Raw genomic sequence first — 57671 nt, forward strand, 5'->3', positions numbered from 1 at the left:
AAACTGGCGCAAGGCGTCTTTTGCATCGTCGCAACGGCCCATTGCATCTTGCGCCTCAAGCAGGTCCTGCATGTGTTCGCGCATCAACCGGTGTAAAAGGCTCTGTTTGTCGGGCGTATAGTTATAAAGCGCGCCTGCCTGGACCCCGACCTCTTTCGCGATCTGCCGCATCGAGACGGCGGCATACCCATAGCGGGCGAACAGGTGCAGCGCAGCCTTGCGGATACGCGGGCCGGTTATGTCGGAATGTGAGCCTTGAGTGCGTGCCATGGGCCTACAGTATATGAACAGATGTTCATATAGAACCCCGCTTGAACGATGTCGTCAAAACGTGCATCACGATGGGGCAACAAAGACCGAAAAGCCTGCGACATGAAACTGCTGCCTGTTTTGCCCCTTATTCTATTTTGCACTGCCTGTGCGGACATTCCCGAGCTGGAAGGCAGCGAACCGGCTGCAGTCAGATCCGCCCCCTACCCGCGCCTTATTCCGTTGCAGGAAACGTTAGGGCCACCGGTGGACCCAATCCATCAGGCAGCAGCCGTCGAAGACGAACTGACACAACGCAGCAATGCCTTGGCTCAAAAGGCGCAGGCGCTACAAAACGCGCAAACCAACTGACGCGCCATAAATCACCCCCACTATCCCCCGGTGACGGATTGCACCCTTGGCCTGAACCCGCTAAGGCAGCGCTGATTGGACAAGCATCCGACACCAGAAAATCTCGAGCGGAAAAGGACCACGACATGACACAGGCACTGCGGCTGGGAATTGCGGGCTTGGGAACGGTCGGCGTGGGTGTCGTCAAGATCGTCCGCCGCCATGCAGAGTTGTTGCAGGCCCGAACAGGCCGTTCGATTGAAATCGTGGCTGTTTCCGCGCGCGACCCGAACAAAGACCGTGGCGTGAACCTGTCGGACTATGCCTGGGAAACTGATCCGGTTGCATTGGCAAAACGCGACGACATAGACGTTTACGTCGAATTGATGGGTGGCGAGAATGGTCCAGCCAAAGCCTCGGTCGAAGCAGCATTGGCCAGTGGCAAGGATGTGGTCACGGCCAACAAGGCGTTGCTGGCCATCCACGGGCAGGAACTGGCCGAAAAGGCCGAGGCCGCCGGTCGTGTGATCCGGTTTGAGGCCGCTGTCGCTGGTGGTATCCCGGTTATCAAATCCCTGACCGAAGGTCTGGCGGGTAACGAGATCACCCGCGTGATGGGTGTGATGAACGGGACGTGCAACTACATCCTGACTCGGATGCAGTCGCAGCGTCAGGGCTATAATGCCCTTTTCGATGAATGCGCCGAATTGGGATATCTGGAGGCAGACCCCAATCTGGACGTCGGGGGTATCGACGCTGCGCACAAGCTGGCTCTGCTATCCTCGATTGCGTTTGGGACCAAGCCGAATTTCGACGCGATCGAGATTGAGGGTATCCAGCAGATCAGCCTGGACGACATCGACCAGGCCGAAGACATGGGCTTTCGCATCAAGCTGCTGGGCGTGGCGCAGCGCACCGCGCGCGGGCTGGAGCAACGTATGCAGCCCTGCCTGGTACCCAGTGACTCACCACTGGGCCAGCTGGAAGGCGGCACCAATATGGTCGTGATCGAAGGCGACGCGGTTGAGCAGGTTGTTCTGCGCGGCCCCGGCGCGGGCGAAGGCCCGACAGCCAGCGCTGTGATGGGCGATGTCTGCGATCTGGCGCGCGGATTGCAAATCCCGACCTTTGGCCGCCCGGCCACCACGCTTGAAACCGCAGTTCCCGCCGTCACCGGCCGACCTGCGCCGTATTATCTGCGACTGGGCCTGCTGGATAAACCTGGTGCATTGGCCAAGGTTGCGGCCATTCTGGGCAATGCCGGGGTGTCAATCGACCGGATGCGCCAATATGCACATGCCGAAAGCACAGCGCCTGTACTGATCGTCACCCATAAGACCACCCGAACGGCGCTAGACGTCGCGTTGGAGGGTTTCCGCGAAACCGATGTGGTGGCAGGCGACCCGGTTGCATTGCGGATTGAAGCGGTTTGACCTTGCGGCCTGCATGAAACGCAAGCTATGCCGGAAGACACGGCTATACTGACCAGAGGATACAGAAACATGAGTGCTGCCAAGACCGATTTCAATGACCGCCTGCTGTCTCTGGGGCTGGCGAGGGTAGCGGAACAGGCTGCACTGGCTTCGGCTTCGCTTGTGGGCCGGGGCGATGAGAAGGCCGCGGATCAGGCCGCAGTGAACGCGATGCGGGAACAGCTGAACCTGCTGGATATAGCAGGTGTCGTGGTCATCGGTGAAGGCGAGCGTGACGAGGCACCGATGCTGTATATCGGCGAAGAGGTTGGCACCGGAAATGGCCCCGGCGTGGATATCGCACTGGATCCGCTGGAAGGCACCACGCTGACCGCCAAGGATATGCCGAACGCACTGACCGTCATCGCAATGGGCCCGCGCGGCTCGATGCTGCACGCGCCGGATGTCTATATGGACAAACTGGCGGTTGGCCCGGGTCTGCCGGAAGGCGTTGTCAATCTGGACATGACGCCGCGCGAGCGTGTCGAAGCGCTGGCCAAGGCCAAGGGGTGCAAACCGGCCGACATCACCGTCTGCATTCTGGAACGCCCGCGCCACGAAGCGATGATTGCCGAAGTGCGCGAAACCGGTGCCGCGATCCGTCTGATCACTGATGGTGACGTGGCGGGTGTCATGCACTGCGCCGAAAGCGAAGTGACCGGCATCGACATGTATATGGGCCAGGGCGGCGCGCCCGAAGGTGTGTTGGCCGCCGCTGCGCTGAAATGTATGGGCGGGCAGATTTTTGGCCGCCTGTTGTTCCGGAACGATGACGAACGTAGCCGGGCCGCCAAGGCTGGCATCACCGATCTGGACCGAGTTTATGCACGTGATGAGATGGTGACGGCGGATGTGATCTTTGCCGCCACCGGCGTGACTGGCGGCTCTTTGCTGCCCCGGATCAAGCGCGAGCCCGGCTGGGTGGAAACCACGACGCTGTTGATGCGGTCCAAGACCGGGTCGGTACGCCGCATGTCCTACCGCACGCCGACTTGGCCGCATGACAATTCATAACGGCTTGCGCCGTTGCCTTCGGCCAGAGTATTTCTGAAAAGGTGAAGAGGCCGGGTCCGCAAGGGTCCGGCCTTGGCGCATAAGAGGCGAGCAATGAGTTTTCTTGGAGTCGAGCAATCACTGACGGGACGGCTTTGGGTTGGACCTAGCCCCGAGATTGAGCGGGCGGCCGAGATGATGGCGCAACAAACCGACCTGCCCCGTGCCGTTTGCCAAGTTCTGGCCCGGCGCGGCGTGCCAGTATCGGAGGCGCCCGGCTTTCTTGACCCAAAGCTGAAGGAGTTGCTGCCTGATCCGCGGGCCTTAAAGGATATGGAAGTTGCCGCCACGCGCTTTCTGGAAGCCGTCCGCAATCGTCAGAAAATCGCGGTGTTTGCAGATTACGATGTCGATGGCGGCAGCTCTGCTGCGTTGCTGCTGGTCTGGCTGCGGCAGATGGGCGTGCAGGCGACGCTTTATGTGCCGGACCGGATCGACGAAGGGTATGGCCCCAACGTTCCCGCAATGCAGGAGCTTTCGGCCAGGCATGACCTGATCATCTGCGTTGATTGCGGCACGCTCAGCCATGATCCGATTGCGGCGGCTACGGGTGCGGATGTGATCGTTCTGGACCACCATCTGGGGGGCGAGACGCTGCCCGATTGCGTCGCTGTGGTAAATCCAAACCGACAGGATGAAAGCGGCGATCTTGGTTATCTTTGCGCGGCAGGCGTGGTGTTTCTGATGCTGGTCGAAGCCGGTCGCCAGCTGCGTGACGCAGGCGCAAGGGGACCGGACCTGGTGGCCCTTTTGGATCTGGTGGCCCTGGCGACCGTTGCCGATGTGGCGCCGCTGATAGAAGCTAACCGCGCCCTGGTGCGACAGGGGCTGAAAGTGATGGCACAGCGGCAGCGCCCCGGCCTTGTCGCGCTGTCCGATATCTCGCGCATGGATACAGCACCCAACAGTTATCACCTGGGGTTTCTGCTTGGGCCCCGTGTGAATGCCGGGGGAAGGATTGGTCAGGCCGATCTGGGCGCGCGCTTGCTGAGTACCGATTCTCTGCATGAGGCGCAGGCGTTGTCCGAACGTCTGGATGCATTGAACACTGAGCGCCGCGACATTGAAAACGCGGTGCGTTCCGCCGCGCTGGCGCAGGCCGAGGCGCGTGGCTTGGACGCCCCTTTGGTCTGGGCGGCAGGCGAGGGCTGGCACCCCGGTGTCGTTGGTATCGTGGCCTCTCGGCTGAAGGAGACAACCAATCGACCGGCAATCGTGATCGGTTTTGATGGGGATGAGGGTAAGGGTTCGGGCCGCTCGGTTTCTGGCGTCGATCTTGGGGCTTCGATCCAGCGTCTGGCGGCCGAAGGGTTGCTGGTCAAAGGAGGCGGCCACAAGATGGCCGCAGGTTTGACCGTCATGCGCGATCAGTTGGAACCCGCAATGGAGCGCCTGAGCGAGTTGCTGGCCAGACAGGGGGCCGGCCAGGGCGGTCCTGCGGATTTTAAACTGGATGGCGCGTTGATGCCCGGCGCGGCAACCGTGGATCTGATCGAGCAGATCGAACAGGCCGGACCGTTTGGCGCCGGTGCTCCGGCCCCGCGCTATGCGTTGCCTGACCTGCAGGTTCGCTTTGCCAAACGGGTCGGTGAATCGCATCTGAAACTGTCGCTGACCGATGGAATGGGCGGCGGGCTGGATGCGATTGCCTTTGGTGCTTTTGACGGGCCGATGGGCGAAAAACTGTCAAATCACGGCGGTGCGCGCTTTCATTTTGCGGGTCGGCTAGAGGTCAACACCTGGGGCGGACGCCAATCTGTGCAGCTCAGGCTGGAGGACGCGGCAGAAGCCCGTTAACACGCAGCTTTGGTGCGCTAAAAAACTTTCCAATCCCTGCGTTTTTACGCTTGCGGGGGTCACGGCGAAACCGTAAAAGGCCCTCCACAAGCCAGCGTGGCCCGTTCGTCTATCGGTTAGGACGCCAGGTTTTCAACCTGGAAAGAGGGGTTCGATTCCCCTACGGGCTGCCATTTGCGCTTGTGACCTGATACCAAGTGGCCCGTTCGTCTATCGGTTAGGACGCCAGGTTTTCAACCTGGAAAGAGGGGTTCGATTCCCCTACGGGCTGCCACTCTTCCTTAGATTCTTCCATCCCAATGCAGCAAGACCATCCGGGCTGCGCCTTAAAACAGCAACCTAGCTGTCATCAGCGATCTGAATTTCGATGCCCCAACGGTCAAGGAATCTGGCCACCCCACCTATTGGCACAGCATCCGTGACCAGCGAATGCACCAGCCGAGGATCCGGCCCCACATAAGGTGCCCTTTCACCAAACTTGGAATGCGCTGCAGCCATAACAACCTGGTCCGCACACCTGACCACCACCGATGCAAGATCCGCTTCGGCCGCGCTTTGATACAGAAACCCTTTGCTGTCTGAAATCGCATCCGTGCTCAGGATCACGATGTCAAAGGCATAGCGTTGCAGCTGCTTATGGGTGACGTGACCAAAGGTACCCCTTTCATCGATCTGCAACTCACCCCCCAAAAGGTGCACCCGGTTTCCGTTGACCCCGGCCAAGGTCTGCACGACGCCGATGGAGTTGCTGACAACCGTGAGGTTACTGACCTGGCGCAGTTCTTCGGCGACAAAGGCAGTCGTCGATCCCACATCCAGGAAAACGGTCATCTGATCGCGAACCAGTTTCGCGGTATGCCCGGCGATCAAACGCTTTTCATCCGCGTCTTGCGAAATCCGGTGAAAGAAGTTGGGGGCGCCCTGCACTCCGGCAAGATAGGCACCGCCATGAACGCGCTCGACCGTACCCGCCTTTGACAAGGCTTTGATCGTTCGGCGCACCGTCTCTTCGGAGACGCCGAGCATATTCGCCAAATCTGAATTCCGGGCCGTTCCACCCAAACGTCTTAGGGCATCAAGCAATTCCAGCTCACGATGGGTGTTGAGGGTATTCTTCTTCACGAACCGGCTCCGGAAATTTTCTTTATATGGACACGGAATACCGTGAACGGCAAGGCAGTGCCACATCCGCATTGCCACATCCGGCCTTTTGTCGGACCGGATTGGTGCTATGTGAGCACTGAGTTTTAGCAATAATGATCTGGGAAGCTGGTTTGCCTGACTTCCCACTCAGTGCCGGATCAGTGTCGGTGCCTCACGAAACACGAGTGCAATTCTGCGCGCCAGCCGTCATTGCAAGCCCGCATTGAGTCACGGTGGATTTCCCTATTTACCCCGCTTGAACTCAATAGATTTTCACAAGAAAAATTAGTTGTTTACAATCAATCTCTGCACTGGAAGGACGCTCGAATCACCTGTCTTCTGAATGCCTGAACGTCAATTACTAAAAATTTAGTTTGACACATACGCAAAAAATCGCTGATGCTGTTCTGCATCCGGTTCCCGCCGGAGAACCATAATTTTTGGGAGGAGACAGATGCGGAGACATCTACTTTCCGCAGTGGCGGCGGCTGCCGTCATTGCGGGGCACGGGTCCGCTTGGGCCGACGAAGCCGCAGCACAACGTTGGATCGACGACGAATTCCAGCCATCGACCTTGTCGAAAGACGAACAGATGGCCGAGATGCAATGGTTTATCCAAGCTGCACAGCCCTACGCTGGCATGGAAATCAACGTCCTGTCCGAAGGTATTCCGACGCATTCCTACGAGTCGGAGGTTCTGACCAAGGCTTTTGAAGAAATCACCGGCATCAAGGTCAATCACCAGATCCTTGGCGAAGGCGAAGTGGTCCAGGCTGTTCAGACCCAGATGCAGACAGGTCGGAACCTGTATGACGGCTATGTCAACGACAGTGACCTGATTGGTACCCACTCGCGCCTGCAACTGGCCTATCCGCTGACCGACATGATGGGCGGCGACTGGGCGGCGACAACCTCGCCGACAATCGATCTGGATGACTTCATGGGCATTCAGTTCACCACCGGGCCGGACGGCAAGCTGTATCAGCTTCCCGACCAGCAGTTTGCGAACCTTTACTGGTTCCGCAAGGACTGGTTCGATGACGAGGCCAACAAGGCCGCGTTCAAAGAGAAATACGGCTATGATCTGGGCGTTCCGGTCAACTGGTCGGCCTATGAAGACATCGCCGAGTTCTTCACCAATGACGTGAAAGAAGTCGACGGCGTGGCGATCTACGGCCACATGGATTACGGCAAGCGCGCGCCTGACCTTGGCTGGCGCATGACCGACGCCTGGCTTTCGATGGCCGGTGCCGGTGACAAGGGCGAGCCGAACGGTATTCCGGTTGACGAATGGGGCATCCGCATGGAAGCGGGCACCTGTAACCCGGTCGGCGCCTCGGTGTCGCGCGGTGGTGCTGCAAATGGTCCCGCTGCGGTCTATGCGATCCGCAAATGGGACGAATGGCTGCGGGCCTACGCGCCTCCAGGTGCGGCGTCTTACGACTTCTATCAGTCGCTGCCGGCACTGAGCCAGGGCAACGTGGCCCAGCAGATTTTCTGGTACACCGCCTTTACCGCCGACATGGTGAAGCCGAAGTCCGAAGGCAACAACACCGTGGATAACGAAGGCACGCCGCTGTGGCGGATGGCGCCCAGCCCGCACGGCCCCTACTGGGAAGAAGGCCAGAAGGTTGGCTACCAGGACGTGGGTTCCTGGACGTTCCTGAAATCAACCCCCTCGGATCGTGCGCAGGCAGCCTGGCTTTATGCCCAGTTCGTTACGTCCAAGACTGTTGATGTGAAGAAGTCCCATGTGGGTCTGACCTTCATCCGCGACAGCTCGGTCAACCACGAGTCGTTCACGGAACGTGCATCCAAGCTGGGTGGTCTGGTCGAATTCTATCGCTCGCCTGACCGCGTGGCATGGTCGCCGACCGGCATCAACGTACCGGACTATCCAAAGCTGGCCCAGATCTGGTGGCAGCAGATCGGTGACGTGAACTCGGGCGCCTTCACCCCGCAAGAGGCGATGGACCGTCTGGCCGAAGAGATGGACATCACCATGGCCCGTATGCAGGCCGCGGATGAAAGTGCCGGTGTCTACGGTGGCTGTGGCCCGCGTTTGAATGAACCGCAGGACGACGCATTCTGGCTGGAAAAAGCGGGTTCGCCCAAGGCCAAGCTGGAAAACGAAAAGCCGCAGGGCCAGACCGTCAACTATGACGAACTGGTTAAGCGCTGGCAGTCCCAGTAAAAGCAACATCGTAGGCCGGGCTTAAGCCCGGCCTACCCCTGAATGCCCCGCGAGTTTCCCAGATGATCGAACTTCAAGACGCGACCAAACGGGTCGGCAACGTCATCCATATCAAGCCAACAAACCTGACGCTGCAAACCGGCCATTTCAACGTGCTATTGGGCGCGACAGGTTCCGGAAAAACGTCACTGATCAAGATGATGGCCGGGTTGGACCCGATCGCCTCGGGCAAGGTTCTGATGGACGGGCAGGACGTGACACGGTTGAACACGCAAAAGCGGCAGATCAGCCTGGTGCACCAGTTCTTCGTGAACTACCCGCATATGACCGTATTCGACAATATCGCCTCGCCTCTGCGCGTGGCTGGCATGGCCAAGTCCGAGATCGATGGCCGCGTGGAAGAGGCCGCCGATCTGCTGCAACTGCGCCCTATGCTGCACCGCCGCCCGCATGAGCTGTCGGGCGGGCAACAACAGCGAACCGCGCTGGCGCGTGCCATCGCAAAAGAAAGCCGCGCCGTCTTCCTTGATGAGCCGCTGGCGAATCTTGATTATAAACTGCGCGAAGAGTTGCGCGAACAACTGCCCGACCTGTTCGCTGGTCGCGGGGCCGTCGTTGTCTACGCCACCTCGGAGCCTGAAGAGGCATTGCTGCTGGGGGGCTACACCGCGCTGATGGACGACGGCCGCGTGACCCAGTTCGGCCCAACCACCGACATCTACCGTAATCCGGAAAACATTGCCGCGGCGCGTGTATTCTCGGACCCGCCTATCAATGTGGCTCGTATCACCGTTGCCAGCGCCCGGGCGCAATTGGCAGGCAATGTCGGCTGGGCTGTCTCGGACATGGCCGATGGGGAATATATGGTCGCTGTGCGCCCTCATCGCGTGACGCCATTCCGTACGTCTGACGCTGATGTCGAACTGACCGGACGTGTGATCGTGACCGAACTGTCAGGTTCGGATTCCAGCGCGCATTTCCAGCATGGGGACGAAGCCTGGGTTTCACTCGCCGCTGGTGTGCATCCCTATCAGGTCGGCGAAGATCACAGTTTCTACATGAACCCGGCCCATTGCCGGTACTTCAGCCAAGACGGCAAAAGGGTGGCCTGACATGGCACAGATCAAGCTTTCAAACCTCCGACACAGCTATTTGCCATCGCCAAAAGGCCCCGAGGACTATGCGCTCAAGGAAATCGACGTCACGTGGCGCGATGGCGGGGCCTATGCACTGTTGGGACCGTCAGGTTGTGGCAAGTCAACGCTGCTGAACATCATATCCGGTCTTCTTACCCCCTCGGAAGGCCGGATATTGTTCGATGATCAGGACGTCACCGCCCTGCCCCCGGACCAACGCAACATCGCGCAGGTTTTCCAATTTCCGGTGATCTACGACACGATGACCGTGGGCGAGAACCTGGCCTTCCCGCTGAAAAACCGGGGGGTTGATCCTGCGACAATCAAGCGCCGTGTTCTGGAAATCGCCGAGATGCTGGATGTTACGGATATGTTGAACACCCGCGCATCGGGCCTGAGCCCGGACAACAAGCAGAAGATCTCGATGGGTCGCGGCCTTGTTCGCGACGACGTGAATGCGGTGATGTTCGATGAACCGCTGACCGTGATCGACCCGCACCTGAAATGGAAACTGCGATCCAAGCTGAAAGAGCTGCACCAGCGCGTGCAGGCCACAATGATCTACGTGACACACGACCAGACCGAGGCGCTGACCTTCGCCGACGAGGTGGTGGTAATGCAAGACGGTGAAGTGGTTCAGATCGGAACGCCGGTCGAACTGTTTGAACGGCCGCAGCACACATTTGTCGGCCATTTCATCGGCTCGCCGGGTATGAATGTCCTTCCGTGTGAAGCCAAAGGCGACCGCGCCGTATTTGAAGGGCACGAGGTCATGCTGGAAGGTCCCACACATGGTGACGGCGGCCGCACCGATCTGGGTATCCGCCCGGAATATGTAGGTTTCGGCGACACTGGCATTCCGGCACATGTGACCAAGGTCGCCGATATCGGCCGCCACTATGTGGTCAGCGCCGTGGTCGGCAACACCGCCCTCAAGGTCGTGACTGAACATAGTGTACCGGAACCGGGATCACAGGTCTTTTTGCAATTCAAACCCGAACAATCCCGCGTCTACCGCGACGGCTGGATCGCAACTCAGGAGCGGGTGCAATGAGAACGGAAAACCAAAAGGCGTGGTTCTTTGTCCTGCCCGTACTTGCGCTGGTAGCGTTCAACGCGCTGGTGCCTATGATGACGGTGGTCAATTACTCGGTGCAGGAAACCTTCGGCAACAACCAGTTCTTCTGGGAAGGACTGGGCTGGTTCGAACAGATCCTGCGATCCGACCGGTTTCAGGCAGCACTTGGACGGCAGTTTCTGTTCACCTTCCTGATCCTAATCATCGAGGTACCGCTGGGCATCATCGTCGCCCTGTCGATGCCGCGCAAAGGCTTTTGGGTGCCTGTCTGTCTGGTGCTGATGGCCTTGCCGATGCTGATCCCTTGGAACGTTGTAGGGTCGATGTGGAACATCTTCACCCTGCCCAAGATTGGATTGCTGGGATATTTCCTGAATGACGTGCTAGGCATCAACTATGACATGACGCAACAGCCGCTTTCGGCCTGGATAACCGTCATCGTCATGGATGTGTGGCACTGGACGTCGCTGGTCGTGCTGCTGTGCTATGCGGGCCTCGTATCAATCCCCGACGCCTATTATCAGGCCGCCAAAATCGACGGCGCCAGCCCGTGGTCGGTGTTCCGCTATATCCAGCTGCCAAAGATGAAGACGGTTCTGACCATCGCGGTTCTGCTGCGGTTCATGGACAGCTTCAATATCTATACCGAGCCTTTTGTTCTGACCGGGGGCGGTCCCGGCAACTCGACCACCCTGCTGTCGATTGACCTTGTGAAGATCGCGCTGGGGCAGTTCGACCTTGGCCCGGCGGCAGCGATGAGCCTGATTTATTTCGCCATCACGCTGCTGGTGTCGTGGCTCTTCTACACCCTGATGACAAAGGACGACGCAGAATGAAAAAGCGGTCCATCATCCCGATCCTCTATATAGCGTTCCTGATGCTTCCGATCTATTGGCTGGTGGCGATGTCCTTCAAGACCACGAACGAGATCCTGTCGGGCTTTTCCTTGTTTCCCCAGACTTTTACGCTGGAAAACTATATCACCATCTTCACTGACCCGACGTGGTACTGGGGTTACATCAACTCGATTACCTATGTGACTCTGAACACAGTGCTTTCCGTCTGCGTTGCCCTGCCTGCGGCTTATGCGTTCTCACGCTATCGGTTCCTCGGCGACAAGCAGCTGTTCTTCTGGCTGTTGACCAACCGCATGGCCCCGGCGGCCGTGTTCGCCCTGCCATTCTTCCAGCTCTATTCGTCGATCCACCTTTTCGACACCTATCTGGCCGTGGCTTTGGCCCATACGCTGTTCAACGTGCCGCTGGCGGTGTGGATTCTGGAAGGGTTCATGCGTGGTATCCCAAAGGAGTTGGATGAAACCGCCTATGTGGATGGATATTCGTTCCCGCGCTTCTTCGTGACAATCTTCCTGCCCAACATCAAGGCAGGTGTCGGTGTCGCGGCGTTCTTCTGCTTCATGTTCTCATGGGTGGAAATGCTGCTGGCCAAGACCCTGACTGCGGTTGAGGCCAAACCCATCGCTGCCGTGATGACCCGCACAGCATCCAGTGCCGGGTACGAGTTGGGTCTGCTGGCCGCTGCGGGCACCCTGACCATCATCCCCGGTGCCATCGTCATCTGGTTTGTTCGCAACTACATCGCGCGTGGCTTCGCGATGGGACGAGTGTGAGGTTCGACATGCGAAAACTGCTTCTCACCCTCCCCTTCGTGCCCTCAGCAGCCTTTGCTCAGGCCAAGGCCGGATGGGGCAATGTCGGACAGGAGGCCGAAAAAGGGTTCTCGTGGACGGACCCCTTGTGGCCCGATTTCTGGATGGCATGGACACCTGCCACGCTGGCCGTGTTTGTCGGCATCTTCTCGGCCATAGCATGCATTGGCCTGCTGGAAGGTTTCAAGTTCCGCGACGGGATTGAACGACGCGGGGTTCTGGGGCTGACAACCACGCTAGGGGATCGCCTGTTCATTACCCTTCTGGGGTCCGCGTACATTTTCCTGGCGTGGCTTGGATTGGTCGGGCAACCGGTCTGGACACCGCTATTCCTGTCGATTGGCTGGGGCGTTTTTGTGTTCTGGAAAGTTTAGACTTTGAGAAATCGCGAAAGGATGCTTGTCTGTCAGGCATAATAACCATGACGACACCGAGACCGATGCGAAAGAAAAAGACGACAAATCTGCTGACCGAGGTCGAACTGGAGTTCATGAACGAGCTCTGGGCCCTCGGGCAAGGCTCGGTGCGTGATGTCCTGGACCGCCTGCCGTCAGAACGCAACCTGGCCTATACATCCGGGGCCACGATCCTGCGCATTCTGGACGAGAAGGGTTTTGTGGAAAGCCAAAAGTCGGGAAAAACCCTGATCTATACGCCGCTTCTGGAAAAGGACAGATATCAGGCCCGTTCGCTGCAAAATCTGTCGCGCACGCTTTTTGACGACACCCCCGCCACACTGGTGGCGCGGCTGGTCGACGACGCGGGGCTGAGCGAAGCCGACCTGGAGGAAATTCGAGCACTGGTAGAGAGGAGACTGCAAAATGACAGCGGTTAGACCGGTTCTCGACGCATTCATCGAACTCAACATCGTGCTGGCCTTTTCGGCGGTCATCTGGCTGATGACCCGCACGGCCCTAAGCCGCACCGCACTGCGCAATGGCTATGTTGTACAGTTGCGGGCCCTCAAGACCCTGTGCATCTGCGTCCTTGCCAGCCCGTTTCTGGCGGTTTGCGTGTCGTCGCTGACGACCTACGCTTGGCCGGGCAGTGCCGTGGCCCTTGGTGATATCGCTGTTGCGGCCTATCTGCGCGGTGACATCGCAATGCCTGCGACGCAGTTTGAAGCACTGCTGAACACTCGCGAAAGGTGGGTAGATCTTGCATTGTCGGGACAGCAACCTGTGATCACCCTCGTTGCCGCCATACTTGCCTGTGTCGCTGCCGTGTACGCCGCGCGTGCCTTGCGGGACGCAATGGCGATCCGTCAGACTGTCAATTCCAGTTTTCTTTGGCGGCGGTCTGCCAAGGTGGATATTCGCCTGTCCGATCGCATCACCGTGCCGTTCGCCGTGCGCGGACTTCGCCGCCGCCACGTCGTTCTGCCTAGCCATTTGCTGGACACCCCGCGAGAGTTGCGTTTTGCGCTCGCTCACGAGTTTCAGCATATCCGTACTGGTGATGTGGAATGGGAACTGGGGTTTGAGCTGCTGCGTCCGCTTTTGTTCTGGAACCCTGCCTACCTGATGCTCAAGTATCAATTCGGCCGGCTGCGCGAGTTGGCCTGTGACCAGTCGGTTGTTGCGCGCAAACGGATTGATGCGCGGGAATACACGGCGTGCCTGCTGGACTATTGCGCCCGGACAATCTCAACCAACAGCCCACGCGTTCTGAATGTTGCTTTTGTGACAGGCGGCAAGGCAAAGCGCGTACTGCGGCAACGTGTAATCGCACTGACCGATGTTCAGCCTTCGGTACCCGCCTTGCCGGCATTGTTCCTCGGCATGACGCTGATCTTTGGCGCCCTTTTGGCTCTGGGGTCGGCCTCAATCCAGCAGACACGGGATTGGAGCCATGACCGCCTGATGCTGTCAACGGTGGTCAACTTGGAACGACTGGAGGCGCGCAATCAGGGGAACTGACCTGATCGCTTACCAGCCGCGACGCCCGAACAGCGAGTGAAGTCGCCCCTGATCGGTAAAAGGCTCGGGCGATTGCACGCGTTCCAGCCGCGCAACAACGCGCGCGACAAGAACCCATCCTATGACAGCAAAGATGACGCCCCCAAAAGCCTGCCCCAACAGAACGCCCGACGCCCCGGCGATTTGTGAGCCAATTGTGGCAAACACCCATGTGCCAATGGTGTGACGACCCCAGTTTATCCACGTGGAATAGACCGGATGGCCTAGATTGTTGAAACTGGCATTTGTCACAAAAATCACACCGTTGAAGAAAGAAGCCAATGCCAGCGGGCCACAGAACAAGTAAATTAGTACGCGCGTTTCCCCCTGGGCTGCGAACAAATTTGCAATTGGGGACCGCAGCAAAAACAAAATAGCCGACATGCAAAGAACATAGATTGCGGTGAACTTGATCCCGGCCAGAAACGCAGTGCGCACGCGATCAAATTTTTCTGCCCCGAAATTCTGCCCGATGATTGGCCCTATCGCGCCGGACAGCGCAAAGATGACCGAAAACGCCACCGGCAACAGCCGCCCGATCACCGCCATACCCGCAACTGCATCCGTTCCGAACTGCGCGATTTCCCGAACAACGATGGCATTCCCGATCGGCGTGGCGACGTTCGTCAGAACAGCGGGGATTGCGATGGCCCGCACGGGCCGAAAATCCTGTGCCACCTGTTTCATCGATGGGCGTGCAAACCCCTGATGCACCCGCAGCGCGGGCCATAAGGCTGCGCCCAACATACATAGCCGCGCCAGAACTGAGGCTATCGCGGCCCCATCCAACCCCAGTCCAACGGCAAATATCAAAATCGGGTCAAGAACTGCATTCACAACGCCGCCGTAAATCGTTGCCATCATTGATCGGCGCGCATCGCCGTGGGCGCGCAGCACAGCCATCGCTGCCATCGCAATCGACATCACCCACATAGTCGGCAGAATGATCGACACATAGCGCGTCGCCAGCCGCAAAACCTCGCCCTTTGCGCCAAGCAGCGACAGCAGAAAGCTGACGTTCAGCAGCACCAAAACGGAGGTTACCAACCCGACGATCAGCCCCAGCACGGCGACACTGGACGCGTATTGCCTTGCCTGTTCGACCCGCCCGCCGCCCAACTCACGCGCGACCAGCGCCCCGGCAGAAATCGACAGACCGATATTGATGGCGTTCGTAAAAAACAGCAGCGTCCCGGCATAACCTACCGCTGCGGCCAGCGCGTCGTTGCCCAGCATCGAGATAAAGACCATATCGACAAAATCGACAGCAAAGATCGCCATCAATCCAATGCTCGTGGTCAGCGACATGCGCGTCACATGCAGCATCAGGTTGCCACTTAGAAAGATTGCCTTACCTGATGATTTTTCCACCAATACTCTGGTCGTCCCATCTGCGCGACCCAGACGGGCCCATGATGCCACTGCGTTCGACAAGGGAAAGCCCCGGGCAACGCCTAAGTAAACTCACGCGTTTCCGGGGCTTTGTACACCGATTATTTCAGTTCAGGCTGAGCCGACAGGAATCACACAAAGCGGTTCACGTAATTCTCAAGCACTTCCTGACGCCCCGAGCGTGGCTGAGGATTGAGGTCTTCGGCAATCACCCGCGCTGCAATCTCGTCGAGGCCAGAGGTTAGCATCGCCTGAGCTTTAGGCGTTTTCCAGCCTGCATACCGGTCGGCCAGCGCCTGTTCCAGACCACCATCTTCAAGCATCGCAGCTGCCGCTTTCAGGCCCCGGGCACAGATATCCATCCCGCCCACATGCGCAGCGATCAGGTCTTCGGCGTCGATGGATTGCCTGCGAAGTTTAGCGTCGAAGTTGGTGCCACCCGTGGTAAACCCGCCCGCTTTCAGGATGTGGTAATAAGCCAGCGCGACTTCGGGCGTGTTGTTGGGGAACTGATCCGTATCCCACCCGGACTGGTAATCGTTCCGGTTCATGTCGATGGACCCAAGCATACCCTCAGCCGCAGCAACAGCGATCTCATGTTCGAAACTGTGTCCTGCCAGGATTGCGTGCCCTTGTTCCAGGTTCAGCTTGACCTCATCCTCGAGGCCGTACTTGCGCAGGAAACCGATACAGGTTGCCGCATCGAAATCATATTGATGCTTGGACGGCTCCTGCGGTTTGGGTTCGACGAGGATCGTGCCTTTGAAGCCGATCTTGTGCTTGTACTCGACCACCATGTTCAGGAACCGGCCCATATGATCCAGTTCGGCCTTCATGTCGGTATTGAGCAGCGTCTCGTAGCCCTCGCGTCCACCCCAAAGCACATAGTTCTCGCCGCCCAGTTTGTGGGTCGCGTCCAAACAGGATTTCACCGTGGCGGCAGCGAAAGCAAAGACGTCGGGGTCGGGGTTGGTGCTGGCACCCCCCATCCAGCGACGGTGGCTGAACATGTTGGCCGTTCCCCACAACAGCTTGGTGCCGGATGCCTGCATCTTTTCACCGATATAATCGGTGATCTCATTCAGCGTGCGCAGATTGTCGGCGAAGTTCCCATGCTCAGGGCGGATATCCGCGTCATGCCAGCAGAAATAGGGCTGTCCCAGGATCTGAAACATCTCAAAGGCGATATCGGCCTTCATCTTGGCGCGGCCCATGTCGTCTTGCGGATGCCATGGGCGTTCAAAAGTCGAGCCACCAAACGGATCCCCGCCTTCCCAGGCAAACGAGTGCCACCACGCCACGGCAAAACGCAGGTGATCCTCCATGCGCTTACCCATCACGATCTCGTCCGGGTTGTAGTGACGGAATGCGAGCGGGTTCTTACTGTTCTCGCCCTCGAATTGGACCTGCTCGATCCCCTGAAAGAAACCGCTCGTCATCTCTTTTGCCTCATTCCGACTTTTCACCGGGCTTCTTGCCCAGAATGATCATCGACAGCAAATCGTCATCCGTGACATCGGCGATGTCGACTGTGCCAACCAGTTGCCCGTTTTTCATGACCGAAGCCCGGTCGCACAACTCCATTACTGCATGCACATCGTGGTCGATCAGGAAAATTCCGATCCCTTGCGCCTTGAGCTGCTGGATCAGGTCCGCCACCATCTGTGTTTCGTGCGGGCCAAGCGCGGCTGTGGGCTCGTCCATGATCAGGATGCGCGCATTGAAATATACCGCACGCGCGATGGCCACCGACTGCCGCTGACCACCGGATAGCGCCGAGACCGGGTCGTTGAACTTCTGAAAGTTCGGGTTCAACTGTGCCATGATCTTGCGGCATTCGGCCTCCATCGCGGCATCGTTGACCAGCCCGAAAGGCGTGACCATCTCCCGCCCCAGGAAAAGGTTCGAACTTGCATCCAGATTGTCCGCCAAGGCCAGCGTCTGATAGATCGTCTCGATATTGTTGGCACGCGCATCGCGGGGGTTGTTGATCTCAACCTTCTTGCCGTCGATCAGGATCTCTCCGTGGTCCTTCTGATAGGCACCCGAAAGCACCTTGATCAGCGTAGATTTACCGGCCCCGTTGTGGCCCAGAAGGCCAACAACCTCGCCCGGGTACAAGTCGACCGAGACACGGTCCACCGCCTTGATGCCGCCGAACGAAATCGAGATATCGCGCATTTCGACAAGCGGAGGCTGGCCGGACCCTCGGCCCGAAGTTTGGTTCTGTGTTTCTTGTGCTTGCATCATTTCGCTCCCAGACGTTTGCGATAGACGATGTCGATATAGACGGCCAAAACCAGAACGGTGCCCACGACGATGTTCTGAAACGGTGCGTCCACGCCAACCATAGCCATGCCCGATTGAAGCGCCTGCATGATCAGCGCGCCAAGGATCGCGCCGTAGATCGTACCGATACCACCGGACAGCGCCGTGCCGCCGATTACGGCCGCAGCAATCACGCGCAGCTCATCCAATGTGCCGATATCGTTCGAGTGGTTGGCCAGGCGGGCCGAAGCCACGACCGCCGACAGCGCACACAGGAACCCCATCAGGGCAAAGATCTTGACGGTCATCATGCGAGTGTTGATGCCCGACAGTTCCGCCGCATCCGGGTTGCCCCCCGTGGCAAAGATATAGCGGCCAAAGCGGGTTTTGCGGGCCACAACAGTCAAGGTTACCGCAACAAGGATCAGGATCAGAACCGAGATCGGGATACCATAACCCACAACAAGCCCCTCAGGCAGGGCCTCGCCGCGCGCTTCGAACATACGTTCCAGCCTGCGGGTGGGAATCGAGTAGCTGTTGACGATCAAGACATAGCCCATAATGGCGATGCCAATGATCCCCGCCAATGTAGTTTCAGCCCAAACCGGTTTCACAGGAAACCCATGGGCAGCCTTGGAGCGTCGACCGCTCCACAACGCCCAAACCGCAATAGCGGTGGCGGCAAGGCCGAACAGAAGGCTGACCGTTGTTCCCAATGTCCCGTTGGTTCCGCCAAATATCAGGAAGGTGCTGTCCAGCGGGCCGATAGTCTGGCCATCGGTCATGTACCAGGCGACGTTGCGCCAGACCAGAAAACCGCCAAGCGTCACGATAAAGGCCGGTATGGTCAGATAGCCGACCATCCAACCGTGGAATGCGCCGATCAAGGTTCCAACTGCAAGGCCGACAACAAGGGTGATTGCCCAGGTGGCCGGGTGATTCAAACCTAGCCCCAGCACGTTCGGCAGAAGCTCGGTCTGGGTCATCGCCATGACGGCGGATGTGGTCGCCAGCAGCGCGCCGACCGAAAGATCAATGTGGCGCATCACGATAATGAACACCATGCCACAGGCCATGATCGCGACCGAGACCGTCTGAATCGACAGGTTGAACAGGTTTCTGGGCGTCAGAAAACGGCCATCCGTTACGATGTTGAAGCCGATGCACAGGATGATGAAGGCGCCGATCATGCCCAATAGCCGCATGTCCAGTTCCAGTTGCTGGAACAGGCTGGCCTTTGCTTTTTGGGGTACCGGCTGAGACGAAGTTTCGGTCATATCCGATCTTTCATGTTCAGCTATGGTCTCTGGCCCGACCTTGCGGGCCAGAGACGTTATGGTTTGGAGACTTGACTTAGTTACAGGGTGCAGGACCGTTTTCGACGCCCTGGCACAGGTGTTCCAGCGGAATCCAGCCAGCATCGACCACAACGGACAGGTTGTCTTTTGTGATCGGCACAGGTGCCAGGAAGACTGACGTCATCTCGGTTCCACCTGGCGAAGTCCAGCTGACCGCGCCTTCAACGTCTGCCGCAGCCGTTCCACCGCTCAGCGCGACCGCAATTTCACCTGCGGCTCTGCCCAGCTCACGTGCGTCTTTCCAGACCGAAACGGTTTGCGTGCCTTTGGCCACCCGGTTCAGCGCCGCATGGTCGCCATCCTGACCCGACACCGGAATGCCGTCCATACCTTGTGCGGTCAGTGCAGCAACAACACCGCCTGCAGTTCCGTCATTTGACGCGACCACAGCATCGACTTTGTTTTCGTTGGCCGTCAGGATCTGTTCCATGTTGCGCTGCGCGTTCGCAGGCAGCCAGCCATCGGTATAGGCTTCGCCGACGATCACAATGTCACCACTGTCAACAGCGCCCTGGATGATCTCCTGTTGGCCACCGCGCAGGAAATCCGCGTTCGGGTCGGTTGGCGAGCCCTTGATCATCACATAGTTTCCCTTGGGCATCGCGTCGAACACCGCGCGCGCCTGCATACGACCGACTTCGACATTGTCAAAGGTCAGGTAGAAGGCCCGATCATCTTCGATCAAACGGTCATAAGCGATGACTGGGATACCTTCGTCGGCTGCTGCCTGAACAGCTGGACCGATGGCCTGGGAATCCTGCGCCAGAATGATCAGCGCATCAACACCCTGGGCGATCAGGCTTTCAATATCCGACAATTGCTTGGCCGACGACGATTGCGCATCTGCCGAAATATACTCGGCACCGCCTGCCTCAAGCGCGGCTTTGATCGCCGCTTCGTCGGTTTTCCAGCGCTCTTCCTGGAAGTTCGACCAGCTGACACCGACCGTGGTTTCTGCAAACGCAACCGTTCCCATCAGGACGGCCACAGCAGAAGCGCTGAGAATTCGTTTCATGATTTCCTCCCGGTTTATCGAGCCATCGCTTCATGATTCGTGGCTCTCACAATTCTGAGTATCATATTTATTTCAGTCAGTAAAATATTTATGCTACCGGAAAGAAGAAAAACCGCTTACGCTTAGGAAATCACCAGATTCGCGAGGGCAGGATGCTGAAAAGCAAGGTTTCTTCAAACGCTACGGATCAACGAAACACCACCCGTTTGCGCGTGCTGGAACAAATCCGGTCGACCGGGGCGATATCGCGGATCGACATTGCAAGCGCGCTTGAGACCAGCCCAGCGACAGTGACGGCGGCAACGTCAGATCTGCTTTCAGCTGGTCTGATTCAGGAAATCGAAAGCGAAACACCGTCAAAATCCGCGCGCCGCGGCAGACCACGTGTGCTGCTGAAGCTGCATGGCGGATGTCACCTGATTGCCGGTGTAAAAGTGGCCCGGCACCAGATTTCAGTCATCCTGGTCGATTTTGAAGGCACCGAGATCACCTCTTACACTCATCCGCTGGAGGAGGCCCGGATGGCCCCGGAGGCGTTTGCAAAAAAGATATGCGCGGCGCTGGACCAGGCTTGCGTCTCTGCAAGCAGGTCCCTGACAGAGGTTTCCGGCGTCTGCATAGGCATTGCCGGACTGGTCGACGCAGAGCGGAACTTTGTACATTGGTCATCTTCGCTGACAGTGCGCAACGTGGATCTGAGCCCGCTTCTGTCTCAAGTGCTCCCCTGCCCCGCGTTCATCGAGAATGACGCTAATCTGGTTGCAAAGGCCGAACAGCTTTTCGGGCTTGGCAAAGGGTTGAAGAACTTTCTGGTTGTCACGATAGAACACGGCATTGGTCTGGGCATTGTGTTGGATGGCAAGCTATATCGCGGCGAGCGCGGCTGCGGTGCGGAATTCGGGCATGTCAAAGTTCAGCTGGATGGCGCGTTATGTCAGTGCGGGCAGCGCGGATGCCTTGAAGCTTATGTTGGGGAATATGCCCTGATCCGCGAGGCAACCATTGCCAGCCAGGCTACTGACCCGCACAATCTTGCTGATATTCACGCAGCTGCCCAATCCGGTGATGCCCGGTCCATTTCCGTTTTGTCGCGCGCTGGTCAGATGTTTGGAATGGGGCTTTCCAACCTGATCAATCTGTTCGATCCGGAATGTATCATCCTGTCCGGCACCCGAGGCAGCTTTGAATACCTGCATTCCGACGCAGTGATGACCCGCATCAATAACGGTGTTGTCAGCGTTGACGCGCCGCTGCCTGAAATCAACGTAAACCATTGGGGGGATTCAATGTGGGCAAAAGGGGCGGCGGCCTATGGGATCGAACAAGTCTCGATTTTGAAAGTCAGGGAACTGGCGGAAAATGCGAGTTGAACTGACGATCCTGCTAGCGACAGCGTCTGCCGCCTTGGCTGACATCAGCCTGCCACAGTTTCACAGCATCGACGTCCCCAGCCATGTTTACGACGGCGGGTGGGAGCACTTCGTCGGCGGAGGCGTTGCCGTTTTTGACTGCAACGGCGATGATCGGCCCGAGCTGTTTGCCGCAGGAGGAACTAATCCGGCTCAATTGTTTGTCAACACATCAGGACCCAATGTCAGTTTTCGGTCAGAAACGCCAAGCGCACTGTCTCTGACCGGCGTGACCGGCGCTTACCCACTGGATATCGATGGAGACGGGTTTGTGGACCTGGCAGTATTGCGCGTTGGTGAAGACGTTTTGTTGCGTGGCAAACCAAATTGCGCATTCGAACCGTTCACCTCGTTGAATTTCCAGTCTCAGGATCACTGGACCACCGGATTCTCCGCCACTTGGGAAAGCGGTCAAACCCTGCCGACACTGGCTTTTGGAACATATGTCGACCGAACCAACCCCGATGGCCCGTTTGAAGCCTGCGGGCCGACGCTTTTGTATCGCCCCGAAGGGGCGGCCTATGGCCCACCTCTCCACCTGGCACCGGGACATTGTTCCTTGTCCATTCTGTTTTCCGACTGGGCGCGCAGCGGGCGCGCGGACCTGCGTGTCAGTAACGACCGCCATTACTATGTGCGCGGCGGGCAAGAGCAGCTTTGGGCTATGGAAGACACGCCACGCCTTTACGCGCCGGAAGATGGGTGGCTGCCCTATTCGATCTGGGGCATGGGGATTGCATCAAGGGATATATCAGGGGACGGCTTCCCGGATGTTTACCTGACCTCGATGGGGGACCAGAAGTTTCAGATCTTTGATCCCACTGCCGAGGGGCCGACATGGCGCGACGCGACTTATGACCGGGGAACAACGGCGCACAGGCCGCATGTTGGTGGCGATGGCCGCCCCTCAACCGGCTGGCATGCGCAGTTCGGTGACGTCAACAACGACGGGCGCGACGACATATTTGTCGCCAAGGGCAATGTCGAACAGATGCCCGATGCAGCGCAAACTGACCCCAACAACCTGTTGCTGCAATCCGCAGATGATCAGTTTTTCGAGGCTGCCTCAGCGGCGGGTGTCGCCTCTATGGGCAAGTCCCGCGGTGGAGCCCTGGCGGACCTGAACGGGGATGGATCGCTTGATCTGGTCGTGGTCAATCGCGGGTCAGCGCTTGAAGTATTTCAGAACGAACAACAACTTGGAAACTGGGTTCAGGTTGATCTTGGCCAGGATCGTTCCAACCGCGCAGCTGTCGGCAGCTTCATCGAGGTCAAAACCACCGACGGAATTCAAACACGGGAAGTGACCATTGGCGGCGGTCACGCAAGCGGCATCTCAGGGCTTCATCACTTTGGCCTGGGCAACGCGGACGAACTGGCGCTGCGGGTTATCTGGCCAGACGGCACAGTTGGTGATTGGCAGCCCTTCAGAAGCAATCAGGTGCTTCGCATCGACCGCTGATCATTGATCAACAGGCAAACCGCTGGGCACATGCGCAGGCACACCCAGCCGGACTGCCGGGTCTTCCAGTGTGCTGAGGAAACTTAGAATGGCGTTCACCTCGTCATCACTCAGGCTGATTGGGGCCAGTTCATTCGACGCTGCAATCGCCTCGATCAACGTGGGGTCGAGCAAGGCTTTTTGATCTTCCGCGCCCGGAAACTCTGGCAACGCTGCTTTTTCGATCGAGTAGCTGCGCAAAGCTGCGACCGGATCCAGATGATGACGGACAACATCTTCAAGCCGCGCGTAGGCTCCGTTGTGACCATAGGGTGCCGTCAGGGTTACATTACGCAAGGATGGCGTGCGAAATGTGAAGGTGTCATCCGCATTGCCCGTCACACGCAATCGCCCGTCATCGCGAACATGGTTCTCGAACCGGGCGGCTTTTCCCGGCCCGATTTGCGGCATGGCGATAGAATGAAACCCATGATCCGTCTGGAACCAGCCGGAATGGCAGGTGCTGCACCCGGCCTTGCCGTAAAAAAGGTCAAGCCCCATTTGCGCCTGCTCGGGCAGCACCTCTTTTCCTTGCAGCGCACGATCAAACAGGCTGTTGTCAGCGCGCCATTCAAAAGCGATGAAATCAGCAATGATATTGGCGATTGCGGTAAAAGTGATCTCTTCTCCGGGCGCGAGCTGGTCAAAGCGTGTCCTGTATTCCGGGATTGCGGCAACACGCGCCGCGATAAGATCCCATGCGCCATCCTTTTGGGTCAGCAAACCAAGACGTACGGCTTTGCTCACTTCGTTTTCCGAATAGTGGCCCGCCATTTCGTCAGCCGACAAGACCGGGAACATCGCTTGCGCGGCCAGTGCAGATTGGAAGCCCGGCCTCATATCTGTGCCCAAGGGCGTTCTGAACCCGTCAGGCTGTGACGGGTCTGCCTCAAGACGCCCGTCATGAAAGAAGGTGGTGAATTCCAGCGCCCCAAGGTTCCACAGCCCCGGTGCATTTCGGGGAATGCGCTGCTCGGGCATGTTTTCCTGATCAAGCCTGCGCGCTGCCCCCAGCCCCACACCGCCTTCACCGATACCCAGAGACAGCGCGTCTGACGTTCCCAGTTTCGGATGATGACAAGTGGCGCAGCTGATGTTTTTGTTCCCCGACAGGATCGGGTCGTAAAACAGCAACTGTCCCAGTTCGACCTTGGCAAGGTCCGGTTCTACAAATTGAGGAAGCGGCCCGAGGTCCTGCGCCTGCGCCGCCGACAGTGTCACGCAAAAGGCCAGAGCATACACCGATATCCCAACTCTCATACCTGATCCCCTGAGATTTCCAACGTCAGAACTTGTTTATAGGGTTTGTCCGGAGAATAGATGACGGACGGAAACAAGGGGTGGTTCACAGCGTCCGTGTAACCGGAAGGCTCAATGCAAAGCCCTGCGCATGGCGTGAAAGGATCAGACAGGTGCGCGGCGGAATAGACCTGCGCGCCGGGCTGATCAGAGTAAACATTCATGCGCAAACCTGACGGTGTTTCAACCGTTGCAACCGGTCGATTTGATTTGCCCGCCTCTTCAAACACGAAGTAGTGGTCAAGGCCACGCCCCTCATCACCGATAACGCGCACGGATGAGAAATCCAGCCCTTGGTTTTCGATCTCATTCACGACGCCTGTCGGAATGGAGCTGTCGTCCAGTTCCAGTACCCGCTTTGAATTCAGGGCCAACCGGCTGTCAAGAATACCGCTTTGGCGCCCAAGAGTATAGTAATTGTGCTGCGCAATGCTGATCGGCGTAGGCCGGTCCGGCCATGCGGTGATCGTGTAAGTCAGCCGTGGAAAAGCCAGCTTGACATGAATCTCGAACCTGATTTCTCCGGGAAAACCATCATCGCCGTCAGGTGACGTCAAGGAAAGAACCGCACGGTTCGGCTTAGTCTTCCTGATAATCCAGTGGCTGCGCGACAGCCCGAGCGCACCGCCATGCAGCGTGTTTTCCCCCTCATTCGCTGTCAGGCGATAAGCGGCATCCTGCATTTTAAACTTTGCGCCACCGATCCGATTGGCGACGCGACCCACGATTGCACCCAGATAATATGGGTCCGTCAGATATTCCTGCGGGTTTGGATAGCCCAGGATCAAGGGCGTTTCACCGATCCACCAACCTTGTGTGATCGCCCCATAGCTCAGCAGGGAAACCGACATCGCACCATCTTCCAGAACAACCTGTTCGATGGGTAGGGAAGTGACGCCTTTCATCATGGCGCAGACAAGGGGGATAGTGCCGCATAAAACTGGCGGTATCTTTGATATTCAGCCTCATAGGCGTCGAATAACCCCGCGCGCGGCTGAACAATTTCAGAGATTTCTGGCGATGTCATGAGTTCCGCCGGGTCTGCATCTTTTACTGCACAGGCAGCAAGGCGTGCCGCGCCTATGGCGGCTCCGAATTCACTGCCTTTAGGCAAGGCAAGCGGGATGTTCAGAACAGTTGCCAGCGTCTCGACCCAGAAACGGGATCGTGCGCCCCCACCGACGACCATCAGGCTTTCAGGCTTGGTTCCCGTGCTCCTGAGGGCCTCAAGGCAATCTCGCAGCGCGAACGAGACACCTTCCATCACGGACTGTGCAAGATCCTCTGGATCCGACGCAATATCCAGCCCCATAAACGCCCCCCGGATAGCGCTGTCATTATGAGGGGTACGTTCCCCCGACAGATATGGCAGGAACTTGGTCTTCGACGGCCCGGTGACGGTATCCGGCAACGCCGATGCGAGTGCACCAACGGATTGGCCGAGGTTCCGGGACAGCCAGTTCAGACTGTTGGTCGCCGACAGGATGACACCCATTTGAATCCAGTGGTCCGGCACCGCGTGGCAGAAGCAGTGAACCGCCGTTTCCGGTGCGGGCGCGTAACTGTCCTTGGCAACCAGCAGCACACCCGACGTTCCCAGCGATAGAAAACCGCTGCCTTCGGCGATACTTCCTATACCACAGGCAGCCGCGGCGTTGTCGCCTGCCCCGCCCGCAACGACTACGGGTCCGGTCAGGCCCCAGTGCTGCAATATCTCCGCCCTCAGCTCGCCCCCGACGGCGCTGCCTTCGACCAGTTCGGGCATCTGATCCCGGCGCATGTGGCTGAGCTCAAGCGCTGTTTCCGACCATTTCCGACGTCCGACGTCCAACCACGCTGTACCCGCGCTGTCGGACAATTCACTTATGTATTCTCCGGTCAGCCAGAAGCGTAAATAGTCTTTGGGGAGCAAGACTTTGGAGGTTTTTTCAAAAACGTCAGGTTCATGCCTGCGCATCCATTCCAGCTTGGGCGCAGTGAAGCCGGGAAAAACGATGTTTCCGGTGATCGATCGCATCGCGGAAAGCGCATCCAGTTCGGCAGCTTCACGGGCAGACCTTGTGTCGTTCCAAAGGACACAGGGCCTCAATACGCTACCATTTCGGTCCAGAAGCGTTGCGCCATGCATATGCCCGCTCAGACCTATGCCCCGCACTGCCGAAAACGCAGCGCTGTTTTGCCCCTGCAACTGGGCAACGACCTTTTGACACGCTTCAACCCAATCCGCAGGTTCCTGCTCTGACCAGCCCGGATGCGGTGTCGATGTGTTCACGCTCGCTTCGGCCTCGGCAACGACGTCACCGTCTTCACTGACCACAATTCCCCGAAGACCTGACGTCCCCAAATCAAGACCGAGATACACCTGCTCCTCCCATTTGTAAGCCGCAATACTGAGGCAACAGAAACCCAGTTTTGCAAAGGCATCAGGTTTCACTGGCACAGTTTGCGCTAACATCACAAGGTGAAACAAGACAAGGAATATAAAAATGATGTCGTCCTGGACAGCACTGAATGACCCAGACCCAGACAGCGACCAATACGAAGGTGCCCGATAAGAGGTGACCTGAACTAAGCCGCGGGAGAAATTTTTTGCGATTGTCTGGCAACATGTTTCCGTAAAAACTTCGGAATGTTCTCATCTTACTGATTTCGGGCAGGCAGAGCTTCTGACACCATGATCAGTCGCAAGAAGGAAATCGGCGAATGAAATCACATGCCAAAGTTGTTGTCGTTGGCGGCGGATGTGTGGGCGCGTCCATTCTGTACGGTCTGACACAGCACGGCTGTAGCGATGCGGTGATGCTGGAACGGACCACACTGACCGCAGGCTCGACCTGGCATGCCGCCGGTCTGCTGGTCACCTTCGTGCGGTCCCATAACGTGTCGAAGATGACGATGGAAACCATCCGCATCTATTCAGAAGTCGAACAGAAGATGGGTACGTCGGTAGGCTTGCGCAAAGTGGGTCAGCTGCGCGTTGCCAACACCCAGAAACGTTGGGATGAATTCCAGTCATATATCTCGATTGCCGAGGCTGCAGGTGTGCCCTGCAAACTGCTGACGCCCGCGGAAATTGCCGATGTTCATCCCCTTCTGAACCAGTCTGAGCATATTCGCGGCGGTATCCTGCATACCGAGGACGGCTATGTGAACCCGGCCGACATCACCATGGCAATGGCAAAGCTGGCGCGAGATGCGGGCGCCACAGTCTATCAGAACACCGAAGCACAGGCGTATGAAAAGTTGGAAAGCGGTCATTGGAAAGTGACCACCAATCAGGGAGAGATCACGTGCAAGCATTTGGTTTTTGCCACCGGCAATTATGCCCGTGAAAATGCCCGACGCGTTGGGCTGGACCTGCCCTGCATTCCCATCGTTCACCAGTACTGGACCACGGAAACAGTTCCACTGCTCAAGGAACGTCGTGCGCAGGGTTTGCCCGAGTTCCCGATCCTGCGGGATGAGGATTACGGCGCATATCTACGCGAAGATGTCGGCGGCATTCAGTTCGGGCCCTATGAGTTCACCAAGGACCTGAAGCTGTTTGCCGAAGACAGCGTTCCACCTGACTTTGGCGCAGACCTCTTGCCCGAGGATTTCGATGCCGTGGAAACCCAATGGGAACGGGCTATTGAGCGGGTTCCGGTCCTTGGCGAGGTGGGCATCAAGGCCAACACGCGCGGACCCTTCCAAATGACGCCGGACGAATTGCCACTTGCCGGGCCAGCGCCAGGGCACAATAACCTGTGGCTGGCCGAAGGGATGCCCGGCGGCATTCTGTGGGGCGGCACCGTGGGCGAACGGCTGGCCCGTTGGATCGTCGACGGTGATCCGGGCATGGACATGTCGGAACTGGACCCGCGCCGTTTCTCGGACTACGCCTCTAAACGCTGGACCATGGACAAGGTTCGCGAAACCTGGGGCACACATATGAACGCGCATATCCCCGGCGAAGATTTCCCGGACGCGCGCCCAATGAAAACCGTGGGGTCTTACGATCTGCTGACGGCGCATGGCGCAGTCTGGACCAGCTTCAACGGCTATGAATTCCCGCGCTGGTTCGCCAAATCGCCGCAAGAGGCGATCCCTGAACATTCTTTCCGCCGCACCAATCACATGGAACGCGTTCAGGAGGAAGTGCACACCACCCGCGAAGAGGCCGGGTTCATCGAGATGTCGCCAATGACCAAGTTTACTGTACGCGGTCCCGGCGCCGCGCGGTGGCTGGATGGTCTGATGGCAAACAAACTGCCTAAAGTGGGCCGGATGAGCCTGTCGCTGTTGTTGAACGCAAAAGGTGGCATGGATGCGGAATACACAGTTGTCCGCTATGCCGAGAATGATTTCTATCTGGTCTCTACCCCGAATTGGCGCGCCTATAACTGGGATCAGCTGCAACGTCTGCTACCACAAGATCAATCGGTTATCCTTGAAGACGTTTCAGAACAGTTGGGTGTGATCGCTCTGGCGGGTCCCAAGGCGCGCGAGATTTTGCAACCGCTGACCGACAACGATTTGACGAACGCAGCTTTTCCCTGGCTCTCTGCACAAAAAGGTGAAGTTGGTTATGCCAAAGACGTTCACCTGCTTCGGGTATCTTACACAGGCGAGCTGGGCTGGGAACTGCACCATCCGGTCGGGTATAACCGCCATCTTGTCGACCTGCTTTTGAAAGCCGGTGTAAAACCCTTCGGGCTTGAGGCGTTGGAGTCCATGCGCCTTGAAAAATCCTATCGCGCCATCAACCGTGAGATTTGCAAGGACATGACACCATATGAGGCCAGCCTTGATCGGTTTGTCGTCACCGAGGGACGCGAGTTCATCGGAAAAGCGGCGCTGGAGAAGCAGAGATACGAGGGCAATCACAAACGGCTGGTCACGTTGAAACTTCCCTTTGGCGAAACTTCGGTGATGTTCGATGAAGGTGTTTATGCAAACGGTGAACTGATTGGTCGCGTTACATCGGGTGGGTTTTCTTATTATTGCAACCACGACATAGCGATGGCACTTGTACCAAACGATATGACCGCGCCGGGTGCAAAGATGCAGGTGTTGGTCCATAACGAAATGCGCGATGCCGAGGTGATCGATACTTGCGCCGTTGATCCCACCAACGCACGTGCGCGTGCCTGACCCCTGAAGTAAAAAGACTGGATTTGAAAAGATGACCGAACACTCGATCAAAACGCTTTCTCTTGCCGAGGTTCGGGCGCTGGCGAAAGCCGTACTTGTTTATGCCGGAGTTAATGCACAGGGCAGCGATATTCTGGCCGACATTGTTACCCGGTCCGAGCGGGACGGCCCGCGCAGCCACGGATTGCGTATGCTGCCGGTCTATGTCCAAAGCTTCACCTCGGGCTATGCAAACGGCAATGCGAAGCCAAAGATCGAAAAGGTTGCCCCGGGCGTTCTGCGCTGTGATGCCGATAACGGCTACTATCAGGTCGCGGCAGCCGAAGTCCGCGACATGTTGATCGAAATGACGCGGGAAAACGGCATTGCCGCTTTCACCTGCGCAAATTGCCACCATCTGGGCGCGTTAAGGTTTGACACCGAACCGCTGGCCGAAGCTGGTCTGGTGGCTTTCGCCGTGATCAACTCATTGTCCATGGTGGTGCCGCAAGGCGGGGTGCGCCCGGTATTTGGCACCAACCCGATGTCTTTTGCCTGTCCGCGCGAGGGCGGTGCGCCGATAGTCTGGGATCAGGCGTCTTCAATGGTTGCTTTGATGGATATCCGCATGGCCGCAGCCGAGGGGCACGACCTGCCCCACCCTGCCGGTCTGGACCCTGACGGTGCACCCAGTACGGACCCGAACGCTATCCTGGAAACCCGCAGCCTTTTACCATTTGGCGAGCACAAGGGCGCCGCAATCGCTTTCATGGTTGAAGTGTTGGGTGCCGCCCTGGCTGGTGGAACCCTTTCCGTGGACAATCAAGAACGTGAGGCGTTCGGAGCCCTTAACATCAAAGGCGGTGCAACACTGATTGCGATTGACCCGAAACGGTTCGGCAACGCGGCCTTCAATCAATATATCACGCGCATTTGCACAGAAATTGTCGGCAACGGGGACGCCCGTGTTCCGGGTGATGGGCGTCTGGCCAAACGGGCGGCAGCCGAGGCTGACGGTGTTGAGGTCAGCACCGAGGTTCTGGCCGCGTTAAACGCGGCCTGAAATACCCGCGCTCAGCTTTCTGGCTAGAGGGCCTTCCTACGACACGGGCGGATTCAAGCGCCAATCCAGCTTTGAACAGGCGGTAATCTTGCCGAACCAAGCACGGATGCGACAGTCCATTCTCCCCTCGTAACGGCGGTCCGTTGGGGTCTGAGTCGTCGCACTTATCGACCGCCGCCCGCAACAAATAGCCTGGAGAGGAAGTCAAACAGGTCAGCGTGACACTCTAATGGCAGGATATGCGCCACATATTGGTCCGGCCTGACGACGACCATACAGCCCTTTGTCCGATCAATTCCGCGCATTTCGTAGATGTCTTCACGCCTCTTGTGATCAACGCAAAAAACCTTCTCGAAGTCGCGCAGGCCATACCTGCCCTTCTCGGGTTTCAAAAGAGACGGCATATCCTCATAATTCAGCGATATGAAATCCTGCGGGAAGATGGCCCGTAGGTCTATCAAACCGTCGATGTCTTCGTCAGGGCGCACAAACCGTCGCAGAGGAGAGTTCGGATCGCTTTGCAAAACCTCGCAAAGCTGATGGATCGATCCGCCTTGGGTACCTGCGTCTCTCTGTCCTGCGAAGGCATAGAGCCTCCAGCGCGCATCCGCTTCGGCCACATGCCCCAATTGCATGGGCATGGCATCTGCAAGCCGGACAACTGGTGCTGAATGAAATCGCTTGCCTATAACCAGCCCACGCGCCAGATGCTGGTGAACCGGTTCGGCGACCAAGTCCGAAGGCCCATAGTGAACCGAAAGCCCGCCGGTGAACTCCAGATTTTCGATAAACTGTTTTTGAATTCGGGGCCTATCGGTGCCGTCAAGCTCTGACTCGCCCGGAGGCGCACTCATGATCCGGGCCCATTTATGGTCGGTTTCGACCAGTCTTTTGGCCTCTTGCAAACGCTCGGCCGAGTAGCTGTGAAGAAGATCAGGCTTTGACCTTCCTGTCAGCACATGCACCAGTTTCCAGCCCAGGTTAAAAGTATCGCCCATCGACACGTTCATCCCCTGACCCGCCTTGGGGCTATGCGTGTGGCAGGCGTCGCCCGCCGTGAAAACGCGCGGGGTGCGTGTAGCAACTTCATGCTTAGGAACATCGTCGAACTTGTCGGTCAGCCTGTGGCCAATCTCGTAGACCGACCACCAAACGACTTCTTTTACGTCGATGGAATAAGGACGCATGATCCGGTTCGCGGCAGCGATGATATGGTCAGCCGTCAGATTGCGGTTGGCGATCCGCTCATCCGGGTTCAGTTTGTCAAGCTCGACATACATTCGGAACAGGTATCCGCCCTCGCGCGGAAGGATCAGAACGTTTCCTTCCGATGCCGATTGAACAAGGCATTTCCGCCGCAAATCGGGAAAATCGGAATTCGCCAGAATGTCCATAACGCCCCACGCCTGATGTGCGGCATCGCCTTGCAGCTTACCCCCGATGGCCTTGCGCACATTGCTGCGTGCACCGTCACAGCCTACGACATAGTTGGCACGCACTGTAAGCCGTTCAACCACGCCACCATCATCGCCCAAGCGTTCAAGCTCTGCCGTGACGGGGTGATCCGTGGAACCGGTATCAATTGTGAAATCGCTGACACGAAGCCCGTAATGGGGTTGCAGCCGCGTTGGAGCGTTTCTCATCACATCCAGAAACAGCTCATGAATCCGGGCCTGATTCATCAAGGTATGTGGCATCTCGGATTGATCTTCGGCAACGTCCTGCACCGTGCCCGCCCGGCGGATGTGGCCCGGGCTTGCGGGATCGGGCGTCCAGAATGCCGTTTGGTTGACCCAATACGCTTCGCGCTTCACTTTCTCAGCAAAACCAAACGCCTGAAACATCTCCATCGAGCGGACGTTGACGCCATCCGCCTGGCCTTTCTCCATCGGACCAGGCTTTTGATCCACGATCATTGTCGAAATTTCGGCGAACCCGGCCAGTTGCGCTGCAAGGCAAAGCCCCGCCGGTCCACAACCCGCGATCAGAACGTCAACCTTTTCGGGGATGGTTGCGGGGTGGTTGTGGTGATCGGAGCGGCTGAGCGCAGCCGGTTTGATATCCGGGTCACCCGGACGAAATCCATCAACGTAATATTGCATTGTCCCCTCCTCCGCAGATTCACATAAATTTAATAACTGTACTTACTATTTCCTGTCAACAAAGATATGTACACTCACTAATTGCCGCGGTAATTCTGGAATAAGTGACGGCGTAAAGTGATTTCGGAGGTTTTGCGTGAGTATTTACGGAATGGCGGGCCACCTCATCCGCAGGCTCAATCAGATTTCAACCCACGTGTTCTCGGTCCGGATGCAGGAGGCCGGGATTGACCTTACATCCGTTCAGTTCGCAGCACTTGAAACAATTCGCGCCGAACCCGGCATTGATCAGGCCACAGTCGCGGCGAAAATCGCCTATGACCGCGCAACAATCGGCGGGGTCATCGACCGGCTGGAGCAGAAAAACTACGTCAAACGCTCGGTCAGTCAACGTGACAGACGCGCGCGAGAGGTCACCTTATCGGGAAAAGGAAAAGACATCCTTGCGGCGGCTATGCCAGTCGTAATTGACCTGCAAAACGAGATCCTCGGAGGGCTAACTCCGAATGAACGCGAAACGTTCCTGAAGCTCGCAGGCAAGGCAGTTGATGCTGTCACCGACGATAACACACGGCCTTGAATTACAAAGCGGACGCTGGTTCAATTAAAACAAGGAAAGCAAATCCACCATTTTTTAGCTTTAGTTTCCGAAACTAGAAACTAAAATCTAAGAAATCTCAATTTACCTTTGAGCCAACCGAGGGCAATGTAATCCTGAGAGGATAAATTGCGTCCGCGCATGACCTGTCTGATGCGTAGCGTTTCGACGAAAAGGTTCACATGTGTGAACATTCTGTTTTCCGAAAAGGACCTGAAACCAAACACTAAAAAAGTGGATATAACTCGTTATAAAACATAACTAATATGAGCAATCATGAACAGGGGATGATACTCATAGGTCATCTAGGGAGGAGACCATGACCAACTTGCGCAGAACCATACTCAAATCTGCAGTGACAGCGATTGCTTTCGGTGCCATGTCAACCACTGCCATCGCGGCCGAAGTGACACTGCGGATGCACCAATTCCTGCCGGCACAAGCCAACGTACCCAAGAACGTTCTGGATGTCTGGGCCGACAAGGTCGAAGCGGATTCGGATGGCCGGATCGAAATTCAAAGGTTTCCGTCCATGCAGCTTGGGGGCAAACCCCCCGAACTGATCGACCAAGCCATTGATGGTGTGGCAGACATTGTCTGGACTGTGTCCGGATATACACCAGGCCGCTTTCCCCGAACCGAGGTGTTCGAACTGCCGTTCACCATGACTAATGCCGAAGCCGTCTCACGCGCCTATTGGGATCTGGCCGAAGAAACCATGATGGACGATGACTTCAAGCAGTTCAAAGTACTCGGGCTCTGGGTGCACGGCCCCGGTTTGATCCATTCAAAGGAACCGATCGAAAGCATCGAGGATCTGAACGGCGTAAAGCTGCGCGCACCGACACGCGTAACCAACGGCCTTTTCAGCTCGCTTGGAGCAACCCCGGTTGGCATGCCTGTTCCTGCGGTGCCTGAAGCGCTGTCCAAAGGCGTGATCGACGCCACCGTGATTCCCTGGGAAGTGACCGGCGCCCTGAAGGTCAACGAGCTGGTCGGAAACCACACGACCTTTGGCGACGACACGCTATACACCACCACTTTCATCTTCGCGATGAACAAGGACCGCTGGGATGCACTGCCGGATGATCTGAAGGCCGTCATCGACGCCAACTCGGGTGCTGAATTCTCGGCCTTCGCAGGCAAGCAGATGCAGGCCGATGACGACGGGCCTCACAAGCAGGCGATGGAACGCGGCAACAACATCATCACGCTGAGCCCGGAACAGGTCGCGGAATGGAAGGCAGCATCACAGCCGACCACTGACGCCTGGATCGCCGAGATGGATGAAAAAGGTCTGGATGGAACTGGCTTGCGCGCCCGCGCGCTCGAACTGATTTCGCAATACTCCGGCAACTGATCCGGTCGCTCTTCCGGCGCTATTTCCCGCCGGGAGAGCAATCCCTTTGGAGTTGATCATGCAGAAACTGGTAGAGCGCATCGCGCGCTTCATGGCCGTTCTCGGCGGTGTGGTTCTGACTGCGCTGGTCCTGCTGACCTGTGTCAGCGTGCTGGGGCGCGGCCTGAATACGCTGGGCCACTCGGACGTTATGACGTCACTGTCGGAAGCAGCGGCAAATGCGCTGATTGCATCGGGCGTCGGGCCGGTGAATGGCGATTTTGAACTGGTCGAAGCCGGCATTGCATTCGCCATATTCTCGTTCCTGCCGATCTGCCAGCTCTATGGCTCTCACGCCACAGTCGACGTATTCACCAACACGCTTCCGACAAAGGCGAACAAAGTGATCATCACATTCTGGGAATTCGTCCTGTCGCTTGTCATTCTTTTGATTACGTGGCGCTTGTTTGTCGGCATGCAAAACAAGCTGGACTATGGTGAAACGACCTTTCTGCTGCAATTTCCGGTTTGGTGGGCCTATGGGCTAAGCTTTGTTGCCGCCCTTGTCGCATCACTTGTTGCTGTCTATTGCGCCGTCGCGCAGGTCATCGAGCTTGTCACCGGGCGTCATATCCTGCCCTACCGCGGGGAGGCCGCACATTGACCATGCTCGAACTGGGCTACGTGTCCTTTCCCGTACTTCTGATCATGATCTTTCTGCGCGCACCGATTGGCCTTGCCATGTTGCTGTGCGGGATTGGCGGGCTGTATTTTGCCATGGGTGGCACCAGCATGTTCATGGCCAAGCTCAAAACCGAAACCTACTCAACCTTTTCCAGCTATTCGCTGACGATCATTCCGATGTTCCTGCTGATGGGGCAGTTCGCGACATTGTCGGGCATGTCTTCAGCCTTGTTCAAAGCTGCTGAAAGCTGGCTGGGCCACCGCAAAGGGGGCGTCGCCATGGCGGCAGTCGGCGCTTGTGCCGGATTTGGCGCAATCTGCGGGTCCTCCCTTGCCACTGCCGCAACGATGAGCCGTGTCGCGCTGCCCGAACTGCGCCGCTACGGCTATTCCGGCGGGTTTTCAACCGCAACGCTTGCTGCTGGCGGCACATTGGGCATTCTGATCCCGCCTTCGGTGATCCTTGTGATCTATGCGATCCTGACGGAACAGAATATCGCCAAGCTGTTTCTCGCGGCCTTTGTCCCCGGCATTCTGGCAGCGCTCGGCTATATCATCACGATTTCGATCTATGTGCGCATGTATCCTGACGCCGCGGGCACCCGCGAAGCGATCCCGTATCCTGAACGCGTTCGGGCACTGCTGGATGTCTGGCCTGTCCTGCTGGTTTTTGGCCTTGTTGTCGGTGGCATCTATCTTGGCTGGTTCACCCCAACCGAAGGCGCAGCCGTGGGGGCGGCGGGAACCGGGCTGATTGCTCTGATCTCGGGCAATCTGAACTGGCAGGTCTTCGTCGAAAGCATCATTGCAACGGCCTCAAGCACGGCGATGATCTTCTTCATCGTGTTGGGCGCAGGGCTGTATAACAGTTTCCTAGCGCTCACTCAGGTACCGCAGGAACTGTCTGGCTGGGTCGTTGGACTTGGGCTCAGCCCGTGGATGGTGTTGTGCCTGATCCTGGTGTTCTACCTGATCTTTGGATGTCTGATGGACAGCCTGTCAATGATCCTGCTGACTATCCCGATCTTCTTTCCGGTCATCAGCGCACTGGATTTCGGCATGAGCCCCGAGCATGTGGCCATCTGGTTCGGTATTCTGGTTCTGATCGTTGTCGAGGTCGGGCTGATCACCCCTCCGGTCGGGATGAACCTGTTCATTATCAACGCTATGGATCGTTCAACCCCGATGACCCAAACTTACAAGGCAGTGATGTGGTTTGTCACCTCTGACATCATTCGGGTCATGATCCTGGTGCTGTTTCCGGCCATTACCCTGTTCCTGATCCCCTAGCGAAATCACCATCAGCGGTCCGGGGCGGGCCCATCCGAAAATAGATATGAGACACAACAATGATTGAACATACTAAAATGGAGAGAGCACGATGCAGTTAAGTGGATGTGTCGCCCTGGTCACCGGCGGCGGAAGCGGGCTGGGTGCTGCAACGGCTAGGCATTTCGCCGCCAGCGGAGCAAAGGTTGCCGTTTTGGATTTCAATGCTGAAGGTGCGAAGGCAGTTGCTGACGAAATTGGTGGTCTTGCCCTGCAAGCCGATGTCAGTGACGAGGCCGCCGTCAGTGCCGCGTTTGAGACGGCAATAGCCCATTTCGGGTCAGCACCCAGAATCGCTGTCAGTTGTGCGGGCGTCGGCATGGCGGCCAGGATCGTCGGGCGCGAAGGCAAGCTGTCATTCGACGTGTTCGAGAAAACTCTGCGCGTGAACCTTTTTGGCACCTACAACGTCATGAGCCACGCGGCGAGACACATGGCCGGTCTCGACCCGTTGGCTGACGGTGAACGCGGTGTGATCATCAACACGGCGTCGGTTGCGTGGCAGGACGGTCAATTGGGTCAAGCCGCTTATGCCGCATCCAAAGGGGCAATCGCCTCGATGTGCCTGCCTGCCGCACGGGAGCTCGCGCAGTCGGGGATTCGGGTGATGGCCATCGCACCTGGCCTGTTCCACACGCCAATGATGGAAGGCTTGCCGGAAGAGGTCAGTGCCAAGATCACTGCGAACATTCCCTTCCCGGCCCGCCTTGGCGAAGCGCGTGAGTTCGCAATGCTCGCCGAACAGATCGTTGAAAACCCGTTTTTGAATGGCACCACTATTCGACTTGATGGCGCCGTTCGTCTGCCGCCCCGGTAAGGAGTTCCCCATGGACAGCCAAATCCTGAACATTGAGGTCAACGGATCCATCGCGACCCTGACCATGAACCGCCCTGACAAGCGAAACGCGATGTGCGAGGAACTGTTAGGCGCGCTGGATGATTTCTTTTCAGCTCCACCCAAGAACGTGCGCGTGGTGATCCTGACCGGAACTGAAGGGCATTATTGTTCCGGATTGGACCTGTCCGAGCATGTTCATCGTACGGCCGAGGAAAACCTGCACCATTCCCGCCACTGGCACAGTGTCATGGACAAGATCCAGTTGGGTGGGCTTGCGGTTGTCTCGGCCATGTTTGGCGCCGTGATCGGCGGCGGGCTGGAGCTTGCAGCGGCAACACATGTTCGCATCGCTGAACCTTCGACGATCTTTCAGCTTCCCGAAGGCCGGCGCGGAATATTTGTCGGTGGCGGTGCGACCGCGCGGGTCGGTCGCCTGCTGGGGGCCGATCGGATGACCGAGATGATGTTGACCGGCCGCAAATATGGTGCCGATGAAGGGGTATCGCTGGGGCTTGCACATTATAGCGTGGGTGAAGGCGAGGCTTTGGCGCTGGCCCAAAAGCTGGCAGGTAAGATTTCCCGAAACGCGCCACTGTCAAATTATCTGATGATTCAGGCGGTCGCGCGGATCAATGAAATGTCGCAGAACGACGGACTGTTTACTGAATCGCTGGCCGCGGCCCTGTCGCAAACAACACCAGATGCGCAGGAAGGACTGCGGGCCTATCTTGAAAAGCGCGCCCCGAACTTCAGGTGAACACATGAAAAGGAAAAATGAACACACGCCAGAAGACGGCGCGCCTAACACGATCAGCGATGCCACGCTGCGGGGGTTTGTCGGGTATCGCATGAAACGGGCCTTCAATGTGGTGCAGGAAGACCTGACAACAACTCTGCGTCCCTTTGGTCTGCGAATGCTGACTTATACGGCACTGGTTCTCATCGTCGATAACCCCGGTTTGCGGCAGTCCCAACTGGCTGACGCAATGGATATCGAGCGCCCGAACCTTGTCGTCATCATTGACGAGCTGGAGCGCAGGGAACTGATCGTCCGCGACCGGGTACCGACCGACCGGCGCGCCTATGCGCTAAGGACGACACTGGCGGGCAGGCAATTATATGAAAAGGCCGTCGCCGCGGTTACCGCCCACGAAGGCAAGCTGCTGGCCTGTTTGGATGACGCAACCATCACCACCGTTTTCGATGCCCTCAGGACGATCGAAAAAGCGAGGAAAAGGGGCTGATCATGCAACGCACATCGGAATACCTGGTGCATTCTGTTTCGCGCGAAGATCGGGCCGACGGTTCCATCCTGCTGAAATCAAACCACACTCTTGGTCCTGTCGTCGACAAAACCGGTGTCTGGCTGCACGCCTGGGCCTCGGACGCGCCTGACCGCACGTTCATTGCTGAACGCAGCGGCGCAGGATGGCGCAAGGAAAGCTATGCGACCACGCTTGAAAAGGTGCGGGCAATCGCAAGCTCGCTATTGGCGCGTGGGATGGGGCCTGACAAACCGATCCTGATCATGAGCGGCAACGGCTTGGATCATGGTCTGCTGAGCCTGGCTGCTCAGTACATTGGCGTACCGACTGCGCCCGTAGCCGAACAATACGCCTTGATCCACGGTGCACATGGCCGCCTGCGCCATGCCATCGAACTGGTGCGCCCGAAGATGGCCTATGTCGTCGATGCGGATCAATACCGAGAGGCGCTGGAACTGGATGCGCTTCAAGGGGTCGAAATCGTAGCCAGCCGAAAAGGCAGGAACAGTCAGGTCACAGCGTTCGACGAACTTCTCAAAGGGGATGTCAGTGTCGATCTGGAGGCAGCCTATGAACTGGTTGGCCCCGATTCCGTCGCCAAGATCCTAATGACCAGCGGTTCAACCTCGGCCCCGAAGGGGGTCATCACGACCCAACGCATGATGTGCGTGAACCAGACCATGCTGGCCGACGGGTTGCCATTTCTGCGCACGCGTCCGCCCCGTGTGGTCGATTGGCTGCCATGGAACCACGTCTTTGGCGGATCTCATAACTTCAACATGATGCTCGCCAACGGCGGAAGCTTCTACATCGACGACGGCAAACCGGTAGCCGGTCTGTTTGAGAGGACGCTGGAAAACCTGTCCATGGTCACCGGCACGCTCAGCTTCAATGTCCCCGTAGGTTACAGCATGCTGCTGGGCGCATTGCAGCGGGATGGCGATTTGCGTCGGCGGTTTTTCGAAGAACTTGATCTGATCTTTTATGCGGGCGCTTCACTGCCACAGGACATCTGGTCTGGATTTGAACAGATGGCGCTGGATGTCAAAGGTGAGATACCGCTGATGACCTCGTCCTGGGGGCTGACCGAGACAGCGCCCGCCACAATGATGCAGTCCGAGCCCATTGACCGTTCCGGGGTTGTTGGCGTTCCGATGAACGGCGTGACACTCAAGCTGATACCGGATGAAGACATGCGATGCGAAATGCGCATCAAAGGGCCAAACGTGATGCCCGGGTACTTCAACGAGCCGGGCAAGACAGCCAGCGTTTTCGATGAAGAAGGGTTTTTCATTACCGGCGACGCCATGCGGTTCATCGACCCGCAGGACGTAAACAAAGGTATGAAATTCGACGGCCGGATATCCGAGGATTTCAAATTGCTGACCGGAACATGGGTGCGGGCCGCGCAATTGAGGATGGACTTGTTGACCTGTCTTGCGCCTCTTGCCTCAGATCTGGTCATTACAGGTGCCGACAGAAATGAGATCGGCGTCATGGTCTTTCCCGATGTCGCCGAGCTGAAGCGGGAAGGATTTGACCTGAACGACGACAGAGGCGCCTACTGCTGCAAATTGCTGCAAGGCGAAATTCACCGCCGCCTGGCAGAGCGCGCCCGCGAGTTATCGGGCAGCTCCACACGGGTCGGGCGCGCCATTGTCCTTAGCGAGCCCGCCTCGATGCCCGAGGGCGAAATGACCGCCAAGGGGAACCTCAATTTCCGCAAGATACTGACACGCCGGCAAAATTTACTTGAGCGTCTTTATGACGACGCCGATCCGGCAATCATAAAGATCTGAGAAAGGAACGAACAGATGGTCGATATCTCCAAGGTTCGCGCAATCGACATTCACACCCACGCTGAAGAACCCTGCGGGTGCCACTCGGATGACGGCTATGACGACCTGCAGGCAACCATGGCCAACTACTTTGGCGCGCCGTGGAGCCATCCGCCTACGGTTCCCGAAACTGCACAGCACTATCGCGAGCAAAACATAGCCGCGGTGATCTTCCCGGTCGATGCCGAGCGGGAAACCGGCTATCGGCGCTACAAGAACGAAGAAGTTGCCGCATTGGCGGCGGAAAATGACGACGTGCTGATCCCGTTTGCGTCAATTGATCCGCACAAGGGCAAGATGGGCGCACGCGAGGCGCGCCGCCTGATCCGCGAATTTGGTATCAAAGGGTTCAAGTTTCATCCGACGATGCAGGGGTTCTACCCCAATGAGCGCATGGCTTATGACCTTTACGAAGCAATCGCCGAGGAAGGCTGCATCGCCCTGTTTCACACTGGTCAGACCGGTGTCGGTTCGGGCATGCGGGGTGGTAACGGAATGCGGCTTAAATACTCGAACCCGATGTTCATGGATGACGTCGCCGTCGATTTTCCGGATATGAAGATCATCCTCGCGCATCCGTCATTTCCCTGGCAGGAAGAGGCACTGTCCGTGGCGCAGCACAAGCCCAACGTCTATATCGACCTGTCCGGTTGGTCACCAAAGTACTTCCCCGAGATTCTGGTGAAATACTGCAACTCGATCCTCAAGAAAAAGGTCCTGTTTGGGTCCGACTGGCCCATGATCACTCCAGAACGCTGGCTGTCGGATTTCGAGAAGATCAATATCAAGGACGAACTGCGCCCGGACATCATCAAAGGCAATGCCGCGCGCCTGCTGGGACTGACCCCGTGATGCTGCCCCCTGCCCCATCACTGCCCTACCCAGTCACTTTGAACTTCGACTGTGCCGAACCGCCAGAACCGGACCGCGTCGTGGTCGTCGAAGTCACCAGCTATCGGGTGACATGATCATGAAGCCATTCGAAGCCCCACTTGCGGACATCTTATTCACGTTGAACCACGTAGTCCGGGCCACCGATCTTCCAGATTGGGACGCTGACCTTGCTGGTGAGATCGGCGAACATTTTGCCGCCTTCGCACAAGGTGAAATTGCCCCGCTGGACGAGCCGGGAGACAGGCAGGGATGCTCGCAGGAAAACGGTCGCGTATACATGCCTGCCGGCTTTGCCCAAGTTTATGCAACGTATTCGGAACAGGGCTGGCCCTCGCTCGCCGTGCCTGGAGAATATGGCGGTCAAGGGCTTGGTGCCCTGATACTGGCCATAACGTCCGAGGTGTTTTCGGGCGCAAACCACAGCCTTCAGATGGTTACTGGGTTGGTTCCGGGCGCGGTGCGTACCTTGTTGCGCTTTGGCACGAAAGATCAGCAGTCCCGGTACATTCCCTCTCTGGCCTCGGGTGAAACTCTGGCCACCATGTGCCTGACCGAACCCGGGGCCGGGTCTGACCTTTCTCGCGTGCGCTGCCGGGCGGAACCTTCTGAAGATGGCTGGAAGATCACTGGAGAAAAAATCTTTATCTCTGGCGGTGACCAGGACATGAGCGATCATATCCTGCATCTTGTGCTTGCGCGAACGTCCGATGAAGGCCTCAGAGGTTTATCGCTGTTTCTATGCCCCAGCACCTGCACTGACGGCAGCCGTAACCACGTTACCGTAACGCGCATCGAGGAAAAGATGGGCCTGCATGCCTCACCCACGTGCCAGCTGGCATTTGATGGTGCCAAAGCTGAACTGATCGGGGCCGAAGGTGAAGGTCTGCTGGCCATGTTCACCATGATGAACCACGCCCGGCTTGATGTCGCCCTACAGGGCGTCGCGCACGCCGCGCGGGCCTATGACATTGCCAGTACTTTTGCCAGTGAAAGGGTGCAGGGACGCAATGCCGACGGTCAACCGGCAACACTGGATCAACATGCCGACATCCGCCGTATGCTGGATCAAATCGACTGGCTGGCAATCAGCAGCCGCAGTCTTGCACATCTTGCATTTGTCACCATGGAACGGGGTACATCGCCTGACCTAGTCGATTTTCTGACCCCGGTTGCCAAGGTCTATTGCACCGAAGCCGGTATCAAGGCCGCCGAATTGGGTATGCAGGTACTGGGCGGCTATGGCTATTTGCGCGAATACCGGCTGGAGCAGACCTATCGCGATGCCCGAATTACCTCGATCTATGAAGGGGCCAACGGCATACATGCGCGTATGCTGGCAACACGTCTTGCCGCAGAGCCTGCGGGCGACGCCTTTGCCGAATTTGTTGCGCATGAAGCCGAGCATTGGACATGCGATGCGATCTCGGACGCACTGGACAATTGGCAATCCGCTCGAAGAAAGCTGAAACAGGGTGACAGCGCGGCGATGGCGCATGGGTTCATGCAAACGACGATTGATACCGCTCTGACTTGTCTGCGGGTGCGGCTGCGCAACGCCGCAAGCCTTCATCCATCCCCGGAACGGATCAAACGCATTTGCGGTTGAGGCTGGATCCAAGCGCGCAGATTATCGACAACCGATACCCGCCACCAATCGGACTGAAAGGAACGCAACATGACAGATCCAAAAGTGCTGATCGCGGGTGGTGGTATTGCTGGGTTGTCGCTGGCACTGACACTGCATCAGATTGGCATCGACTGCACTGTCTTTGAAAGCGTTCGGCACCCGCGCCCGCTGGGTGTCGGAATAAACCTGCAACCCAACGCTGTGCGCGAGTTGTACGATCTGGGTTTCACGGCTCAGGATCTGAATAAGTTCGGCGTCCCTGCGCAGGAATGGGCGCTTGTCGGGTTGAACGGGCGCGAGATTTACTCGGAACCGCGCGGAACTTTCGCCGGTTACAACTGGCCGCAATACGCAGTGCATCGCGGCGCGTTTCACATGGCGCTTTACCAGCGGTTTGTCGAACGCGCAGGCCCGGATGCCGTACGCCTTGGTGCTCGGGCCACGGGATACCAGACCAATGCGGATGAGACGGTTACAGTGCGGTTGCAAACTGACCAGGGGGACGTCCGCGAAACCGGTGCCATTCTAATCGGCGCCGACGGTATCCATTCAGCCATCCGAAACCAGATGCATCCAAGCCAACCTCCGATCCATTGGGGAGGCGCCGTCATGTGGCGCGGCACAACTTTGGCAAAGCCCGTGCGCACGGGTTCTTCCTTTGTCGGACTGGGTACGCATAAGAAACGAATGGTGATCTACCCGATCTCACACCCTGATCCCGGAACCGGCATGGCGCTGATAAACTGGATTGCCGAAGTCACCTACGATGACCCGGACGCGCATGCGGCAACCGGGTGGTTCCGGCAGGTCGAGGCCAAGGATTTCGCGCACCATTTTGACGGATGGACCTATGACTGGCTGGATGTTCCAACTCTGATCCGCGGTGCGGATGTGACATATGAAAACCCAATGATCGACCGCGATCCGGTTGAAACGTGGGTTGACGGGCCGGTTGCCCTGATCGGAGACGCCGCACACCCGATGTACCCTACCGGATCGAATGGGGCCAGCCAAGCAATTATGGACGCCCGCATATTGGGGGCCAGTCTGCTCAAGCATGGCGTGGGCCCAACCGCGCTGGCGGCCTATGATGACACGCTGTGCGGTCCGGTGTCAGACCTTGTCCTTCGCAATCGGGGTGCCGGGCCTTTTGGCCTGTTGAATTTGGTCAACGACCGCTGTGGCGGTGTGTTCGACGATATTGAAACAGTCATTCCCTTGGCTGAAAGGGCCAGTTTCATGGCCAAATACAAAGCTGCCGCAGGTTTTGCGCGCGACGCTCTGAACAGCGCACCGCCAACGATTGCGCCCGGCTCGCAGCTGGCTTTGCAGGCGTGATGGAAAAGCCATCGGTGGATTGAACACCTGCGCCCATGTCAACAGCGTTTCGCCGGACCTGTGTATCGCCCGCAAAATCATGTGCTGCCGTGAATGATTTTGCTGCATACCAGCTTGCCCCTCTGAATTTTCGTTTGAGGAGAAACGACCAACAGCTAAACGGAAAGAATGCACCGGATCGGACCTGTCTGAACGCCAGACATGTTTTGATCGAAGAAAAATAATTTCATTGCACCGCCTTCTCATGTTCAATTGCACGCAAGGCGACAGGGCCATCTAAAAGGATTGAATATGCAGGATCATGGATATGCGTCAGGTCGACTGAACCTACCTTTCGTTGGAATATCGACCTTTGGAAAATCTCCGTATGTCGAGGATTGGGACAATATTGATGCGGATGTTTGCGTCCTTGGTGCGCCATTTGATTTCGGCACGCAATGGCGCGCCGGGGCAAGGTTCGGCCCTCGGGCCGTGCGTGAAGCTTCGACCCTGTTCAGTTTTGGACATGCCGGTGCCTATGACCACGAAGACGACGCAACCTATCTGGACAGTTCAGTACGTATTGTGGATTTGGGGGATGCGGATATCGTCCACACAAAGACCGAGGCCAGCCACGAAAACATCGCCTATGGTGTTCGCAAAATCCTGACCGCAGGGGCGCTGCCGCTTGTGATCGGCGGCGATCACTCTATCAACATTCCCTGCATTTCCGCGTTTGAAGATGATTGTGCGCAAAATGGCCCGATCCACGTGGTTCAAATCGATGCGCATCTGGATTTCGTGGACGAGCGTCACGGTGTCACCAATGGCCACGGCAACCCCATGCGACGGGCGATCGAAAAAGACTATGTCTCAGGGATGACCCAGTTGGGCATTCGAAACGTCTCGTCAACCGCCAAGGAAGGATACGAGGACGCGCGCGCACGTGGATCAGACATCCTTTCCGTGCGTCAGGTGAGAAAGCTGGGAACCGAGGCTGTTCTTGAACGCATCCCCGAAGGTGCTCGGTACTATGTGACAATAGATATCGACGCCTTTTGCCCCTCTATTGCGGCGGGGACCGGGACACCCAGCCATGGGGGGTTTTTGTATTATGACGTTCTGGAAATCCTTCAGGGCCTCGCCAAGCGCGGCAATGTCGTCGGCATCGACCTTGTCGAAGTGGCACCAGCCTATGACCCCAGCGAAAGCACGCAGATTCTGGCCGCGCAGCTATTGTTGAATTTCCTGGGTTTTATCTTTCGCGAACGCGCCGGTCGCGAGAGATGAAGGGGGAGCGTTTGCTCCCCCTTCTTTGTATCAGGCATCGATAATGTTGTGGCCAGGCCCATATGGGAAGCCGGTAATGTTTTCGGCCCCATCTTCGCCAACCACCAGAATATCATGCTCGCGGTAGCCCCCTGCACCGGGTTGCCCTTCGGGGATCCACAGCATGGGCTCGATTGAAACGACCATGCCAGGTTCCAACACGGTGTCGATATCCTCTCGCAATTCCAGACCGGCCTCGCGCCCGTAATAATGGCTGAGGATGCCGAAAGAATGGCCATACCCGAACGAGCGGTATTGCAGCAGCCCCTCATCGGCAAAGAAACGGTTGATCTCGGCAGTGATGCCTGAACAGGTCGCACCGGGTTTGATCAGGCTCAGACCCAGTTCATGGGCCGCCACATTGGCCTTCCACAGGCGCAGGCTGTCGGCGTCCGGCTCGCCCAGAAACAGGGTACGTTCCAGCGCAGTGTAATAGCCTGAGATCATCGGGAAAGTGTTCAGCGACAGGATATCGCCTTTTTGCAGGGCGCGTTTTGTCACCGGGTTATGCGCGCCATCGGTGTTCAGCCCGGACTGGAACCAAACCCAGGTGTCGCGATATTCGGCATCTGGATAGGCGCGCGCGATTTCCTCTTCCATTGCGTCACGGCCCGCCATGGCAATCTCGATCTCAGTTGCGCCTTCACGGATGGCCGCATGGATTGCCGCCCCGCCAACATCCGCGGTGCGTGCCCCACCCTTGATCAATTCAATCTCTTCGGCGGATTTGACCATGCGGGCGGTCATTGTATCCGGCGCGATATCAACCAGCTCGGGGGTACCCAGCATCCGCAGGGCAGTGTCGCGGGCGGCCAGCGTCATGTGGTCGCCTTCAATGCCGATGCGCTTGGCGTTGCCGATCAGGCTTGCAACCGCACGCCAATAATTGTCGCGCTTCCAGTCAGTATAAATCACGTTGTCTTCGACCGACCGACGCCACGGTTGCCCGGCGTCGATGTTGGCCGAAACGGTGGTGCAGGCCTCTTGAGTGACCACGCAGCCATACAGACGGCCAAAGGAACAATACAGAAAGCCCGAGTAGTAGGCGATATTCTGCATCGATGTCAGCAGAACCGCAGGGATATCACGTGCGGCCATGATGCTGCGAAGCTTGCTGAGACGGCGATCATATTCACCCTTGCTGAACGGCAAAGGCGCTTTGTCACCATTGTGGCAGGTAAAGAATTCGGGGCGTTTTGTTGTGTCGGTCATCACTTGGTCTCTCAACTTTGCCGGGCGACAAATCCCGGCCACATGTCCCGGCGTTCAGGACAGGCGGTCTCGGGGTCCGAGAGCCGATCACCCCCTTACGTGCCGCGACGCCATCGCAGCGAGGGTGAACAGGGAAATCGTTAGATCAGACGATACGATCCGTCAAGCGGGGGAAAGCCCCCGCAGGCGTTCCGAACGACGCCGCAGCAATTCAACCGTGGTCAGCAGCGCAATCGACAGAACCACAAGGATTGTCGCAACCGCCAGAATGGTCGGGCTGATCTGTTCCCGCAGGCCGGTGAACATCTGCCACGGCAAAGTCTTCTGACTGGCTGAGCCCACAAACAGAACCACCACAACTTCGTCGAACGAGGTGATGAAGGCGAACAGACCACCCGAGATCACACCCGGCAGAATCAGTGGCATCTGGATCTTGAAGAAGGTACGTACCGGCCCTGCCCCCATATTCGCAGCAGCACGCGTTAGTGAGCGATCAAAGCTCACAAGCGTGGCGGTCACAGTGATGATCACGAATGGGATACCCAGAACGGCGTGCGCCAGGATGACTTTCAGATAGCCCACAAAGTTCTTGTTCATGCCCAACGTCCCTTCAAGGAAACGACCGATATCGCTGTAGAAGAAGAACATGCCGGTGGCCGAGATGATCAGCGGAACGATCATCGGCGAAATGAGGATTCCCATGATAGCACGGCGACCGGGGACGTGGCTCTGGCTGAGACCAATGGCCGCCAGAGTACCAAGCGAAACCGAGATGATTGTGGCAATCGGGGCAATGATCAGCGAGTTCTTGAAGCTGCGTTGCCATTCATTGTTGGTGAAGAAATCACGGTAGTGCTTCAGCGAATACCCTTCAGGGTCAAGCCGCAACATCTCGGGCGTGAAGGTGAAAAAGTCTTGTGCGTTGAACGACAGCGGCAAGACCACAAGGATCGGTGTAATCAGGAAGACAAAGATCGCACCGCAGATCACCCGAAACAGGTAGTGGTAAAAAACTTGCTGCGCGGTCAGGTATGGCAGCAGCTTGCGCCGGTATCGCCCTTCGTACAGCCAGTAGGTAAACCAAATAAAGAACCAGCCGCCCAGCAGGCCAAGAACGCCTCCCATAAGACCTGACAACAGGAAGCCTGCGATGCCAAAGCCGAGGATATTGATCCAGCGGGCCAACTGCTCATTCTTTAGAATGTTGATGTAAATCCATGCCAGACCGGCAATCACGATGGCGCCGCCTACGATCCCCAGCAGGACCGAGCCGTTTCCGGCGCCGACAAAGATACCAGCGAATGCCCCGGCCAGTGCGACGCTGGGCAGAACCATGGACAGAGGTTTGCGGGATATCGGGGTAAGTGCGGCCATCTTGATTATCCCAACTTCACGTTATCAATGCCCACGATCTTGTCGTAGACCCAGTAGAGCAGCAGAACGACCGCCAGCAGTATCGTTCCCAGCGCCGCCGCCAGTCCCCAGTTCAGTGAAGACGAGATGTGATAGGCGATCCGGTTTGAGATAAAGACACCTTTGGTACCACCCACAATTTCAGGCGTGATGTAGTAGCCAATCGCCAGAATGAACACGAGGATGGAACCAGCGCCGATGCCCGGAATGGATTGCGGGAAATAAATGCGCCAGAAGGTCGTCCAGTTCGTCGCCCCCATGGATTTCGCAGCGCGTGTATAAGTTTCCGGAATGGTCTGCATCACTGAATACATGGGTAGGATCATGAATGGCAGCAGGATATGCGTCATCGCTGTGATCGTACCGATCTGGTTGTTGATGATCACCAGCCGTGCATCGTCGGCTACTAACCCCAGCCAGACCAGCGTTTCGTTGATTACGCCTTGCTGTTGCAGCATGACTTTCCAGGCTGATGTTCGGACCAGCAGCGACGTCCAGAACGGCAAGAGCACAAGGATCATCAACAGGTTCGACACCCGCATCGGCAGGGTGGCCAGCAGGTAGCTGACCGGATATGCCAGAAGAATACAGGCGCCGGTAATAACCAGTGACATGAACAGGGTCCGGCCAAACAACTTGATCAGGATCTGCTTGTCTTCAGGCTGAGATTGCGCGCCGTCAGGGGTTCTGCGCATATCCACTGCATTCAGAAAATACCCGTTGGTGATCTTCGGCGAATGGGTTTTGATCACGCGCCACGTTTGTGGATCGCCCCATCCGTCGTGAATATCAATTAGTTGCTCCTTGAACGGACCATCCGTTTCAGGATCCAGTTTCTTGATCTGACGACCTGACTTGCGGAACATCGAAGACATACCGGTTTCTTCGTAGTTCAAACGCGAACCAAGCCGTGTGTGCTCTTTGTTGTCAATCGCAACAATCATATCCCGGACAAATGCATTATACACATCTTCGCCCGGCAATTCGCCAGACTGCTCGTCCCAATTTTGAAGCGCCTCGACAGTTAGAGGCAGTGTTTCCGAAACGATGCTGTTCTCGACCGATCGGAAAAGCATCGCCGCGATCGGCACAATAAAGGAAAACAGCACGAACAAAAGCAAAGGGGCGATCAGAAGAAGGGCGCGCAGCTTTTGCCGCCGCAGCGAGCGTGCCAGCGATAGTTTGAGCGGCGTTCCGTCCGCTGCCAGCATGGGTCCGGCGTTTTGGCTTGCGTCAGTCATTCGAGCCCCTCGGGTATGTCTTGGTTCAGGGGCGGCGCACCGCCCCCGACTGTGTCATGAAATCAATCGCTTACTGCGCCAGCCATGCCTGGAACTTGGCGTCGATATCGTCGCGGTAATCCGCCCAGAATTCGTAGTTATACAGGAACGTGTTCTTGGCGTTTTCCGGATCGGTCGGCATATGCGGTGCCATATCGATACCCAGATCGGCGTGCTGACCCACAAGTGGAGCTGACGAAGCGCGGGCCGGACCGTACGAGATGTACTTGGCCTGATCCGCCAGACGCTGAGTGTCGGTTGCGAACATGATATAGTCCAAAGCGCGCTGCTTGCGCTCATCGCTCAGTCCGGCAGGGATGATCCAACCGTCCAGATCGAACACCTGCGCGTCCCACAGCATTGCAACCGGCTGTTTCTGCTCTTCGATCACACTGAACAGACGACCGTTATAGGTCGAACCCATGACAACTTCGCCGTCAGCCAGCAACTGAGGCGTGTCCGCACCGGCGGACCACCAGACAACGCTGTCTTTGATGGTGTCCAGCTTGGCCAAAGCCTGATCCTGACCTTCCGAAGTCGCCAGAACGTCATAGACATCATCCTTCGCGACGCCGTCACACAGCAGCGCCCATTCCATATTGTTGATGGGGCGTTTTTCCAGCGAACGCTTGCCCGGATATGCCTCCAGGTCGAACACTGCACAGATGTCGGTTGGTGGGGTGTCACCTACCAGATCGGTGCGGTAGCCGAATGTGGTCGAATAGACGATCTGCGGAATAAAGCAGTCGCTGACTAACAGTTCCCCGAAATCTTCAGAAGCCGGCGTGCCATCCGGAGCCGGAGCCAATTGGCTGTCAAAATCGATTTCAAGCGCCAGACCTTCGTCGCAAAGCCGGATTGCGTCAGCGGCCACAACATCCACTACATCCCATGTGATGTTGCCCGCTTCATTCATCGCGCGCAGTTTGGCGACGGCCTCGTTCGAGCTGTCATCGTTCAGAATCGTGATGCCGGTCTTTTCCGAATAGGGCTCGTGATACGCCTTCAACTGCGACTTTGAATAGGCACCGCCCCAGGAAACGATGGTCATCTCCTCGGCTGAAACAGTGCCCGCAGCCGTCGCAATTGCAGCCGCAGTGAGCATGATCTTGGTTGGTTTCATGTGTTACTCCCAGTTCATCCCGTTTTATGTGGTGGTCAGCCGATGCACGGGTTTTCACCGGCCGGTCCCTCAGCTTAACCGCGCTTGTCCCGCGCGGTTTGGTCTATGCGTCGAGCGCACGACAATCCTGTGCCAGCCAGCCGATCTCGATCTCCTGACCCGGGGTCAGGCGTACGGCATCAGGCGCATTTCGAGTTTTGGCGATGAATTCGTTGTTTCCGGCAACGGACATGCGGAACCGAAATACGTCGCCCATGTAAATGAATTCTTCGACCCTTGCTTTCAAAGTATGGGCGTCGGCGTGCAGGCGGTCTTTGTTGAATTCCACACGTTCAGGGCGGATCGAAACTTTGGTCCGGTCGCCTGCGTTGTGGACGTTGATCGGAACCGCGTCGATTTCCGAGCCATCATCCAGGCGTACGACGCAAGTGTCGCCATCAATCGATTTAATAACACCTTCCAACGTGTTGTTTTCACCGATGAATTGCGCGACGAAACTGTTTTCCGGCTCTTCGTAAAGCTGATCAGGTGGCGCAAGCTGTTGAATGCGGCCATCGTCGAAGACGGCCACCCGATCTGACATGGTCAGCGCTTCGGTCTGGTCGTGGGTCACGTAGACAGTTGTGATCCCAAGCTCATGGGCCAGACGTGTGATTTCGAACTGCATATGTTCACGAAGCTGCTTGTCCAATGCCCCCAAAGGCTCGTCCATCAAGACCAGTTCGGGCTCGAATACCAGGGCACGGGCCAGAGCAATCCGCTGTTGTTGCCCGCCCGACAGCTGAGCAGGACGTCGGCCACCAAAGGCGCCCATCTGAACCATATCCAGCGCGCGCTTGACCTTTTCATCCCGCTCCGACTTGCCCAGCTTACGGACTTCAAGTGGAAACGACAGGTTCTCGGCCACCGTCATATGCGGGAACAAAGCGTAGTTCTGGAAAACCATGCCAATACCGCGCTTGTGCGGCGGGATATTGTTGATGGGCTTGCCGCCCAGGAGGATTTCACCGTGCGTGGCGGTTTCAAATCCGGCGAGCATCATTAGGCAAGTCGTCTTGCCCGAGCCTGACGGCCCAAGCATTGTCAGAAACTCACCTTTGGGCATTGCAAGGTTTAGGTCTTTTACGACGAGGTTCTCGCCGTCATAAGACTTCTGTACGCGTTGGAATTCGACAAACGCGGCGTCGTTCATTGTATCGGCCACAAGACCCCCTGTTACGTCAAATGATTATCCGTCTTCTGCGGATTTCATTGATCTGTAGCCGTTAGTTAAGACCAAGCGATGTTCACATTGCAACAGTGAATCCCGGTTTTGTTACACAATATCGGGATTTAACAGCTCACCCGGCTTCGTTCAGAGCACGCATATGCCACGCAAGACTTTGATTACTGGACAGAACCGGCTTGCCGATACGAGCGCGTATCTCGGGAATAGCCTGTTGTGTGCGAAGGTTTGTACAACTCAGAAAAACCGCATCAACCGACGGGTCCGAGCCCAGTTTTGTGGCAGCGTCGATAACGGATTGCACCGAAATCCGAACAACTTTGGCCTCTTCTGATTCCCCGAATGTCCCAAAAACATCCATCTCCACTCCGCCTTGGGCAAAGGCCCGGCGCAGGGGAAGGTTTACCTCTTCAATATAGGGCGACAGCAGCGCGAATTTCGAAACTCCCAGGTGTCGCGCACAGGCCGTAGCTGCACGCAAAGGGTTTGTAACTTCGGCGGTCTGGCATGTCTGTTTAACAAGTTCCGCTACACGGTCGGACCCGATAACCGAGCTTGCAGACGTGCACCCGTACCCGACAACGCGATAAGGTCGCGCGCTGGGCAGCAATGCGGCGGCGGCTGGCAGCGCCTTCTCCATTTCCGCAAGGCTTTCCGTCGTCACCTCGATCCCGCTGGGAATACGTGTCACATAGATTGGATACTTGCGGTCCGAAAAATACGAGCTGAACTCAGGCTCCAACGTTTCATCGGTCTGCAACACGATCAGACCAAGTGGGGTGGCCTTGGGATCGTCCTCATCAAGGGCGTAATGTATTCGGGTCATATCTCGATCACCTCTGGCCCGATACGCGGGCTAAGAAAACATGGAGCGCCTTCGGTGATGACAATGTTTTCTTCATGGACAAGTATTTTTGTACCAACGGCGATGCCCGGCTCCAGTGTCAAAACCATGCCGGGTTCCAGCACGGTCTGGTCTGCCGGAATAATGGATGGCCATTCTGTCAGTGACATCCCCAACCCATGACCCAGCCGCCCTGCATCTGTGCCTTCAGCATCTTTGGTAAGCACCTTGTTCATAGCATGGAACAAATCTGAGGCTGTTGCACCGGGTCGGGCGATTTCGAACGCGGCATCTGAGGCTTCCACCAGTCGGGCGTGCGCTGATCTCACCTCAGGCCGGGCTGGGCCTACAGACCAATTGCGATCAAAATCACAGAAATAGCCATCCCAAACCAGACCTGTATCCAGCATAAGTACGTCGCCAGGTTCCAACGGCGCCGAAGTTGCAGGTGATATTACATCACTGTAGCCGCCCTGCTCTGCCCCGCCTGCTAGATACGGCACCCAATCGGCCCCTTCCTCAAGGCAGAGCATCTGGAAGCGGCGAAAAACCGTGTCCAGAGGCACCCCTGCGCGGGCAATCTCGGGCACGCGGGTGAAGGCGCGTCCCGCAATACCACAGGCTGTTTGGATCTTGGCAATTTCAGCCTGGGATTTGATCATGCGCAGCCGGCGCAGGATACCCTGATCTCCGGTGATGCGTCGCGTGCCGAGAGCGCCGCGCAAGCGTTCAATGTCCGCCATGGGCATACGCACATGAGTCTCATGGCCGTCCGGCATTCCGACATTGCCTGAAACGGGTGTCAGTTCGGCCAGGACATCGGCCAGAAGCGAGATACCGTCGTCCTGCAAATCGGGCGCGCTCCAGGTTCGGATGTCATCGATCCAGGTCTGCCCCATGAGCGCGGCCCCGATCGAAGGGATCACGGCCACCGGTTTGCCCGTGGCCGGTACGACCAGAAACCATGGCCGGGTTGGGCTTTCCCAAAATCGGGTCAGATAGCCGGTAAAGAAACGCACATCAGTTTCTGTAGTCAGCAGCAGCGCCGACAAATCCGCGGCTCGCATCAGCTCCTGCGCGCGTTTGGTGCGCGCCTCGAACTCTGTCTGATCGAACCCTCTCATTCCGCGATCTCCGACAGAAAGCACAACACGCGTGAGTTTTCGTCGATCCCCATGGCTTTCCGTGCGGTTTCGTTCATCACCGCCGCAAGGCCTGCCCCGCCTGACGCCGTGGTGGCCAGCCCGACCTTTGCCATCGCGTCAAGCTTTGCCGCCACATCGTCATCTGAAAGGGTCAGGAACAGGTCTGTGTCGCGGGCCAATCCGTTTAACGCGATCAACGACGGTTCCTTGCAGTCCAGACGCCCCATGATGCTGTCTGGGCCATCCGCGAAAACACATTTTCCGGCAACTATGCTGGCCTGCAACGCGGGCGCCGCTTCGGGTTCAACCACAACGATCTTCGGTGCGTCGCCCCAGATGTGTCGTGCATAGGCAGCAACGGCACCGGCCAGCCCGCCCACGCCTGCTTGCAACAGAATATGCGTCGGAATCTCAGGGCACTGCCTGACAGCCTCTGCCGCCATTTGCAGATATCCTTCCATGAGCATCCATGGCAGGTCATAATATCCATCCCACGAACTGTCCGACAGCAATATCCATCCGTTGTCTTCGGCAGCCGTTTTCGCGGCCTCCATGCTGGCGGCATAGTCAGCACCACTTCGAACAACCTCGGCTTTTTGCCCTTTCAGACGTTCCGCAAAGGTCTCGGGCACAGTTTCAGCAATGTAAACAACAGCCTTCGCGCCGAAGATTCTGGCACCAGCCGCAACACTCATGCCGTGGTTCCCGGCGCTCGCGGTCACATAGGTCGCGCCTGCCAGAGTTTGTTCACCCGGCTCACCTGTCTTCTCGGCCGCATGACGCGCAATTACATAGGCTGCCCCTAAAGCTTTGAACGAACCAAGGTTCATACGCGCCCGTTCATCTTTCACCCAAAGCCGGGCTACAGGGGCCAGTTTCCCGGCATCAACCAATGGCGTTTCTTTCGCGACAGGGCACCGAGAAAGCAAATCTGCAACACGGGCAGCATCTGTAGAAGGATACGGCGCAGACGGTGCAAGCTTTTGGCCCCCCCGATGTGGATTGGTGATGATCTGCATACGCCCCTCGCCTAATTGTTCATCTGGTGACGTGACCCTACCGATGGAACACTGTCAATCAACCTCTGCCGTTAGCCAGAGACGTCGACGACCTTCGGGGTCTGTTCTGTTACCAAGGCCAACACCCAGTCGTGAAACAATCGGGCAGCCGGATTGGCGGCGTTTGACGAGAGGTAATAGCCTTCGTTGCTGTCAACCGAACATTCATGCGCGCGTATGACCAGACCGGCGGCAATCGCATGAGTCGTCAGTAATTCGCTGACCAACGCGACACCGCTGCCGTGAACGGCCAGTTGCAGTGCCATCCCAAATGTATCGACAAAAACACCAGGTTGGCGGCGCAAGCCCTGTTTTTCAAACCATGTACCCCACCCACTTGATGTCCCGACAGCCTCGATCAGAGGCAGGTCAAACACACCGCCCGCGACCGTCGGGGATTTCACGGCAACCAGCCGGTCAGGCATCAGGCGGACAGCGCCCTGTCCCACCTGTTTCTTTGATCCGAACCGAACCTGAACATCAGCGTGGGATGCGTGGAAATCGTCGGGCCAGATCGCACTGAGAAGCCGGACGCGAACTTCAGGATGGCGTCTGGTAAAATCTGACAGATATGGGGCAATAACCCACTGGGCGATGCTAACAGACGTGGCGACAGTCAAGATGTCTCCGGACGCGCTGGCGTCCACGCGCCCGGCAGCCGCGGCAAGCGCTTCAAGCGCGCTGCCAACCTCGGGCAATAGTTTACGCCCCGCATCCGTCAGCGCCAAGCTTCTGGGGTGCCTCACAAAAAGAGCTGTCCCCAAACGCATCTCGAGCGATTTCACCTGCTGACTGACCGCCGATTGCGTCAAGCCAATCTCTTCGGCAGCCGCCGTAAAGCTAAGCGTTCGTGCAGCCGCCTCGAAGGATCGGAACCAGGTCAGTGGTGGAAGAGATTTACCCATTTGGTCAAGCTGTCCATTAATCTTTTTAATGGCAAAGCACATAATTCAATCATTTGTCAAAAACCCTGTCCGTTTTTAACGTTTGCGAGCGCGACAGGAGAGCTTTGATGCAACCGGAAATACGTAAGATCGTCACCTACGATGAGGAGGTCCTTGTCGAGGGCTTCCGAGCCGCCAAAACCCCATGGCGCATGTTTGCCGTGGCCGCAGTGGTTCACAACCCCTGGGCAGGACGGTTTGTGGAAGACCTTAAACCCGAAATACAGGCCTATGGCCCTGTTCTGGGTGAGATGATGGCGAAACGTATGATCAAACTGGCAGGGAGTGGTGAGGCAATCGAAGCCTATGGCAAAGCCGCCGTGGTCGGGCTGAATGGTGAGGTCGAGCACGCTTCGGGCCTTATTCACACGTTGCGCTTTGGCAATCACTACCGTGAGGCCGTCGGTGCGAAATCCTATCTGGCGTTCACCAACACACGTGGTCCGGCAAATGCGCCGATCATGGTGCCGTTGATGGATAAAAACGATGCCGGGCGGCGGTCACACTACCTGACAATTCAGTTCTCAATTTCTGACGCACCGCGCGATGACGAAGTTGTGGTCGTATTAGGCGCAGCAACCTCGGGCAGACCGCACCACCGTATCGGTGACCGTTATCAGGATCTCAAGGATTTGGGCCATGACCTGGACAACCCGGCCGCGGTCTGAGATCGGCGGGCTGGCGGCTATCCAGACTGGTTCGGGTCAGAATATCCTTCTGTTGCATGGTGTTGGTTTACGGGCTGAAGCCTGGGGTGCGCAATTGGACGGGCTTGAGTCCGAGGGTTGCATGACCGCTCCGGACATGCCCGGTCACGGAGACAGCCCATTAACTGACCTCAGCATCGGGCTTTCGGCGTACACCGAAGCGGCTCGGGGTGTTCTGGACTGCATGAGTGGAGCGGTCGTTTTGGTTGGCCACTCGATGGGGGCCATGATCGCGCTTGATGTTGCCACCAAAGCGTCAGACCGGGTTTGTGGGGTCGTCGCATTGAACGCGGTTTTTGAGAGAGCCGCGAATGCGGCACAGGCCGTGCGCGACCGTGCGGCGCAACTGGATGGCAAGACGATCGCTGATCCCACCAGCACATTGCATCGATGGTTCGGAGATGTCGCCTCGGCTGAGCGCGATGCCTGCCGTAGATGGCTGACGGCCATGGACCCGGCTGCGTATAAAACGGCCTATTCCGTATTCGCCCACAGCCAGTGCCCCCGACGTGATGCGTTGGAGAAACTAAGCTGCCCGGCGCTTTTTCTAACCGGCAGTCTTGAGCCCAATTCAACCCCGGAGATGTCACGCGCCATGGCGGACGCCGCGATGAACGGGCGCGCGCAAATCATTGAAGGCGCTGCACATATGATGCCGATGACGCATGCAGATCAGGTCAACGCTGCGATTTCCAGCTTTCTGAGTGAGCTGCGCCCATGACCGCGCTTGATCCTCGTGACCTTCGTCGTGCATTCGGTCGGTTCATGACCGGTGTGACGGTTGTGACGACGCGTGATGACGTAGGCAATACACTTGGCTTTACGGCCAATTCCTTCACTTCGGTTTCTCTCGACCCGCCGCTGCTTTTGGTCTGTCCGGGAAAAAACCTGTCTTCTTTCGACGTTTTTGCAACCTGCGCCCGTTTCGCGGTGAACATTCTGGCCGAGGGGCAGGAAAACGTATCCAATACGTTTGCCGGGTTCAAAGGTGATCGATTTGCCAAAGTCGATCACTACTTTGATAAGAATGACGTCCCTTTGAT

At 57.3% G+C, this 57671-nt stretch carries 51 protein-coding genes and 2 tRNA genes (2 of these 53 running past the window's edge); 33 read left to right on the forward strand and 20 right to left on the reverse strand.

Features of this window, described 5'->3' with window-relative positions:
- Positions 1 to 270: the beginning of a TetR/AcrR family transcriptional regulator gene (locus AC2FNC_RS02670; protein WP_480604093.1), read on the reverse strand. It extends 318 nt beyond the left edge of the window; the window shows 270 of its 588 coding nt (coding positions 1-270); it begins with the start codon at positions 268 to 270; its stop codon lies beyond the left edge, outside the window.
- 102 nt (positions 271 to 372) lie between these two features.
- On the opposite strand from AC2FNC_RS02670, the gene AC2FNC_RS02675 reads away from it, so the two are divergent.
- From AC2FNC_RS02675 to AC2FNC_RS02700, 6 genes are all read left to right on the forward strand, one after another.
- A complete protein-coding gene (locus AC2FNC_RS02675; protein ID WP_496714547.1) occupies positions 373 to 621 on the forward strand; it encodes a hypothetical protein in 249 nt (82 codons plus the stop codon).
- 125 nt (positions 622 to 746) lie between these two features.
- The gene (locus AC2FNC_RS02680; protein WP_480516520.1) at positions 747 to 2033 is read left to right on the forward strand and encodes a homoserine dehydrogenase; all 1287 of its coding nucleotides are present in this window, start codon (positions 747 to 749) and stop codon (positions 2031 to 2033) included.
- 69 nt (positions 2034 to 2102) lie between these two features.
- Positions 2103 to 3086, forward strand: a complete 984-nt coding sequence (gene glpX, locus AC2FNC_RS02685; protein ID WP_480516517.1) for a class II fructose-bisphosphatase — start codon at positions 2103 to 2105, stop codon at positions 3084 to 3086.
- A gap of 93 nt (positions 3087 to 3179) precedes the next feature.
- Entirely contained in the window at positions 3180 to 4922 is a 1743-nt protein-coding gene (gene recJ / locus AC2FNC_RS02690; protein WP_480516515.1) for a single-stranded-DNA-specific exonuclease RecJ, read from the forward strand.
- A 98-nt stretch (positions 4923 to 5020) separates the two neighbouring features.
- Positions 5021 to 5095, forward strand: a tRNA-Glu gene (locus AC2FNC_RS02695).
- Positions 5096 to 5121: 26 nt separating this feature from the next.
- Positions 5122 to 5196, forward strand: a tRNA-Glu gene (locus AC2FNC_RS02700).
- 65 nt (positions 5197 to 5261) lie between these two features.
- Here AC2FNC_RS02700 and AC2FNC_RS02705 read toward each other — a convergent pair.
- A complete protein-coding gene (locus tag AC2FNC_RS02705) occupies positions 5262 to 6044 on the reverse strand; it encodes a DeoR/GlpR family DNA-binding transcription regulator (protein WP_496714548.1) in 783 nt (260 codons plus the stop codon).
- Positions 6045 to 6519: 475 nt separating this feature from the next.
- Here AC2FNC_RS02705 and AC2FNC_RS02710 point away from each other — a divergent pair, with 475 nt between their 5' ends.
- The 8 genes from AC2FNC_RS02710 to AC2FNC_RS02745 all read left to right on the forward strand — a co-directional run bounded on the left by AC2FNC_RS02710 (position 6520) and on the right by AC2FNC_RS02745 (position 14061).
- Positions 6520 to 8259 carry an ABC transporter substrate-binding protein gene (locus AC2FNC_RS02710; RefSeq protein ID WP_496714549.1) on the forward strand — a complete coding sequence of 580 codons (1740 nt, stop codon included), beginning with the start codon at positions 6520 to 6522 and terminating at the stop codon, positions 8257 to 8259.
- Positions 8260 to 8321: 62 nt separating this feature from the next.
- Positions 8322 to 9371, forward strand: a complete 1050-nt coding sequence (locus AC2FNC_RS02715) for an ABC transporter ATP-binding protein (protein WP_496714550.1) — start codon at positions 8322 to 8324, stop codon at positions 9369 to 9371.
- 1 nt (position 9372) lies between these two features.
- Positions 9373 to 10449, forward strand: coding sequence for an ABC transporter ATP-binding protein (locus AC2FNC_RS02720; protein WP_480476374.1), 1077 nt, complete (start codon positions 9373 to 9375; stop codon positions 10447 to 10449).
- Positions 10446 to 11309, forward strand: a complete 864-nt coding sequence (locus tag AC2FNC_RS02725; RefSeq protein WP_480493503.1) for a carbohydrate ABC transporter permease — start codon at positions 10446 to 10448, stop codon at positions 11307 to 11309. Before AC2FNC_RS02720 ends, AC2FNC_RS02725 begins: the two co-directional genes overlap by 4 nt.
- A complete protein-coding gene (locus AC2FNC_RS02730) occupies positions 11306 to 12103 on the forward strand; it encodes a carbohydrate ABC transporter permease (protein ID WP_155139158.1) in 798 nt (265 codons plus the stop codon). The genes AC2FNC_RS02725 and AC2FNC_RS02730 overlap by 4 nt, the downstream gene beginning before the upstream one ends.
- Before the next feature lie 8 nt (positions 12104 to 12111).
- Positions 12112 to 12516, forward strand: a complete 405-nt coding sequence (locus AC2FNC_RS02735; protein ID WP_480604084.1) for a DUF2160 domain-containing protein — start codon at positions 12112 to 12114, stop codon at positions 12514 to 12516.
- 65 nt (positions 12517 to 12581) lie between these two features.
- Positions 12582 to 12977, forward strand: coding sequence for a BlaI/MecI/CopY family transcriptional regulator (locus tag AC2FNC_RS02740; RefSeq protein ID WP_480476368.1), 396 nt, complete (start codon positions 12582 to 12584; stop codon positions 12975 to 12977).
- Positions 12964 to 14061 (forward strand): M56 family metallopeptidase, encoded by a 1098-nt coding sequence (locus AC2FNC_RS02745; RefSeq protein ID WP_480554620.1) that lies wholly within the window; start codon positions 12964 to 12966, stop codon positions 14059 to 14061. Before AC2FNC_RS02740 ends, AC2FNC_RS02745 begins: the two co-directional genes overlap by 14 nt.
- A 9-nt stretch (positions 14062 to 14070) precedes the next feature.
- On the opposite strand, the gene AC2FNC_RS02750 is transcribed toward AC2FNC_RS02745, so the two are convergent.
- The 5 genes from AC2FNC_RS02750 to xylF form a co-directional block, all read right to left on the reverse strand.
- Positions 14071 to 15471: an MATE family efflux transporter gene (locus AC2FNC_RS02750; RefSeq protein WP_480622362.1), complete on the reverse strand. Its 1401-nt coding sequence runs from the start codon at positions 15469 to 15471 to the stop codon at positions 14071 to 14073.
- Between the two features lie 152 nt (positions 15472 to 15623).
- Entirely contained in the window at positions 15624 to 16931 is a 1308-nt protein-coding gene (gene xylA / locus AC2FNC_RS02755) for a xylose isomerase (protein WP_480624290.1), read from the reverse strand.
- 10 nt (positions 16932 to 16941) lie between these two features.
- A complete protein-coding gene (locus AC2FNC_RS02760; RefSeq protein WP_496714551.1) occupies positions 16942 to 17739 on the reverse strand; it encodes an ATP-binding cassette domain-containing protein in 798 nt (265 codons plus the stop codon).
- Positions 17739 to 19037: a sugar ABC transporter permease gene (locus tag AC2FNC_RS02765; RefSeq protein WP_480476360.1), complete on the reverse strand. Its 1299-nt coding sequence runs from the start codon at positions 19035 to 19037 to the stop codon at positions 17739 to 17741. The genes AC2FNC_RS02760 and AC2FNC_RS02765 overlap by 1 nt, the downstream gene beginning before the upstream one ends.
- A 76-nt stretch (positions 19038 to 19113) precedes the next feature.
- Positions 19114 to 20133 carry a D-xylose ABC transporter substrate-binding protein gene (xylF, locus tag AC2FNC_RS02770; RefSeq protein WP_480516501.1) on the reverse strand — a complete coding sequence of 340 codons (1020 nt, stop codon included), beginning with the start codon at positions 20131 to 20133 and terminating at the stop codon, positions 19114 to 19116.
- A 152-nt stretch (positions 20134 to 20285) separates the two neighbouring features.
- On the opposite strand from xylF, the gene AC2FNC_RS02775 reads away from it, so the two are divergent.
- Both AC2FNC_RS02775 and AC2FNC_RS02780 read left to right on the forward strand, forming a co-directional pair.
- Positions 20286 to 21503 (forward strand): ROK family transcriptional regulator, encoded by a 1218-nt coding sequence (locus AC2FNC_RS02775; RefSeq protein WP_496714552.1) that lies wholly within the window; start codon positions 20286 to 20288, stop codon positions 21501 to 21503.
- Positions 21493 to 23004 (forward strand): CRTAC1 family protein, encoded by a 1512-nt coding sequence (locus AC2FNC_RS02780; RefSeq protein ID WP_496714553.1) that lies wholly within the window; start codon positions 21493 to 21495, stop codon positions 23002 to 23004. The genes AC2FNC_RS02775 and AC2FNC_RS02780 overlap by 11 nt, the downstream gene beginning before the upstream one ends.
- Here AC2FNC_RS02780 and AC2FNC_RS02785 read toward each other — a convergent pair whose 3' ends face one another.
- Genes AC2FNC_RS02785 through xylB form a run of 3 tightly spaced genes read right to left on the reverse strand, consistent with a single transcriptional unit; the run spans position 23005 to position 26704 of the window.
- Entirely contained in the window at positions 23005 to 24303 is a 1299-nt protein-coding gene (locus tag AC2FNC_RS02785; protein WP_496714554.1) for a cytochrome-c peroxidase, read from the reverse strand.
- On the reverse strand, positions 24300 to 25250 hold the full coding sequence (locus AC2FNC_RS02790) for an aldose epimerase family protein (protein ID WP_496714555.1): 951 nt from the start codon (positions 25248 to 25250) through the stop codon (positions 24300 to 24302). Before AC2FNC_RS02790 ends, AC2FNC_RS02785 begins: the two co-directional genes overlap by 4 nt.
- Positions 25247 to 26704 carry a xylulokinase gene (gene xylB, locus AC2FNC_RS02795; protein WP_496714556.1) on the reverse strand — a complete coding sequence of 486 codons (1458 nt, stop codon included), beginning with the start codon at positions 26702 to 26704 and terminating at the stop codon, positions 25247 to 25249. Before xylB ends, AC2FNC_RS02790 begins: the two co-directional genes overlap by 4 nt.
- 341 nt (positions 26705 to 27045) lie before the next feature.
- Between xylB and AC2FNC_RS02800 the strand changes: the two genes are divergently transcribed.
- On the forward strand, positions 27046 to 29475 hold the full coding sequence (locus tag AC2FNC_RS02800) for a GcvT family protein (RefSeq protein WP_496714557.1): 2430 nt from the start codon (positions 27046 to 27048) through the stop codon (positions 29473 to 29475).
- A 31-nt stretch (positions 29476 to 29506) separates the two neighbouring features.
- Positions 29507 to 30517 (forward strand): Ldh family oxidoreductase, encoded by a 1011-nt coding sequence (locus AC2FNC_RS02805; RefSeq protein ID WP_496714558.1) that lies wholly within the window; start codon positions 29507 to 29509, stop codon positions 30515 to 30517.
- Positions 30518 to 30681: 164 nt separating this feature from the next.
- Here the strand turns inward: AC2FNC_RS02805 and AC2FNC_RS02810 are convergent, their stop codons facing one another.
- The gene (locus AC2FNC_RS02810; RefSeq protein ID WP_496714559.1) at positions 30682 to 32619 is read right to left on the reverse strand and encodes an FAD-dependent monooxygenase; all 1938 of its coding nucleotides are present in this window, start codon (positions 32617 to 32619) and stop codon (positions 30682 to 30684) included.
- A gap of 136 nt (positions 32620 to 32755) precedes the next feature.
- Here AC2FNC_RS02810 and AC2FNC_RS02815 point away from each other — a divergent pair, with 136 nt between their 5' ends.
- From AC2FNC_RS02815 to speB, 12 genes are all read left to right on the forward strand, one after another.
- Complete coding sequence (locus tag AC2FNC_RS02815) at positions 32756 to 33199, forward strand: MarR family winged helix-turn-helix transcriptional regulator (RefSeq protein ID WP_480516483.1); 444 nt, start codon at positions 32756 to 32758, stop codon at positions 33197 to 33199.
- A 337-nt stretch (positions 33200 to 33536) separates the two neighbouring features.
- Complete coding sequence (locus tag AC2FNC_RS02820) at positions 33537 to 34577, forward strand: TRAP transporter substrate-binding protein (RefSeq protein WP_480516481.1); 1041 nt, start codon at positions 33537 to 33539, stop codon at positions 34575 to 34577.
- 58 nt (positions 34578 to 34635) lie between these two features.
- Positions 34636 to 35220: a TRAP transporter small permease gene (locus tag AC2FNC_RS02825; protein ID WP_480554606.1), complete on the forward strand. Its 585-nt coding sequence runs from the start codon at positions 34636 to 34638 to the stop codon at positions 35218 to 35220.
- Entirely contained in the window at positions 35217 to 36530 is a 1314-nt protein-coding gene (locus AC2FNC_RS02830; RefSeq protein WP_209504353.1) for a TRAP transporter large permease, read from the forward strand. Before AC2FNC_RS02825 ends, AC2FNC_RS02830 begins: the two co-directional genes overlap by 4 nt.
- Positions 36531 to 36621: 91 nt before the next feature.
- Positions 36622 to 37386 carry an SDR family NAD(P)-dependent oxidoreductase gene (locus tag AC2FNC_RS02835; protein WP_480476332.1) on the forward strand — a complete coding sequence of 255 codons (765 nt, stop codon included), beginning with the start codon at positions 36622 to 36624 and terminating at the stop codon, positions 37384 to 37386.
- 10 nt (positions 37387 to 37396) lie between these two features.
- Complete coding sequence (locus AC2FNC_RS02840; RefSeq protein WP_496714560.1) at positions 37397 to 38164, forward strand: crotonase/enoyl-CoA hydratase family protein; 768 nt, start codon at positions 37397 to 37399, stop codon at positions 38162 to 38164.
- Between the two features lie 4 nt (positions 38165 to 38168).
- A complete protein-coding gene (locus tag AC2FNC_RS02845) occupies positions 38169 to 38651 on the forward strand; it encodes a MarR family winged helix-turn-helix transcriptional regulator (RefSeq protein ID WP_496714561.1) in 483 nt (160 codons plus the stop codon).
- A 2-nt stretch (positions 38652 to 38653) separates the two neighbouring features.
- Complete coding sequence (locus tag AC2FNC_RS02850; RefSeq protein ID WP_496714562.1) at positions 38654 to 40471, forward strand: feruloyl-CoA synthase; 1818 nt, start codon at positions 38654 to 38656, stop codon at positions 40469 to 40471.
- Between the two features lie 15 nt (positions 40472 to 40486).
- The gene (locus AC2FNC_RS02855) at positions 40487 to 41362 is read left to right on the forward strand and encodes an amidohydrolase family protein (protein ID WP_496714563.1); all 876 of its coding nucleotides are present in this window, start codon (positions 40487 to 40489) and stop codon (positions 41360 to 41362) included.
- A 118-nt stretch (positions 41363 to 41480) separates the two neighbouring features.
- Entirely contained in the window at positions 41481 to 43010 is a 1530-nt protein-coding gene (locus tag AC2FNC_RS02860; protein ID WP_496714564.1) for an acyl-CoA dehydrogenase family protein, read from the forward strand.
- 69 nt (positions 43011 to 43079) lie between these two features.
- A complete protein-coding gene (locus AC2FNC_RS02865) occupies positions 43080 to 44369 on the forward strand; it encodes a flavin-dependent oxidoreductase (protein WP_496714565.1) in 1290 nt (429 codons plus the stop codon).
- Between the two features lie 291 nt (positions 44370 to 44660).
- A complete protein-coding gene (speB, locus tag AC2FNC_RS02870) occupies positions 44661 to 45638 on the forward strand; it encodes an agmatinase (protein ID WP_480516465.1) in 978 nt (325 codons plus the stop codon).
- 30 nt (positions 45639 to 45668) lie between these two features.
- On the opposite strand, the gene AC2FNC_RS02875 is transcribed toward speB, so the two are convergent.
- From AC2FNC_RS02875 to AC2FNC_RS02915, 9 genes are all read right to left on the reverse strand, one after another.
- Positions 45669 to 46889, reverse strand: a complete 1221-nt coding sequence (locus tag AC2FNC_RS02875) for an aminopeptidase P family protein (RefSeq protein WP_496714566.1) — start codon at positions 46887 to 46889, stop codon at positions 45669 to 45671.
- 162 nt (positions 46890 to 47051) lie between these two features.
- A complete protein-coding gene (locus tag AC2FNC_RS02880; protein ID WP_496714567.1) occupies positions 47052 to 48263 on the reverse strand; it encodes an ABC transporter permease in 1212 nt (403 codons plus the stop codon).
- 5 nt (positions 48264 to 48268) lie between these two features.
- Complete coding sequence (locus AC2FNC_RS02885; RefSeq protein ID WP_480476312.1) at positions 48269 to 49543, reverse strand: ABC transporter permease; 1275 nt, start codon at positions 49541 to 49543, stop codon at positions 48269 to 48271.
- Between the two features lie 70 nt (positions 49544 to 49613).
- Positions 49614 to 50705: an extracellular solute-binding protein gene (locus AC2FNC_RS02890; RefSeq protein WP_480476310.1), complete on the reverse strand. Its 1092-nt coding sequence runs from the start codon at positions 50703 to 50705 to the stop codon at positions 49614 to 49616.
- Positions 50706 to 50808: 103 nt separating this feature from the next.
- On the reverse strand, positions 50809 to 51909 hold the full coding sequence (locus tag AC2FNC_RS02895; protein WP_480476308.1) for an ABC transporter ATP-binding protein: 1101 nt from the start codon (positions 51907 to 51909) through the stop codon (positions 50809 to 50811).
- A gap of 136 nt (positions 51910 to 52045) precedes the next feature.
- Positions 52046 to 52756 (reverse strand): maleate cis-trans isomerase family protein, encoded by a 711-nt coding sequence (locus AC2FNC_RS02900; RefSeq protein WP_496714568.1) that lies wholly within the window; start codon positions 52754 to 52756, stop codon positions 52046 to 52048.
- Complete coding sequence (locus tag AC2FNC_RS02905) at positions 52753 to 53898, reverse strand: M24 family metallopeptidase (protein ID WP_496714569.1); 1146 nt, start codon at positions 53896 to 53898, stop codon at positions 52753 to 52755. Before AC2FNC_RS02905 ends, AC2FNC_RS02900 begins: the two co-directional genes overlap by 4 nt.
- Positions 53895 to 54938 carry a pyridoxal-phosphate dependent enzyme gene (locus AC2FNC_RS02910; RefSeq protein WP_496714570.1) on the reverse strand — a complete coding sequence of 348 codons (1044 nt, stop codon included), beginning with the start codon at positions 54936 to 54938 and terminating at the stop codon, positions 53895 to 53897. The genes AC2FNC_RS02905 and AC2FNC_RS02910 overlap by 4 nt, the downstream gene beginning before the upstream one ends.
- Before the next feature lie 71 nt (positions 54939 to 55009).
- Positions 55010 to 55882 (reverse strand): LysR family transcriptional regulator, encoded by an 873-nt coding sequence (locus AC2FNC_RS02915; RefSeq protein WP_496714571.1) that lies wholly within the window; start codon positions 55880 to 55882, stop codon positions 55010 to 55012.
- 107 nt (positions 55883 to 55989) lie between these two features.
- On the opposite strand from AC2FNC_RS02915, the gene AC2FNC_RS02920 reads away from it, so the two are divergent.
- The 3 genes in view from AC2FNC_RS02920 to AC2FNC_RS02930 are tightly spaced (each overlapping or abutting the next) and all read left to right on the forward strand, a layout consistent with a single transcriptional unit that may run on beyond the window.
- Positions 55990 to 56589: an amino acid synthesis family protein gene (locus tag AC2FNC_RS02920; protein WP_496714572.1), complete on the forward strand. Its 600-nt coding sequence runs from the start codon at positions 55990 to 55992 to the stop codon at positions 56587 to 56589.
- Positions 56561 to 57349, forward strand: coding sequence for an alpha/beta fold hydrolase (locus tag AC2FNC_RS02925; RefSeq protein ID WP_496714573.1), 789 nt, complete (start codon positions 56561 to 56563; stop codon positions 57347 to 57349). Before AC2FNC_RS02920 ends, AC2FNC_RS02925 begins: the two co-directional genes overlap by 29 nt.
- Positions 57346 to 57671: the start of a flavin reductase family protein gene (locus AC2FNC_RS02930; RefSeq protein ID WP_496714574.1), read on the forward strand. It continues 592 nt past the right edge of the window; 326 of the gene's 918 nt are visible here — the first part of the coding sequence; it begins with the start codon at positions 57346 to 57348; its stop codon lies beyond the right edge, outside the window. The genes AC2FNC_RS02925 and AC2FNC_RS02930 overlap by 4 nt, the downstream gene beginning before the upstream one ends.

Source organism: Ruegeria sp. BHSA123, assembly GCF_059613425.1.

Coding starts and splice junctions, on each gene's coding strand:
- AC2FNC_RS02675 (WP_496714547.1), top strand. CDS start 373: ATGAAACTGCTGCCTGTTTTGCCCCTTATTCTATTTTGCACTGCCTGT.
- AC2FNC_RS02680 (WP_480516520.1), top strand. CDS start 747: ATGACACAGGCACTGCGGCTGGGAATTGCGGGCTTGGGAACGGTCGGC.
- glpX (WP_480516517.1), top strand. CDS start 2,103: ATGAGTGCTGCCAAGACCGATTTCAATGACCGCCTGCTGTCTCTGGGG.
- recJ (WP_480516515.1), top strand. CDS start 3,180: ATGAGTTTTCTTGGAGTCGAGCAATCACTGACGGGACGGCTTTGGGTT.
- AC2FNC_RS02710 (WP_496714549.1), top strand. CDS start 6,520: ATGCGGAGACATCTACTTTCCGCAGTGGCGGCGGCTGCCGTCATTGCG.
- AC2FNC_RS02715 (WP_496714550.1), top strand. CDS start 8,322: ATGATCGAACTTCAAGACGCGACCAAACGGGTCGGCAACGTCATCCAT.
- AC2FNC_RS02720 (WP_480476374.1), top strand. CDS start 9,373: ATGGCACAGATCAAGCTTTCAAACCTCCGACACAGCTATTTGCCATCG.
- AC2FNC_RS02725 (WP_480493503.1), top strand. CDS start 10,446: ATGAGAACGGAAAACCAAAAGGCGTGGTTCTTTGTCCTGCCCGTACTT.
- AC2FNC_RS02730 (WP_155139158.1), top strand. CDS start 11,306: ATGAAAAAGCGGTCCATCATCCCGATCCTCTATATAGCGTTCCTGATG.
- AC2FNC_RS02735 (WP_480604084.1), top strand. CDS start 12,112: ATGCGAAAACTGCTTCTCACCCTCCCCTTCGTGCCCTCAGCAGCCTTT.
- AC2FNC_RS02740 (WP_480476368.1), top strand. CDS start 12,582: ATGCGAAAGAAAAAGACGACAAATCTGCTGACCGAGGTCGAACTGGAG.
- AC2FNC_RS02745 (WP_480554620.1), top strand. CDS start 12,964: ATGACAGCGGTTAGACCGGTTCTCGACGCATTCATCGAACTCAACATC.
- xylA (WP_480624290.1), bottom strand. CDS start 16,931: ATGACGAGCGGTTTCTTTCAGGGGATCGAGCAGGTCCAATTCGAGGGC.
- AC2FNC_RS02760 (WP_496714551.1), bottom strand. CDS start 17,739: ATGCAAGCACAAGAAACACAGAACCAAACTTCGGGCCGAGGGTCCGGC.
- AC2FNC_RS02765 (WP_480476360.1), bottom strand. CDS start 19,037: ATGACCGAAACTTCGTCTCAGCCGGTACCCCAAAAAGCAAAGGCCAGC.
- xylF (WP_480516501.1), bottom strand. CDS start 20,133: ATGAAACGAATTCTCAGCGCTTCTGCTGTGGCCGTCCTGATGGGAACG.
- AC2FNC_RS02775 (WP_496714552.1), top strand. CDS start 20,286: ATGCTGAAAAGCAAGGTTTCTTCAAACGCTACGGATCAACGAAACACC.
- AC2FNC_RS02780 (WP_496714553.1), top strand. CDS start 21,493: ATGCGAGTTGAACTGACGATCCTGCTAGCGACAGCGTCTGCCGCCTTG.
- AC2FNC_RS02785 (WP_496714554.1), bottom strand. CDS start 24,303: ATGAGAGTTGGGATATCGGTGTATGCTCTGGCCTTTTGCGTGACACTG.
- AC2FNC_RS02790 (WP_496714555.1), bottom strand. CDS start 25,250: ATGATGAAAGGCGTCACTTCCCTACCCATCGAACAGGTTGTTCTGGAA.
- AC2FNC_RS02800 (WP_496714557.1), top strand. CDS start 27,046: ATGAAATCACATGCCAAAGTTGTTGTCGTTGGCGGCGGATGTGTGGGC.
- AC2FNC_RS02805 (WP_496714558.1), top strand. CDS start 29,507: ATGACCGAACACTCGATCAAAACGCTTTCTCTTGCCGAGGTTCGGGCG.
- AC2FNC_RS02810 (WP_496714559.1), bottom strand. CDS start 32,619: ATGCAATATTACGTTGATGGATTTCGTCCGGGTGACCCGGATATCAAA.
- AC2FNC_RS02820 (WP_480516481.1), top strand. CDS start 33,537: ATGACCAACTTGCGCAGAACCATACTCAAATCTGCAGTGACAGCGATT.
- AC2FNC_RS02825 (WP_480554606.1), top strand. CDS start 34,636: ATGCAGAAACTGGTAGAGCGCATCGCGCGCTTCATGGCCGTTCTCGGC.
- AC2FNC_RS02835 (WP_480476332.1), top strand. CDS start 36,622: ATGCAGTTAAGTGGATGTGTCGCCCTGGTCACCGGCGGCGGAAGCGGG.
- AC2FNC_RS02840 (WP_496714560.1), top strand. CDS start 37,397: ATGGACAGCCAAATCCTGAACATTGAGGTCAACGGATCCATCGCGACC.
- AC2FNC_RS02845 (WP_496714561.1), top strand. CDS start 38,169: ATGAAAAGGAAAAATGAACACACGCCAGAAGACGGCGCGCCTAACACG.
- AC2FNC_RS02850 (WP_496714562.1), top strand. CDS start 38,654: ATGCAACGCACATCGGAATACCTGGTGCATTCTGTTTCGCGCGAAGAT.
- AC2FNC_RS02855 (WP_496714563.1), top strand. CDS start 40,487: ATGGTCGATATCTCCAAGGTTCGCGCAATCGACATTCACACCCACGCT.
- AC2FNC_RS02860 (WP_496714564.1), top strand. CDS start 41,481: ATGAAGCCATTCGAAGCCCCACTTGCGGACATCTTATTCACGTTGAAC.
- AC2FNC_RS02865 (WP_496714565.1), top strand. CDS start 43,080: ATGACAGATCCAAAAGTGCTGATCGCGGGTGGTGGTATTGCTGGGTTG.
- speB (WP_480516465.1), top strand. CDS start 44,661: ATGCAGGATCATGGATATGCGTCAGGTCGACTGAACCTACCTTTCGTT.
- AC2FNC_RS02875 (WP_496714566.1), bottom strand. CDS start 46,889: ATGACCGACACAACAAAACGCCCCGAATTCTTTACCTGCCACAATGGT.
- AC2FNC_RS02880 (WP_496714567.1), bottom strand. CDS start 48,263: ATGGCCGCACTTACCCCGATATCCCGCAAACCTCTGTCCATGGTTCTG.
- AC2FNC_RS02885 (WP_480476312.1), bottom strand. CDS start 49,543: ATGACTGACGCAAGCCAAAACGCCGGACCCATGCTGGCAGCGGACGGA.
- AC2FNC_RS02890 (WP_480476310.1), bottom strand. CDS start 50,705: ATGAAACCAACCAAGATCATGCTCACTGCGGCTGCAATTGCGACGGCT.
- AC2FNC_RS02900 (WP_496714568.1), bottom strand. CDS start 52,756: ATGACCCGAATACATTACGCCCTTGATGAGGACGATCCCAAGGCCACC.
- AC2FNC_RS02905 (WP_496714569.1), bottom strand. CDS start 53,898: ATGAGAGGGTTCGATCAGACAGAGTTCGAGGCGCGCACCAAACGCGCG.
- AC2FNC_RS02910 (WP_496714570.1), bottom strand. CDS start 54,938: ATGCAGATCATCACCAATCCACATCGGGGGGGCCAAAAGCTTGCACCG.
- AC2FNC_RS02915 (WP_496714571.1), bottom strand. CDS start 55,882: ATGGGTAAATCTCTTCCACCACTGACCTGGTTCCGATCCTTCGAGGCG.
- AC2FNC_RS02920 (WP_496714572.1), top strand. CDS start 55,990: ATGCAACCGGAAATACGTAAGATCGTCACCTACGATGAGGAGGTCCTT.
- AC2FNC_RS02925 (WP_496714573.1), top strand. CDS start 56,561: ATGACCTGGACAACCCGGCCGCGGTCTGAGATCGGCGGGCTGGCGGCT.